Origin of the sequence: Verrucomicrobium sp. BvORR034 (genome assembly GCF_000739635.1) — a bacterium.
Classification (GTDB): Bacteria; Verrucomicrobiota; Verrucomicrobiia; order Verrucomicrobiales; family Verrucomicrobiaceae; genus Verrucomicrobium.
The window spans coordinates 1-45,984 of sequence record NZ_BATQ01000181.1 but is presented as its reverse complement, the minus strand read 5'-3'; the positions used below and the strand labels follow the sequence as shown (position 1 = coordinate 45,984).

The window sequence follows — 45,984 nt, the reverse complement described above, 5'->3', positions numbered from 1 at the left end:
TATTCCCTGATGGCATTGGCCTTTAGGCGGGCATTGAGTCTTGAAGCGGAGCGACGTGATGGAGACGCACGACTGAGCCGACTAAAGTCGGTACTCCAACCCTGGAGCGAACGCTTTCTCTTGGTTTGGGAGTCGTCGGCGCTGTTGGTGGTTTTCAGATCGCTACAAGGTTGTTGCATGAACAGAGCGGACCTAATGTCACTAGCAGGGTGCAGCGCTGCCTATCCCTCATCAACCACGGCACGGATACTCTCCGGAAGTTTGGTCACGCTCGCCCCTGCTGTTGGTTTTTACCGATCTCGCCCCTGTCCCGCGATTGCGTTTCAGAGGTCGTCCTCGTCTCCGTCGTTATTGCCTGCGTGACATCGCTTACGCAACGGTCCTTCGTCCTCGCCCTGGTCAGCCTTGGTGGCGTGGGGCTATCCGCTGCTGCGGTTCCGGTGGATTTTGTCCGGGACGTGCGCCCGATCCTGGAAAAGCACTGCTATGACTGTCACGGGCCGGAGAAGCAGAAGAGCGGTTATCGTTTGGACCTGAAGCAGATAGCGCTGCACGAAGGCGACAACCACGCGCCGAACATCGTGCCGGGTGACAGCACAGGGAGCCCGCTGTTTCGCTTTATCACGGGCGCGGAAGCCAAGATGACGATGCCGCCGGTGAAGTCGTTGGTGCCGAAGTTGACCTCCACAGACCTCGACACGCTCAAACGCTGGATCGATGAAGGCGCGAAGTGGCCGGAGGGCGTGGATGTGGCCAAGACGGAAGACCGGATGGACTGGTGGGCCTTCAAGCCACTGCAACAGCCTACGGCCAGGGGCCTCCCTGCCAACAGCGATACGCTGGATACCTTCATTGATCGGGCCCTCTCCTCCAAAGGGTTGAGCCTGGCACCGCAGGCGGACCGGCGCACCTTGATCCGGCGTCTGTCCTTCGACCTCACCGGGCTGCCGCCTGCACCTGAGGAGGTGACCGCCTTCCTCCAGGATCCGGACCCTGATGCCCGCGCCTACGAGCGTCTGGTGGATCGTCTGCTGGCCTCGCCCCGCTACGGTGAACGCTGGGCGCGGCACTGGCTGGATGTGGTGCACTACGGGGAGACGCACGGTTATGACAAGGACAAGCCCCGCAACAACGCGTGGCCGTACCGCGACTACGTGATCCGCTCGTTCAACGAGGACAAGCCGTACGCCCGGTTCGCGGAAGAACAGATCGCAGGTGACGTGCTCTTTCCCGGCACGCGCGACGGCATGGAGGCGCTGGGGTTCATCGCGGCAGGGCCGTGGGATCTGATCGGCCACGCGGAGGTGCCGGAGTCAAAGATCGATGGCAAGATCGCCCGGCACCTGGACCGGGATGACATGGTGCAGAACACCCTGGGCACCTTCATGAGCCTGACGGTGGGGTGCGCGCAGTGCCACAACCACAAGTTCGATCCCATTACGCAGGAGGACTACTACTCTCTCCAGGCGGTGTTTGCCGCGCTGGATCGGGCAGACAAGAAGTACTACGCGGATCCCGTGCTGACCCAGAAGCGCGCGGAGCTGGAGTTCCAACAGCGCCAGTTGAGCGACCGGCAGAAGAAGCTGGAGAAGAGCCTCCAAGACAAGGCCGGGCCGGAGCTCGCGGCACTGGACGGGAAGATCACCGAGGCTCGCAAGGCCACCAAGGGCAATGCGAGCCCGAAGTTTGGATATCACAGTGCGCTGGCCGCATCCCGCGACGAGGTGAAATGGGTGCAGGTGGACTTGGGGCGCTCCACGGCGGTGGACCGCGTGGTGCTGGCACCTTGCTATGATGACTTCAACGGCATTGGGGCGGGTTTTGGATTCCCAGTGAGGTATCGTGTAGAGGTCAGTGATGATCCCGCATTTGCCGCAGGGCAGGTGGTGGCGGCGGAGCATCGGGATGCGGAAGATCAGCGCAATCCAGGCACGGCCGTGCAGACTCTCAAACCGCAGAGCGCGAAGGGCCGATACGTGCGCCTCACTGCGACCCGGCTGGCGGAGCGGAAGCAAGACTACATGCTGGCACTGGCGGAGTTCCAGGTGCTGGATGAGCAAGGAAACAACCTCGGCACTGGCGGCACGATCACCTCCCGGGATGCCATCGAGGCCCCGCCGCGCTGGGCAAAGGTGAACCTGCTGGATGGAATCGCTCCCGGGTTCGAGCCCGGCAACAACCCCGGCGGGCTGGCGGAACTGGAGACGCAACGCAAGGCTCTGGTGGCAAAGAGCGCCAAACCCGAGGACCTTCGGGAGCTGGAAGTGACGCGGGAAAAGGCGGAGCGCATCAACCGGGAACTCTCCGCCATGCCTGCGCCGCAGGTGGTGTATGCGGGCACCGTGCACTACGGGACGGGTACATTTGTCGGCACAGGACCTTCTGGGGGCAAGCCCCGGCCGATCCCTCTGCTGAAACGCGGGGATGTGAAGACGCCGGACAAGCTGATGGCCCCAGGTGGCATTGCGGCGTTCGATGTTCTGGCGGGCAAGTTTGCGTGCGCCAATGCGGATGATGAAGGCGCCCGGCGTGTGGCTCTGGCGCAATGGATCACGAGCCACGACAATGCCCTCTTCTGGCGCAGCATGGTGAACCGGGTGTGGCAATATCACTTTGGCCGGGCTCTGGTGGACACGCCCAATGACTTCGGCCGCATGGGCGGAACGCCCAGTCATCCCGAACTGCTGGACTGGCTGGCACGCGCCTTCCGTGATGATTTGAAGGGTTCCGTGAAATCACTGCACAAGCTCATCGTCATGAGCCGCACCTACCGGCAGCAGAGTGATGCGACGCCGGAGATGGCGGCCCTCGCGGCGGGTGTGGATGCGGACAACCGCCTGCTCTGGCGGCAGAACCGGCGCAAGCTGGAGGCGGAGGCGGTGCGGGATGCCATCCTCTCTGTAAGCGGCAGGCTGGACCTGAAGATGGGCGGGCCTTCGTTCCAGGATTTCATCATCGAGAAGCCGGAACATTCACCGCACTATCAATATCATCTGCATGATCCCGATGATCCGCGTAGCCACCGGCGCAGCATCTACCGCTTCATCGTGCGCAGCCAGCAGCAGCCCTTCATGACGGTGCTGGATTGCGCGGATCCTTCCATGCGGGTGGACAAGCGCAACGAGAGCCTCTCTCCATTGCAGGCCCTGGCCATGCTCAACAACGGGTTGACGGTGGCGATGGCAGAGCACTTTGCCGCGCGGGTGACCAGGGAGGCGAACGAGCCTGATCAACAGGTGAGGCGTGCCTTTGTGCTGGCGCTGGGTCGCGAACCCACCGGCGAGGAGGTGGCGGCACTGGTGGCTCATGCGACTCAACATGGCCTGCCCAACACCTGCCGCCTCATCTTGAACCTGAATGAGTTCACGTTCGTGGATTGATCTATTGATGCACCGCTCATGAAGACGCCGTCGATGTTATCACCAAGAACACTGAGCCGCCGGGAGCTGCTGGCTGCCAGCGGGCAGGGGTTCGGTCTGTTGGCGCTGGGCTCGCTGTTGCAGAGCGAGTCGCTTCACGCAGCAGCGTCGGCAGAAGGGAGGGCACCCATGCGTGCCCCGCGGGCGAAGCAGGTGGTGCAGCTCTTCATGGCGGGGGCCGCGAGCCACATCGATCTCTTTGACTACAAGCCGGCGCTCATCAAGCACCACGGCGAAGCCTCCGACTTTGGTGAGCCGGTGGAGGCGTTTCAAAATGGTCTGGGTCCCTGGAAGAAGCCGGTGTGGGACTTCAAGCCCTACGGCGGGAGCGGCAAGATGTTGAGCGAGGTGGTGGCGCCGCTGGGGGCCTGCGTGGATGACATGGCCTTCGTCCACAATCTGGTGGGCAAGACAGGGGTGCACTCACAGGGCACGCTGCTCCAGGCCACTGGGTTCAACCTTCCTGGGTTTCCCGGCATGGGCTCGTGGGTGAGTTACGGACTGGGATCGCTCAGCGAGAACCTCCCCTCCTTTGTGGTGCTGCCGGATCATCGCGGGTTTGCGTCCAACGGACCCAAGAACTGGGATGCCGCGTTCCTGCCTTCCCAGCATGCGGGCACCATCATCTATCCCGGTGCCGAGGTGCCGATCGCGGACCTCTATCCGCACAAGGCGGGAACTTATGTCAGTGCCAGGTCCGAGGCGGCGGGGCAGGATCTGTTAAGCCGCTTGAACCGTCAGCATGCGGCCCTTCATGGCGGAGATCCGCGTCTGGACTCCCGCATCCGTAGCTATGAACTGGCGGCGAAGATGCAACTGGCCGCACCGGAGGCGCTCGATATCTCGGGCGAGCCGGAGAGGATCAAGGAAATGTACGGCATCCAGGAGCACCGCAAAGTGTGGCCCACGGAGATCAATCCTGCTGAGGAGGCTGACTGCATGGGGCGCAAGTGCCTCACGGCCCGTCGCCTGCTGGAGCGCGGCGTGCGTTTTGTGCAGATCTGGAGCGGCAACGACAACGGCTTTCCCAGACGGAACTGGGACAGCCATGAGGACGTCGAGCGGGATCACGGTCCGCTGGCCTGGGGCATGGCCAAGGCGGTGAGCGCCCTTATCCTGGACCTTAAACAACGAGGTCTGTTGGAGGATACCCTCATCCTCTGGACCACCGAGTTTGGCCGCATGCCCTCCACGCAAGGCGGCTCAGGGCGGGATCACAATCCGTACTGCTTCACCAACTGGCTCTGCGGCGGAGGCATCCAGGGCGGTGTGACCTATGGCGAAAGCGATCAATGGGGCTACAAGCCGCTGGACCGGGATCACCCTACGCAGGTGTATGACATCCACGCCACGATGCTCCACCTGCTGGGCATCGATCACGAAAGACTGACCGTCCGCCACAACGGCATCGACCGCCGGCTCACCGACGTGCACGGCCATGTAGTGAGAGAACTACTGACCTAAATTAGGAATGAATTTCCTGAGGGGCATCAAGGATGCTCCATTCCTAATTCAGCATTCAAAACTCCTAATTTCCTCAGGCCGCTTTCTTTTCCTGCTGCACGTACTTGAGCAGCTTGGCGAGGGTCTCGCGCATGACGGGGCGCTGGATGATCATGTCCACGAGGCCGTGTTCCATCATGAACTCGGCGGTCTGGAAGCCGGGCGGGAGGTCGCTGTGGGTGGTTTCCTTGACCACGCGCGGACCGGCGAAGCCGATCATGCACTTGGGTTCGGCCAGGATGAGGTCGCCCACGGTGGCGAAGCTGGCGGTCACGCCCCCGGTGGTGGGGTGGGTGAGCACGGAGATGTAGGGCAGTTTGGCCTCGCCATGGCGGGCCAGGGCACCGCAGGTCTTGGCCATCTGCATGAGGCTGAGGATGCCCTCATGCATACGGGCACCGCCGGAGGCGCTGAAGATGATGACGGAGCACTTCTCGCGGGTGGCGGTCTCGATGGCGCGGGTGATCTTTTCCCCCACCACGCTGCCCATGCTGGCGCCGAGGAAGCGGAAGTCCATGATGGCCAGCACCACGGGGGTGCCGTCGATCCTGGCCCGCCCGGTGACGACGGCCTCCTTGAGACCGGTCTTGACCTGATAGGCCTTCACTTTGGCAAGGTAGTCTTTGAAGCCGAGGGCGTTGACGGAGTCGAGGTTGGCGTCGATTTCTTCGAACGTGCCTTCATCGACGAGTGCTGCGATGCGCTCCCCTGAGCTCATCGTGAAATGATGGCCGCACTGCGTGCAGACCCGGAGATTCTTGGCCAAGGCGGATTCGTAGAGGCTCTCTCCGCAGGAAGGACACTTCACCCACAATCCCTCAGGCATGTCCTTCTTCTTCTCACCGAGGTCACTGACTGAGCGTTTGCTGAAAAGTCCCATGTAGTTAGAGTTTGGCGTTGGAGGGGCAGCTTAGCAGGGGTGGGGGAAACCGCAACCCCTGGTCACAAAGCGACAGGGAGGCGAGGCGCCGGAGCACCTGCCTCCCTGAGGAGATTTCTGGGGGATTTGACCGATTGCTAGGCCAGCGAGAGCTGGGTCGCGGAGACCCCGGCGGCTTCGACAATGGCCTGATCGGTGGCGGCGGCGAGGACCTCCAGGCCTTCCTCCAGCGCTTCCTGAGGGATGGAGAGAGGCGGGGAAATCTTGACCGTCTGCCCCCAGGCGCCCACCGGGGCGAAGAGGAGCAGGCCGCGCTGGTAGCACAGCTCGATGATGCGGTGGGCCAGATCGTGATCGGGCTCCGAGGTGCCGGGTTTCACGGTCTGCATGCCAGCGACCAGGCCCTTGGCCGAGACGTGACCAACGATGAGCGGGTGCTTGGCCTTGATCTTCTCCAGCCCGAAGAGGAGGACGGGCTCCAGCTCGGCGGCGTTTTCCGTGAGGCGGTCACGCAGGAGCTTGTTGATCGCGGCGGTGGCGGCGGCGCAGCACACTGGGTTGCCCGTGTGGGTGCTGGTCATCGAGCCGGGGCCGAACTGATCCATGATGTCGCCCTTGCCCAGCACGGCGGAGAGGGGGAGGGAGCTGCTGATGCCCTTGCCGCAGCAGATAATATCGGGGGTGACGCCGTAGTGCTCGAACGCCCAGAACTTGCCCGTGCGACCGAATCCGGCCTGCACTTCGTCGAAGGTGAGCACGATCTGATGCTGACGGCACCAAGCGGCGAGCTCAGCCACGTACTCCACGGGGGCGAAGTCAGGGCCGACGCCCTGATAGGTCTCCATGATAACCCCGGCGATGTCCGAGGGCTTCATGCCCTGCTTGGCGAGCGAGTCGAGGAAGCAGTCAAACGACACATCCTGCTGCCAGTAGCCATCGGGGAATGGGACGTTGATGATGGAGGGGTCTTCATTGACGATCCAGGTCTTCTGCCCGGCCATGCCGCCCGCCTGCTGCGAGCCCATGGTGCGCCCGTGGAAGCCGCGCTCAAAGCCGACGATGCCGATCTTGCCGCGGCCGCCGACCTTGATGCCGTGAGCACGCGAGAGCTTGATGGCGCACTCGGTGGCTTCCGAGCCGGTGGTGAGAAGGAACACCTTGTTGAGCTCCGCCGGGGCAAGTGAGGCAAGGAGGCCCACCAGTTCGGCACGTTCTTCGCTAGGGAAAACGTAATTATGAAGCAGCCCGCTGTTCACCTGGTCGATGATGGCCTGCCGCACCTCTGCCACGCCGTGACCGGCATTGGTCACGAGCACCCCGCTGCTCCAGTCGAGCCAGCGGTTGCCGTATTTATCATAGACAAAAATGTCTTCGGCCCGCTCCCAGACGATGGGCGGCATGCCGCGCATCGACGTGGGTTCCAGCGTGCGCAGTCGCTCCAGGGTGGACAAGGAGTCCGGATGGGGCAAAGCGGTGGCGATGTGACGGTACTTCGTCGCGACTGGCGGGACGTTGACTGGTGAAATATTGAACTCTTTGCCCATGTAAAGAAGCTATCACCTCGGCATTGCACCCTCCACGCCGTGTGTCATGATTTCCGGTACTTTTGTCACAGATGAAGCCTGCCAACCAAGTCAGAAAACCGATCCGGGAAACGGTCCCGTTGTCTGAACATGAATCGTTTCACTGCGAAGAAGTGCAGGGACCAAACTACGGTGCCCAATGGCATTTTCATCCGGAACATCAACTGACGCTCGTGCTGAAGAGCCGTGGTTACAGGGTTGTAGGCGACAGCCTGGCTCCTCTGACCGCCGGTGATCTCGTGCTGGTCGGGTCGAATTTGCCCCACGTCTGGCATCAAGATGAGAGCGCCGGACGGTCCCGAAAAGCGGTTCACGCGATCATCATCCGCTTTCTGGACAATTTCATGGGCGATGACTTTTTGCAAAGACCGGAACTCGAAAACGTCCGTCAGCTGCTCAAGCGCGCGAGTCGCGGATTGCATTTCACCGGAAAAACCCGGAACGAGGTGGCAGAGCGTTTGCGCCGTCTGGCCGATAATCAGGGCTTGCCTCGTGTGATTGAGCTTTTGAGCATTCTGGACCTGCTGTCCCACTCGAAGGACGTGAAGTCACTGGCCAGCCCGCAGTATGCGCCGGAGCTCAAAGGATCTGACCAGGGACGGATGGAGCGGGCGATCCGCTACATTCACGGGAATCTCCTGGAGACCGTGGACCGCGATGAAGCCGCCGCTCACGCCAGCCTCAGCCCGGGAGCCTTCAGCCGCTTCTTCCGCACGCGCACTGGCAAGACCCTGCCGCAGTATGTGAATGAGCTGCGCATCGGCCGCGCCTGCTCCCGCCTGGTGGAGGAGGACATCAAGATCGCAGACCTGGCGCTGGATTGCGGATTCGGGAACCTAGCGAACTTCAACCGTCAGTTCCAGCGCGTGATGGGGATGACGCCGAAGGCGTACCGGCGGGAGTTCCAGCGGAATGCGGTGCTGTAGCCCGCTGCGCGGGCAGACAGAAGACTAGAAGACACAAGACGCAAGACTTGAGCTTTCACATGGGAGGACACGGGGGGGGCGGAGCGGTCCGTAGAGGGACGGACGGACATTCTTGTCCCGATCCGTGCCAAACGTCCCATGAGGAACGCTTGCTTTTGGCTGCACATTGGATGCTGTAGGGCGGGCGCTCCGCCTGCCACAAATGTCTCCTGATGAGGCAACCGAAGCGGTCGCCCTACAACCCAAGGTGTTTGGGGGCAGGAAAGAGGAAAGGGCGTCTGAGGACGAGGCAGCTGATGGAAGTCCTGAGTTGGAGTCTCTCTCTCGGCAGGCGAAAGCGGCGTCGAGCCGCCAGCACTCCAAGACGCTTCGCGACGATGGGTATGCTGGGTAGGGTGGTTGAGCTTCCTGCGTGGGAGGGAGCTACTGATGCATTGACGTACCACCCACTGACGCACTGGATTTGCTCACCACGATCTCCGTCTTCACGGAGTTGGCGATATAGCATTGCTCGTGGGCTTCGTGGTGGAGGTGGTCTTCCTCCTCAGACGACGGGGCATTGGGACCGTACTGGACCCGGACGTTGAGGGTGATCCGGCTTACCCAGGGCACACCAGCATCGTTTTGGATCATCACACCCACGGCCTCGTCTTGATAGCGCTCAACTTGGAATCCCTTTCGGCCCGCAAGAAAGAGGTAGGTCAGCATGTGGCAGCTGGAGATGGCGGCGACGAAGGCTTCCTCAGGGTCCACGCAGTCGGGATTGGAGAAGGGGGGGCGTACCACGGAGGGCGAGGGGGAGGCCGGGATGCTGACGCCGCCGTCGAACTTCCAGGTGTGCTCCCGCGAATAGCGCCCTTTGGTGAACTCTCCCGGGGCACTGGTGTTTTCCCACAGGATGAAAGCTTTGTGTTCGGACATGGGCGGCGTGCGTGTGGGAGAGGGTTGTGCTGGAGACAGAAGAAACGTGTGGTAGGATTGTTCCTCAATATGTCTGGTCCATTGGTTACGGATTCGGCCTCCGAAACGGCGATGCCAATTTCGGGGCGTGTCGGGTGTGATGGAGGCTTGGCGATCAGTACGCGCCCAGTTCCTCGTCGGTGCACTGGAGTTGACCTGCTTGCAGCTTGGAAGCGGATGCCCCATCTTGATGCGGCTGATGCTGAATTGTTCGAGGCGGAACTGGCCTCGGCACGGAAAAACCTGCGACTGCTACAGGCTGACTTCGTGGACTGACCGCGACTAAGGTTCGCTTCCTGTTCAGGAGATCATCTGACTTGAGCGAGTTTCCGAACCCGGAGGGTTCACCCTGCGTAGCCACGGGTTAGGAGAGTTTAGCTAGCCAAACCCGTGGAAAGCGTCAACGCCGTGTTACCGAGGAGCGGTAGGCCTTGAGCGGGTAGCGCCTGCATGGGAGGTGTGACTGCCGTGATGGCCTACCGCTCTGTGGTAGAGCTGCTGCGCGACGTTTTCCATGGGTTGCACTCGCTACGCTCGTTTCACCGCATGGCTATTCATGGTGAACCCTCCGGGTTCGAGTGCGGAGGTTGTCCATCGCAGCGGGAGATTCCTTGGCGGTCTGTTGGTTTGAGTCGGGAGATTTGCAGCACCGCCCGCCAGTGTGGACCGAGCCTTCGTCGACGCCGCAAGTGAGCCCGCTGACGCCAAAGGCGTCATACATGCTAGCCCAGGGTAAGGCGAGGCACGAGCCGCCACCCTGGGTACATGGGCAATGGGTCAGAACTCCGAAGTGAGTTCTACAGACTGTGACCGGATCCGGATCCCTGAGGTGCACACTGCATGTAGTGCGGCTCGTCTCGGGGTGATTTGGACGTTTTGTAGAACTCCTTTGGAGTTCCAGCGCTTTTCATCGATCCCCCTGGGTGGCGGCTCGTACCTCGCCTGACCCAGGGCTGTTTTGTTTGACGCCTTTGGCGTCAGGAGCCCACTTCGCGCCCCTCCGGCGAGCCCTGTCTTGCGGGACAGGGCTCGCCAATGCTGGAGGCTTTTCCTTCCCCTTATTTCTTCACCGCCTTCTTCTGCTCCTTCACGAACTTCTCGGGCTGGCCTTCGATGAAGTCGATGACCTGGCCTTGGTCGCGGAGGCGTTCCTGGAGGTTCACGATGATGAGGTCTTGCACTGTCTTGTTCCAGAGGGCGGCGCGGGCGGCGGCGACTCCGGCGGCGTGGCCGGTTTTCATCCAGGTGCTTTCCAGGCGGTAGGTGCAGAAGGCCACATGGGAGAAGCTGGCGGCGCCGGGGACGAGGAGGTTGGTGCATTCCTCAGCCTTGGGCTGGATGGCGCGGAAGGGGATCTGATACACCTGGCCCTCCTCCCAGATGCGGCCTTCGTTCACAAACTCCGTGGGGGAGAGGGCGAGGCGCTGCACGTGGTGGCTGTCGATGAAGTGGCTGCCCATGGCGATGCTATCGGGCTTGCGGCGGTCCTCGGTGATGTCCTTCTGCGTCACCACATAGAGGCCCTTCATGCGACGGGCTTCGCGGACATAGGGCTGGTAGGGCCAGTGGTCGTTGTTGGTGAATTCGTCCTTGGCAAGGCCCCATTGTTTGGTCTCGGTGCGGAGGGTCTCGGGCACCGTTTCATCGGTGGCCAGGAAGTGGAACATGCCCACGGTGTAGTCGGTGTGGTCGGCGACGATCCGGTCACGTGTGACGTAGTCGCCATCGGGGTAGTCGAACTGCCCGCCGAAGTGGCCTACGGAAATAACGGCGGCCTGCTTGTTGTTGACCTCTTTCTTGTCCTTGCGGCCCGGGGCATGCGAATAGAGGTCGATGATGTCCAGGAGCTTCACCGGCTCATTGGCGGCGGTCTTCTCCTTGATCCAGTTCTCCAGCACCTTGTAGCGGGCGCGGTCATACTGCCTGGGCTGGGGGAAGGGAACACTCTGCTCCGGATCGTTGGAGAGGCAGAGACGCCAGTTGTAGTTCATCACCTTCTTGTCGGCGGCGCCTTCGGTCACGTCCTTGGCCCAGCCGCTGATGCCGGGGAGCAGGTTGCCCTTTTCATCCACTGTCGCGGCTTTGCGCGGCGTCTTGTCCAGGCGGATGCCGGCGAGGGATTCGCCGTATTCCTCGATCGACTCACGGCCCCAGGTGTAGCTCACGCCGCTGCGGGCCATGAGGTCGCCTTCGTAGCCAGCGTCCACAAAAGTCTTTGCGGTGATCTTGGAGCCATCGCTGAGGGTGATGCTCTTGATGGTGGTGCCTTCCTTTTCCACCTTGTCCACCCGCACGCCGTACTTCACCTGCACTTTGGCTTCGTCCAGCATGGTGTGGAAGACCTTGGCAGCGACCTTGGATTCAAAGTAGTACACCGGATTCCAGCGACCGTATTCCCAGCCCATGCGCTGGTAGGCCTCCTGCGCCACGCCGCCGAAGGTCCACTTCAGCATGTGCTCGGTCTCGGCGGTGTTGAGCCCGCTGGTATTGAGGCCGCCTACTTCTTTGGTGGGCTCGATGAGCAGGGTTTTGGCTCCCTCGCGAGCAGCCGCCACGGAGGCGGCGACCCCGCAGGGAACGCCGCTGTAAACCACGACGTCATAGGCCGGGGCATCTGCGGGTGGCGCAGCGACGGCGGCCGGGGTTGCAGTGGGTTCCTGGGCCAGGCCTGGGTGTAAGGCGCTGGCGGCAAACAGTGCGGCAACAAAGAAGCGGCGGTGCATCGTGTGAGGAAGGGAGGGAGGGTGAGGATCACCAGCGAGGGGGCTGGCAGTGGAATAAGTCAGGACCGGGGGAGATTGGACACGGGGATTTTTTGGGCGTGCAGGCTGGAGGGGAAGCTGGCGGGCAGGCGGAAGGGAGGATGTTGGAACATGCTACGTGGTCTGCATGGCCGATTGCAAGCTGCAGGGGGGCAGGCTGGAGGCGGAGGCGGGTAGCCTGGAGATTTGTCCGGCAGGCGAAAGCGGCGTCGAGCCGCCGGCACTCCAAGACACTGTCGTGTGGGTGGGGATGCCAGACGGGGATTGTTTGCTCCAGCGTTGGCGAGTGTCGCGAAGCGTCTTCGGAGTGCCGGTGGCTTGACACCGCTTAGGCGGCCCTCGTAATGACCTAGAACCGGAGGGGGTTGGCAGCGCTGGTGGGGCTCACTTGGTTTTCAACCTGCCTCAGCTCGCAATGGGTTCAGCGCAGTTCCCTCTGTCGGAGCGCGCTCAAAGCCGATGTAGTTGTCGACGTGAGGAGGCACATATTTCCCGGTCTGTGGCGCTGCGGCAGGAAAGGGGAACAATGGGCCAAGGTGTGCGCTCGGATGTGTGAGAGCGGGGGCGGTGGGTGTGCGGAGGTCAGTGGCGAGGGCGACCTCACATAAGCTTCAGTTAGTGCCTCCTCACGTCGACAACTACACTGGCGTTGGAGATGCCTTGGCAGAAGGTGGAGCGCTGAACGCATTGCAAGCTGCGGCAGGCTGATGGCCTGCCGCAAGCCGCTTCCAACAGCTCCGCGAGCTCAAGTCTTTCGTCTTGTGTCTTCCAGTCTTCTGTCTCCCGCGCAGCGGGCTCACACCGCCCGGTCATACAATTTCTCGAAGACCTTCTCCGGACCTTCGGCGGCGCGCATGGGATCGACGATGGTGATGCCGTCTGGGCCGAAGCGGGCGGTCACCGGGGCGCCGTTGCCTTCGTTGAGATACTTGAAGTTAAGGTCGCGAACCACGGAGGCGGCGTGCACAATCGCGGTGGTGATGCGGGCGTCTTCAGCGGTGGGGTAGATGGAGGCCACGTCATCCAGGGTGGAGCCGTGGAACTTCACGCGGCAGATGGCGGCAAGACCGACTGTGAGGCTGTCCACGCCGTAGCCCAGGTAGCCGCTGGTGCCATCGGGGCGGGCGACTTCGCGGGTGAAGTGATTGTTGCTGGTGCGAGAGCCGCCGCCGGCGTTCCAGAAGCGGAAGCCGCGGTACTGTTGGTCGCTTTCCACCTTGCCATCGGCTCCGACGATCTCGTGGCCCTGGTTCACGGGCGCTTCGAAGTCGGCGGGCGTGATCCAGTTGTTGTGGAAGTTGATGCTCATGCCGTTCTCGAATTCCACGCGCACCTGTACGGCGTCGTAGGCATTGATGCCATCGCGCACGAGGCGTTTCTTCTGGCCCACGGCGGAGAGGGAGACGGGCTTGCTCCGGTAGTAGCTGTAGATCAGGTCCGTCCAGTGCGGGCCCACGTAGCTGAAGGGATCGCTGCTTTCCACCCACTTGAAGGTGCTGGTGCTGACCTCGAGTGGTTCTTCCAAATAAGCGGTGCCGTAGAGCGGCGCGCCGATGCGGTTCTGGATGTCGTTCTTGATGCGCAGGTGGTCGGGGTCGTAGCGCTTGTGCATGTCCACGGCCACCACGCAGCCTTTCTCGCGGGCGAGATCGATGATCTGATCCGCCTCGTGAATGCTCAGGCACATGGGCTTCTCTGTCATCACATGCACGCCTTTGGCCAGGGCGGCCAGGATGGGCTCTGTATGCAGATGGTCTGGCGTGGCCACGGCCATCACGTCCAGATCCGGGAAGTCGCGCAGGATGTCATCCCACGGGGCTTCACCGTGATAGGCCTTGGGTTCGCGCCCGGTCATTTCCTTGAAACTGGCCGCGGCCTTGGCGGCGGAGCCGGGTGAGCGGGTGGCCACGGCCACGAGGTCAAAACGAATGAGGGCAAAGTCGCGACTCCAGGCATCCAACCCCACGCGGGCGAGCTGGCCGGCGATGCCGAAGCGCTGAAGGTCGGCATAAGCACGGGCATGCACGTCACCGCCGAACATGCCGGCGCCGACCAGGGCGATCTTGATGGTAGTTTCCATGAACAAGTGGGAAAGGCGGATGGGGAAAGGCTGCGACCCGGGAGGGGAGGGTGCGGCATCTTCGATGAACTTGTGGCGGATTGCTCCTCGTTTCCTCCCGACTTCAGATACAATTGTACCAGCCCATTGTCATCCGGGCTCTTTGGCAAAACTGCGTGCCGGGGGAAATCTGCACGACTTTTTGCATTAGGCCGGGTTTTACCCGGCATGGCCCAGCCGGGCCGTCACGCACCCTTCCAGCCCTGTCTCACTGCCATGCACCTCGTCACCTCACGCACTCTTGCCACCCGTCGGCGCATTCTCGGCCAGCTTGCTGCCGCGGGTGCTTTCTCCTCCGTGAGCGGACTCTTCGCCGAGGCGCTGACGGTCACCGCCAAGTTGACGGAGGGGCCCTACTACCCGGCCAACACCCCGTTCAACAACATCCCCCTGGACAAGGACAATGACCTCGTGCTGCTCAACGATGGCCTGACCCCTGCGACGGGGCTGGTCACCCATCTGGCCGGCCGGGTGCTGGATCGCAACGGCAAGCCGGTGCGCGGGGCCCTGGTGGAGATCTGGCATGCGGATCACCACGGGGAATACATCCAGAGCACCACGGCGGTGCGCAATCCCAAGTCTGACCCGAACTTCGCGGGCTTTGGCCAGTTCCTCACCGGCAAGGACGGGGCGTATCGCTTCCGCACCATCAAGGCCGGGCTCTATCGCGGTCGCACGCGGCACATTCATGCGGCGGTGACGCTGCCCGGAGAGAAGATCCGCACCTGCACGCAGCTCTTCTGGGATGAGCCTTCCTATGATCTGAACGGGAAGCTCTGGGCCCAGCAGAATGACAACGACGGTGTGCTGGGCGGCGTGCGGGATGCCGTGCAGCGGGCAGCGTTGATCCGGAAGTTCACCAAGGCGGCGGGCGCCGCCGGGGATGAGGAAAGTACAGTCTGGGACATCGTCATGGGCAGCGCGGCCATGGAGCCGTCCTATCCCAACACCCCTGGGGGCGAACTTGTTGTCCCTGGTGAAGCGGTGGGTTCGGGTTCGTCGAAATCACGCTGGAAGATCGCCGTGCCCGCCTATCCCGGCTATGCCTATGAAGTGTATGCCAACCCCACGCACGGTACGCTGGGTTACGCGGCTCTGCCCTTTGCCCTCACGGTGGAGGGCAAGGTGGACCGCAACATTACGGTGGCTGAGAAGGAAGGCACCCTGGAACTGTATGTGGACAAGCCCTCGGTGAAAGGGGCGTATCTCGTGGGGTATCGAGTTCCCGGAGCCAACCTCGGCACGCCTACAGGACGCGGCATGGGGCCGGGGGGTGGAGGGGGGCGCCCGCCAGGGGGTGAAGTGAGTGAGTTACTGCTCGGGAGGGACCCGTTTTAGAGACACAAGACACAAGATCTGAGCTGGCGCATGAGAGGACATGCGCAGGCGCGCACAGGATTGCTGTTGGAAGCTGTTTGTAGTTCAGACCTTAGTTCGCCTTAGCACGCCTGAGCAGACTGAAGTCTGTACTCCGAACAACAACCAATACAGGAGGCTTTGGAAGCTGTACGGAGTACAGTCCCGCATGCGGGACTGCCTCAGCTGGTCTGTCGTAGCCTGAGGCAAACTAAAGTTTGAACTACAAACAGAGCCCCGCCTGCAGTGGGCTGGGGCGCTTTCGACACTGGACGCAGTTGTTTCCTGCGCCGCTCCTAACCAGGCACTCCTGCTCCTATTTCACCTCGAACGTCCGGCCATCCACGAGGCGTTCGTCTTGAAACAACTCGACCTTGAACTTGCCTTTGGGCAGGCCGTTCTTGGCCTTGAGGGTGGTGCTGATGGATTGATGGATCGTTGAGGGAATGGTGGCGGTGGCGATGACCTGGTCCTTGGCGGAGCCGGCCTCGATGGCGGTCCAGACGAAGCGGATGCCCTTCACCATGGTGGGTTGTTTGAGCTCCCAGCCTGCGTGCAGCACCTTGTCCTGCGGGGTGAAGGCACTGACGGTGGCTCCCGGGCCGCCGCGGCCGTCGTCGGAGGAGAGCTTGAAGGAGGTGGTCTCCACCGTCTGGGTGAGGGCGGGGCCGTTCTTGATGGTGAACTTTTCGCGCGCGACCTCTTTGCCGTTCATGAGCAGCACGGCCTCATGCGTGCCTGCAGGCCAGCCGCCGTTGGGGATAAAGGAAAAACGAAAGGGGCAGCCGGTCTTGTTTTCCTTCAGCGTGATGCTGCGGGTGCCTTCGGAGTCGGTCATGCCGCCCAGCACCCAGCCTACTTCGATCCATGTGCCCAGGCCGAGGTCGGCGATGCCGCTGAAGATCACTTTGTCCTTGGTGTCGAACTCCCGCGTCACGTCCACCGGCTGGTTCTTGTCATCCAGGCTTTTGGAGAGCGTGACGGACTTCAGCTCGCTGACGATGGCGTCCTTGGGCGGGCTGACGCGGAAGGGGAAGGTGCCCAGAGGCTGGCCGTCCAGGGTGACCACGGCGCTGTAACAGTCGCCTACGGGCAAGGGCTGATCATGCGTAAGGTTGAAGCCCGCAAAGGTGTTCTGCCCGGCGGAGAGCAGGATGCCCTTGTTCACGGTGGCGACGTCCACCTCGGCCTCAGCAATGACATTGTCGCGAAAGAGGAACTGCGTGGCCACCTTGCCGGTCTTGGGCCGACCTTTGAGCTCCACAGAGAGGTAAATCGTCTCGTCCGGGTGGAATGCCTCCGCCTTGTCTTTCGGCGCCTGTGAATCCAGCAGCCCGTGGCAAAACGTAGCTGATTTGAATGGAGACTCATCCCCCAAGGCAGCACCTGCGGCACCCCACATCAAAATTGCGGCAAGGACGGGCAAAAAGCTGCCATGGAGATTTTTCATGATCCGTTGTAATCACAACTTCGGCCTGCTGACAACTGACAAAGGCTTCTCCAAGTGCCGGAGGCGATTCGGCCCTGGAAATGCTACGACCTACTGAATGAATCCCACGGAAGAAGAACCATCCCCCCTCCAGCCCCGTGTCGTCATCATCGGGGGCGGGTTTGGCGGGCTTGCCGCCGCCAAGGCCCTGGACAAGGCTCCGGTGAAAGTGACGCTGCTGGACCGGACCAATCACCACCTCTTTCAGCCGCTGCTTTATCAGGTGGCCACTGCGGCGCTCTCCCCGGCGAACATCGCCCAGCCGGTGCGCTCCATCCTGCATCACGCCAAGAACACGGAAACCATCATGGCCGATGTCACGGACATCGACTTGGGGCAGAAAGTGGTCACGGCGGGCGGGCAAAAGTTCCCCTTCGACTACCTGATCGTCGCCACCGGGGCGCGGCACTCCTACTTTGGGCACCCGGAGTGGGAGGCTTTTGCCCCCGGGCTCAAGACTCTGGACGACGCGCTGAACATCCGTCGTCGTCTGCTGATGGCCTTCGAGCAGGCTGAGGCGACCACCGATGCTGCTGAGCGGGAGAAGCTCCTCACCTTTGTGGTGGTGGGCGCGGGCCCCACCGGGGTGGAAATGGCGGGGGCGATCAGCGAGATCGCCCGCGAGACGATGGTGCGCGACTTCCGCCACATCGATCCCCGCGAGGCCAAGGTGATCCTGCTGGATGCGGCGGACCGCGTCCTGCCCGTGTTTGACCCCAAGCTCTCTGCCAAGGCGCTGACCCAACTGAAGGATCTGGGTGTGGAGGTGAAGCTGGGCGTGGCGGTGCAGGGGCTGGATGACAACGGAGTCACCATCCCCGGCGGCTACATCCCCTCCCGCACGGTCATCTGGGCGGCGGGGAATGCCGCGTCTCCGCTGGTGAAGCAGCTCCCGGGCGAGTTCGACCGCAGTGGTCGCATCATGGTGCAAAAGGAGCTGAACCTGAAGGACAACCCGAAGGTGTATGTGATCGGTGATACGGCGCATTGCGCGGGCAAGGATGGCAAGCCGCTGCCAGGGGTGTCCCCTGTGGCCATGCAGCAGGGGAAGCTGGCGGCGGTCAATATTCTGGCCCAGATCGCCGGACAGCCGCTCAAGGCTTTCAATTACTGGGATCGTGGTAGCATGGCCACCATTGGGCGGCATCGCGCCGTGGCGGATCTGCATTTCCTCAAGTTCAGCGGCTGGATGGCGTGGATGGCTTGGGTCTTTGTCCACTTAATCTTCCTCATCGGGCTGCGCAGCCGGGTGCATGTCTTTTTCATCTGGGTGTGGTCCTACTTCACCCGCGATCAGGGCGCACGGCTCATCACGGGGCAGAAGAGCGGGGGCACCGGGGTCGATTCCTAATCAGGGAGTCCGGGCGGTGAGGTGAGGTGAGGCGCGAGTGGGACGGAGGAGTCAACACCTCTGCACTCGTTCCCGGGGCGGCAGGCGTAGTTCTTTATGGTAAAGAACTCCCGCCTCCTGCATGCCTGCCCTTTCTGACCTGCCGTTTTCTGTTCTCGATCTCTCACCCGTCCTCCAGGGCGGCACCGTGGCGGAAGCCCTGGGCCGCAGTGCGGATCTGGCCCGCCACGCGGAAGACTGGGGCTTTCAGCGTTACTGGCTGGCGGAGCACCACAACATGCCTGGGATCGCCTCTGCGGCCACGGCGGTCGTCATTGGCCATGTGGCAGCGGCCACCAAGACCATCCGGGTGGGGTCAGGCGGCATCATGCTGGCCAATCATGCTCCGCTGGTGATTGCCGAGCAGTTTGGCACCCTGGACGCGCTTTTCCCGGGCCGGATCGATCTGGGGCTGGGCCGGGCGCCTGGCACCGATCAGGTGACGATGCGGGCTCTGCGGCAGAGCCACGGCAGCAACGGGGAGGACTTCCCCCAGGAGCTGGAGGTGCTGCGCAGTTTCCTGCGCCCCGTCCTGCCAGGGCAGAAGGTGCGGGCCGTGCCCGGGGCGGGCGCTCACATCCCCCTGTGGCTGCTGGGTTCCGGCGGCTTCAGCGCGCAACTGGCCGGGCAACTGGGGTTGTCCTTTGGCTCTGCGGGCCATTTCTCCCCGGATAACGTCCTGCCGGGGTTGGAGATCTACCGGAACAACTTCCGCCCTTCGGGCACGCTGGAGAAGCCGTATGCGCTGGTGTGTGTGAACGTCTTTGCCGCTGACTCGGTGGCGGAGGCGGAGCAACTGGCCACTTCCCAGTACCAGGCGCATCTGCATCTGGCTCGCGGCATGCCCATGCAACTGCCGCCCCCGCTGGAGAATCGCGAGGAGGTGGAGCTGGTCATGGGCACCCTGCACAGCAATCCCTTCCTGCGCGGCTCGATCATCGGTGATGCCGCTACGGTGAAAGAAAAGCTCATCGAGTACGCGGAGCTGACTCAGGCAGATGAGCTGATGGTCCACTCCATGATCTACAGCCATGAGGCCCGTCTGCGGTCCTACGAGATCGTGCACCAGATCCGCCAGTCTCTGTGATGGCAGCGGGGTGGGAGTGGCCCCTTTTTCCAGGAGAGTCTGTGTAAAAAATAGTGCCGCATTGGAGACCCCCTCCAATGCGGCACTTCTCACACAACCGGTAGCTCACAACTACCAGTGATCTTTTTTTGGCCGGACCGGATGAACACCGGTCCGGCTGGCTGAATGAATCAGTTGGCCTCGCCTTCAGGGCGCTGCGGACGGGGACGGGCCCCGCCTTCGGCACCAGCACCAGCGCCGCCAGGGCCACCGGCTCCACCTTCAGGGCGGCGGAAGCCTTCGCCACGACCTTCTCCGCGCTGACCACCTTCACCACGGCCACCGCCGAACTGCTCGCGCAGGCGCTGGGCAGCAGCATCGGTTTCTTCTTTGGTCACCTTGCCGTCTTTGTTGGTGTCCAGCTGCTCGAAGCGCTCCATGTTGCCAGCCGTGTACTCGTCCTTGGAGACGCTTCCATCTTTGTTGGTGTCCATACGCAGAAGGAAGTCGCCCATGCCCATGCCCATGCCACCGCGGCCGCCGCGACCCCCACCGGATTCACCGGGGGAACGCTGACCCTGGCCGGGACCACCTTGGGGGCCGCCTTCAGGGCCACCCTGCTGCGGACGGCGGAAGCCTTCGGGGCGGTCACCAGGTCCGGGAGGAGTGCCTTCCGGGGGACGACCTCCCTCAGGGCGGGGGCGATTGCCCTCTGGGCCACCGGTACGGCCAGCCTGGCGTTCGCGTTCTTCACGCAGGCGACGTCCGGCCTGCTCGGCCTCTTCTTTCTCCACGGAGCCATCGCTGTTGGCGTCCATCTTGCCGAAGCGGTCTTCGGCTTCCTTCACGGCGTTGGTGGTGAACTCTTCTTTGGAAATCTTGCCGTCGCCGTTGAGGTCCATCTTCTTCCAGGCCTCTTCCAGCCGGGCGCGGGAATCGCCACCGGGGCCTCCTGGACCCCCAGGACCTCCTGGGCCGCCGGGCCCACCAGGGGGGGCGGCCTTGGCCTTCACCAGCAGGAGGCGGAGGCGGGGCATCCTGTGCCTGCGCCATCGTGAGGCTGAAGCTGAACGTGCAGCCCACAGCTGCGATCGCACTGAGAAGAATCTGTTTTGTCAGGGTCATCGTCTTCGTTGGTTTGATTTGGATCCGGTGTGCAGGGGGTGAAACAGACCCCCGCAAAAAAAGTTGCACGGGGTTGTGTGAGGTTTTTTTGGGAATCGCAGCCCGCGATGCGAGCAGACACAAGATTTTAGGACAGAAGACTCAAGACTTGAGGGGGAGGTGCTTGGTTTGGATGAGGCGGATGTCAGGGGAGATGGTGGAAGAGCCGGCCCGGCTCTTTGGGGTTTGCAGGCTGGCGAGAAGGTTTGGGGAAGAGGATGTTGGTCCGGCAGGCGAAAGCGGTGTCGAGCCGCCAGCGCTGGGGCAAGCAAACCTCGCTTGGGCTTGACACCACGTTCACACCCCTGGTGATGGTCTAGAACCGGAGGGCGGTAGCAGCGCGGTTGGGGCGCTTTTGGGTATCAGCCTGCCTCAGCGTGTAAGGGCCCAGCGTTGTGCCTTCTGCCTGAGCGCAACCAAAGCTGGTGTAGTTGTCGACGTGAGGAGGCACAAATTTCCCGGTCTGTGGCGCTGCGGCAGGGCAGGGGATCAAGGGGCCAAGGTCTGCGATTGGGCGGGCGGGAGCGGGTTGTGGAGTGTGCGGAGGTTCGTCGCGGGATTCATGCTGCAGACGCTTCAGCTAGTGCCTCCTCACGTCGACAACTACGAACGGTGTTGGAGGTGGATTGGCAGAAGGGAGGGTGCCAAAGCCAGTGGGAGATTGGGCAGGCTGATGGTCTGGGGCTCGGTTCGTAGTGCAAACTTTGGTTTGCTCAGGACGCATTGCTCTCGTCCGACTGAGGCAAACTAAAGTTTGTACTACGAACCGCTATCAGCAGCCCCTGCCAGCTCAAGTCTGATGTCTGGAGTCTGGTGTCTCCCGCTTCGCGGGCCGGGTCAATCCCTCGAACCCGGTGTCAGTTTCATCTCGACGGTCTGCCCGTTGCGTTGCACCACGATGGTGGTTTGCTCACCGATCTTCAGCTCGCCCATGATGTAGGTGTAGTCATAGATGTTCTGGATGTCCTTGTGACCCAGTTTCACGATGATGTCTCCGGCCTGAACACCGGCCTTGGCAGCCGGTCCGACAGGGGAGACGCCGCTGAGTTTCACGCCTTTGATGTCGCCCTGGGCGTAGTCGGGGATGGTGCCCAGATAGACGCGCAGTCCGGTGCGGGTCCCCTGGTTCTTTGGGGCCTCCATGGCGATGTAATCTGGCACCTCGTGCGTGGTGGAGAGGGAACGGGCCACCAGGCCCATGAACTTGGCGATCTGCGCGGCTTTTTCGTAGTTGATCTTGTCCGCCGTGTCGGTGGGCATGTGGTAGTCCTCATGCGCGCCGGTGAAGGCGTTCAGCGTGGGGATGCCGCGGGTGTAGAAGGTGGTGGAGTCCGTGGCCAGGTGGGCATCGGACTGGGCGCTGATGGGCAGGCCCAGGGGGGCGTTGCGCTTCTCTATTTCCTTGGTCCACACGCTGCTGCTGCCCACGCCCTGGAGCACGAGCGTCTTGTTGAAGCGGCCGATCATGTCCATGTTCAGGCACGCAGCGATCATGCCGGTGAGCTTGGCGTTGGGGTCGCCTTTGATCATCTTGGCCAGGCTTTCCACGAAGTGACTGGAACCCAGCAGGCCGAGTTCCTCACCCGACCAGGCGGCGAAAAGGATGTCGCGTTTCATGTCCAGCTTGCCCTGCTTCTTCAGATCGGCCAGCCACTGGGCGATCTCCATCATGCCCGCGGTGCCAGAGGCATTGTCATCAGCGCCGAAGTGGATCTTGCGCAGGTCGTCGCCCTTGGCGCGGGAGTTCGAGCCGCCGCCGGAGCCGAGGTGGTCGATGTGCGCGCCGATGATGAGCGGGGCGATGTGGAAGTCCGGCTCGCTGCCTTTGCAGAGCATGCCCAGCACGTTGCGGCCTGTTTTCTTCTCCTGGGCGATGGCGATGTTCACGCCGAGTTTGAAGCCTTCGCAGTTGATGCCGCCCATGAGGTCGCCGGTGTCCAGCTTGTCCTGCAGGGCTTTGAGCGTCTTGCCTGCGCCGGAGAGGAGCTTGTCGCCCAGCGTGTCCGTGATGCTGATGGCGGCGAGGCCGGAGTCGGCCATGGAGGCGTCAAACGTGAGCGGGGCGAGCTGCTCCACCACCTTGCTGTTGGGGCCGCTCACCACGAGGATGCCGCGCGCGCCTTTTTCACGGGCGGTTAGTGCCTTGAACCGCAGGCTGGCGAAGCGCATCAGCTCATTGCGGCGGTCCTGGGCCATGCCCTCGGGCAGGTAGCGGAAGACGAGCACCCATTTGTCCTTCACATCCAGGTGGGCGTAGCTGCTGTAGGTCTCCAGCTTTTTGCCATCGCTGGTGGTGGCGTTGTCCGGGGTCTCAATGCCGTACCCGGCGAAGACGATTTCAGCGGGATCGAACGCACCGGTCTTGGAGAAGGAGAGGGGGCGCCAGTCGTGATCCGCGGTGAACTCCGTGGGGCCGTCCTTGCCGGTGAGGGTGAACTTGTTGCCCGGGGCCAGGGCAACGCCAGCGGTGAACTCAAAGTTGTCGTACCAGCCTTCTTTGTCGCCAAAAGGCACCAGGCCGATCTTCTGGAAGACTTCCGCCACATACTCCGTGGCCAGGCGCTCGCCCTCAGTGCCCGTCATGCGGCCGCCCAGCTCGCGGCTGGCCAGGTAGGTCACATGTTGTTTCATATCCTCCGGGCGGATCTCGCCCGTGGTGGTGGAGAGGTCCGGCTTGTTGGCGGGGGCGGCTCCGGCTTCATCCTTGGCGGCGACCGGCGCTTTGTTTCCTAAATCCAGGGCCTTGCAGGCAGCCTCGTCATTCCAGTCGGCCAGAAAGATCTGGCTCGCGCCGCCGGAGGTGCGGCCGCTGGTCCAGCTCAGTTTCTTGCCATCGGGGGAGAAGACGGGCAGCCCGTCGAACCCGTCCGTGGTGGTGATGCGCACCGGCTCGTGCTTGCCCGCAGCGTCCACCGCATACAGCTCAAAGTTGGCGAAGCCGTTCACGTTGTTCGTGAAGATGAGGTAGTCCCCGCTGGGGTGGAAGTAGGGTGCCCAGGACATGGCACCCAGCTTGGTGATCTGCTTCTGGTCGCTGCCATCGGCGTTCATCGTGTAGATCTCCGCGATGTCGCCTTTTTCATTGAACCGGCGCCAGCAGATCCTGCTGCCGTCGTGGCTGAAGAAGGGGCCGCCGTCATAGCCCGGTGTGCTGGTCAGGCGCTTCACGTCGGTGCCGTCCACGTTCATGGTGTAGATCTCCATGAAGTACTGCTTGTCGATCTTCAGGCGCTCCGTGTCCGCGGGGCTGAGGGGCTCGCTGTAGGCGGCGCGGTTCGAGGCAAACACAATGCGTTTCCCGTCCGGGGAGATCGCGCCCTCGGCGTCGTAGCCCTCCTCCTTGGTGATCTGCTTGAGCGACTTGTCCTTCAGGGAGTAAAGGAAGAGGTCGTAGCGCTGGTCATAGTCCCAGGAATAGCGGCGCACGCGGCTGCTTTCGCGTTCTTTGTACTCGGCGTCCTGCTTGACCTTCGACTCCGGGTCCAGGTGGGTGGAGGCGAAGAGGATGTGGTCATTGTCCGGGTGGATCCAGGCGCAGGTCGTTTTGCCCGAGCCAGGGGAGATGCGCTCCTGGTCGCCTGTTTCCAGGTCCATGAGGTAGATCTGGTAAAAGGGGTTCCCTAGCTCGCGCTCGCTCTGGAAGATCATCTTCGAGCCATCCGCGTTGAAATAACCCTCCCCGGAGCGTTTCCCCTCAAACGTGAGCTGCCGGATGTTGGAGACGTAGGTGGACTCCGGGATCGCGGGGGCGGCAGGTGCGGCGGCTGCGGCCGGGGGCTGCTGGGCCACTGACAAGGCGGTGACGGCGAGCGTGACAGTGACTGCAGGCAGGAGGAGGACAGCGGGGGAGATTTTTTTCATGCTCGGCAGGTCGGAGAGAGGGGGAAGGGGAAAGGGAAGAGGGAAAAGTGGGGAAAGTCTGAAAATACAAGTACGCAGAGACAACGATCAACTCCGCGATGTTTGGCCAGAAAAGACGCAAGACTAGAAGACACAAGACGCAAGACATGACCATTTTGCGGAGACAAAAGGCCGCCAGACGGCGGAATTCAGATCTGGAGAACGGGGGGGAGAGGTGCTTGGTGCTTGGTTGGGGTGCAGGACGGTGCCACAGTGATGGTAGAAGAGCCGTCCCGGCTCTTGGGTGCGCTGGGCAAGGCGGGAACAAGAACCGAGACGGTTCTTCTACCTTGCCTGAGCTGGCGCTGGATTGGGAGGCCTGGGCAGGATTGAATCATGGGTAGTTCGACTGAGCGGGGCTGGGAACCCCCGCCTCCTTTTCTACTGACCGCTTCGGCGGACGTGTTCTGTGAGGCGCCAGTTCAGGTCTGATGTCTGGCGTCTGGCAGTCTGGTGTCTTACTGCCGCTTCCTTTTCCCGCCAAAGGGATCCGCCGGAGCCTCCACCTTCTCCACGCTGGGCAGGTACTCTTTCAATACCTTCGCCAATTCCTCGTACCCGGCGGCGCTGAAGTGGGTGCCGTCCAGAGTCAGCCCCAGCTTCCAGCGATCGTCGGCATCCACGAACACGTCGTACACGGGGACGTATTTCACTCCTGCAGGCCAGGGGGCGGCGGCGAGCTGGGTGTTCACCGCTTGGATGCTCTGGCGGAGAGGGCTCCGGGGTGTTTCGCCGCTGGGCGGGATGCCCAGCACGACGATGGCCGCCTGAGGAGGCAGTTTGGGCTTGAGCATCGTCACGGCCTTCTGGATGGCTTGCACCACCTTTTCAGGAGGGTCGGGCTTGTCCATGCCGAGATTGTTTGTGCCCATCATGAGGAACAGCAACTCCGTCCGGGCCCGGCGAAAATCCAGACGCTGGATGCGGAAGAGGATGTTCTCGGTGCGGTCGCCCGCGATGCCCAGGTTCAGAGGCTTCCGCGGGACCATTTTGCTGTACCAGGCGGACGATCCTGTGTGCAGCCAGAATTCCGTCAGCGAGTCGCCGAGGAAGCACACCCGCGCCGTTTGATTGGCAAGTTGCTGCTCCTGCTCCCCCACGCGGCGTTTCCAATCGGCATCCGACGGAGGCAGCGGGAGTTCAGGCTTCCGCTCAGGCGGCTGGGGGTAGTACGGATCCAGCGCCAACAGGGCGGACGGATGCATCATTCCGCCGAGCAGGAGGCAGGCCGCGACGCAGCCCTTTCCCAGTGTCAAAATCCATTGGCACCTCCCCTTCATCCCGCCAGTATGCTGAACCATGCGTTACTGGCTACTCAAATCCGAACCGGACGTTTTCTCATTTGATCACCTCAAAGAACGCCCCAAGCGCACCGAACCGTGGAACGGGGTGCGTAATTATCAGGTGCGCAACATGATGCGCGATGACATGAAGGCGGGAGATCTCGGCTTTTTCTACCACTCGAGCTGCCCGGAGCCCGGGGTGGCGGGTGTGATCAAGATCGCCTCTGAGGCGCGACCGGACCCCACGCAGTTCGAGGTGGGCGGCGAGTACCACGACCCCAAAAGCAAGCCGGAGAATCCCGCGTGGCTGCTGGTGGATGTGGCCTACGAGGCGGACCTGAAGAGTTTTGTGAGCCTGGACGCCCTGCGCGAGGAGCCCCGGCTGGCGGACCTCCTGATCCTCCGCCGGGGCAACCGGCTCTCGATCACGGAGGTGAGCAAGAAGGACTTCGACCTCATCTGCAAGATGGGCGGGGGCATCAAGAAATCATGAAACTTTCCGGGCTGTCGCTGATCCTGCTGGGGGCGTTTCTCCTCGCCCTCCCGGCCTGCGACAGCCCGGACCATGCGGAGGCTCTGGCTCCCGGGTGGACGCTCTTTGCCTCCCCGCACCTGCACCGCTGGCATGAGGCGGAAATGGCCCACAGTGGCGGCTTCACCCGGGAGACGGATGAGTTCGTACTCAAGGCGGGCAGCCCCATGACGGGGATCGTGTACCGCCACTGGAAGGCCGATGACCTGCCGGTGATCGACTACGCCATCAGCTATGAGGCCCGGCGCGTGCAGGGCACGGATTTCTTTGGCACCGTGACCTTCCCAGTCGGCAGCGTGGACCGGTGCGTGAGCTTTGTGCTCGGCGGCTGGGGCGGCTCCCAGGTCGGCATCTCCTCCATCGACGGCTACGACGCCTCCGAGAACCTCACCGGCAGCCGCCAGACCCTGGAGAACGACCACTGGTACCACGTCCGCATCGAGGTCCGTGAGAAATCCCTCCAAGTCTGGCTGGACGGCCGCCCCATCATCAATGCCAACATCGTCGGCCGCCAGCTGAGCATGCGAGCGGGGGAGATCGATCGCTGCATGCCGTTTGGGTTCGCGTCGTTTAGGACGGAGGCACAGCTGAGGAATCTGAGGATTGAGAAGCTTCAGGAGTGAAAATATCCAGAATTGAAAAGTTGAGAGTAAAAAGTGAAAGGTGGGGGAGACACCAGACTGCCAGACGCCAGACATCAGACCCGAGAAGAGCTTCTTCATGCGCTCACACAAAGGCATGAAGGCACAAAGGGAGCGCTCCTGACTTGGCTGGCGGGGCTCTGTTCGTAGTACAAACTTCAGTTTGCTCAGGACGCCTTACCCCAGCTGCACTGAGCAAACTGAAGTTTGTACTACGAACAGCTTCGAACTGAGCGGGGCTGGGGAACCCCCGCCTCCTTTTACTGACCGCTCCGTTGGGCGCGTTCTGTGACTCGCACAGGCTGAAGCCTGGACTCCGTACAGTTTCAGGCCCAAAGCCTTGACGCACTGCCCACTGACGAACTGACGCACTGGTCGGGGGCCCCACCCCCCTGCTTCAACTCAAGTCTGGTGTCTGGAGTCTTCCAGTCTGGTGTCTCCGCGAAGCGGTCGGCGTCTGCCGGCGAAGTCGGCTCAAAGATTGCACTTTCCCCCCGGCCCTTCCGTGCTAAACTCCCGTCCCCCGGTCCGTCCCGGTCTGGGCCACACACGTACTGAAGCAAATGGGCAAGACACTCTTCCAGAAAGTTTGGGAATCTCACTCCGTCGCTACGCTCTCCAATGGGCAGACGCAGCTCCTTATTGATACCCACCTGATTCACGAGGTCACCAGCCCCCAGGCGTTCGGCATGTTGCGCGATCTCGGCCTGAAGGTGGCCTATCCCCAGCGCACCTTTGCGACCGTGGACCACATCGTCCCCACCGACCAGCGGGAGGAGCCTTTCTCGGACTCCCTGGCGGATGCGATGATCAAGGAGCTCAACCGCAACGCCAAAGAATTCGGCGTCACTTATTTCGATCTGCGCAGCGGCAAGCAGGGCATTGTGCACGTGGTCGGACCGGAGCAGGGCATCACCCAGCCGGGCACCACCATCGCTTGCGGCGACTCCCACACTGCCACGCACGGGGCCTTCGGCGCCATCGCTTTCGGCATCGGCACCACCCAGGTGCGTGACATTCTGGCCACCCAGACCATGGCGCTCAGCCCTATGAAGGTGCGCCGCATCAACGTGGACGGCGAGCTTCGCCCCGGCGTGTATTCCAAGGACGTCATCCTCCACATCATCCGCCTCCTCGGCGCTGGTGGCGGCAAGGGCTACGCGTATGAGTACGGCGGCAGCATCTTCGACGGCTTCACGATGGAAGAGCGCATGACCGTGTGCAACATGTCCATCGAGGGCGGGGCCCGGGCCGGTTACGTCAATCCGGATGAAAAGACCTTTGAGTACCTGAAAGGCCGCCCGTACTCGCCCAAGGGCGAGGAGTGGGACAAGGCCGTCGCCGCCTGGCGCGCCGTCGCCTCCGATGCCGACGCAGTCTATGACGATGTGGTGAACATCCGCGCCGAGGACGTGCCACCCACCGTGACCTGGGGCGTGAGCCCAGACCAGGCCATCGCCGTGAACGAGCAGGTGCCCACCGTGGAAAGCGGCACCAGTGCCGAGCAGCGCATCTCCATCCAGGAAGCGCTGGAGTACATGAAGCTCGAAGGCGGCGCCCCCATCAAGGGCACCAGGATCGATGTCGCCTTCGTCGGCAGCTGCACGAACGGCCGTCTCTCCGACTTCCGCGAAGTGGCCCGCTTCCTGAAGGGTAAAAAGGTCGCTGGCCACGTGAAGGCGATCGCCGTTCCCGGCTCCCAGATTGTGGACGTCCTGGCCCGCCAGGAAGGCATCGACCAAGTCTTCACCGACGCCGGATTCGAGTGGCGCGGCGCGGGCTGCTCCATGTGCCTGGCCATGAACCCTGACAAGCTCGTGGGCGACCAGCTCTGCGCCAGCTCCAGCAACCGCAACTTCAAGGGCCGCCAGGGCAGCCCCACCGGACGCACCATCCTTATGTCCCCGCTCATGGTGGCCGCCGCCGCCGTCACGGGCGAGGTCGCCGACGCCCGCGAGGTCTTCGCCCTCTCCGCATAAAGTTTGGGCCTTTTCCCTCTTCCCTTACCCCTTTTCCCTCTCTCCCCTCCATGGCCCTTACGAAAGTCACGCAGATCGCCGGCACCGCCGTTCACGTTCCTGGCACCGACATCGATACCGACCGCATCATCCCCGCGCGCTTCATGAAGTGCGTCACCTTTGACGGTCTGGGCGAGTTCGCCTTCTACGATGTGCGGAAGAACCCCGATGGCACGGACAAGCCCCACCCGCTCAATGACGAACGCTTTACAGGGGCAAACATCCTCCTCTCCGGCGCCAACTTTGGCTGCGGCAGCTCCCGTGAGCACGCCCCCCAGGCTCTCTACCGCTTCGGCTTCCGCGCCATCATCGCCGAGAGCTTTGCGGAGATCTTCTTTGGCAACTGCACCACCCTCGGCATCCCCTGCGCCGTGGCCGCCCACAATGACATCGTCGCCCTGGCGAAGGAAGTGGAGCGCAACCCGAAGCTGGAAGTGACCGTGGACCTCCTCGAGGGCAAGGTCTTCTTTGAGGACCAGGAGTTCGCCATCATCGTGCCCCACACCGCTCGTGAGGCGCTCACCACCGGCCAGTGGGACCCTATTGCCGAGCTGCTGGAGAACAAGGACGCCGTGGACGCAAAGATCCGCGAGCTGGCCGTGGTGGCCTGATCACCGCGCCCCCCTTCTTCAAACTCTTTCTTCACGGCAAAGGCGGCATTCAGGCCGCCTTTGCCATTTGATCCGATCCATCCCTTTCTCGCTCCCAGTCTGAGCGGACGCCTCATCAGTCCTCATGAATTCCCTGTCGTCTGCCGAAACCATCCACGTCATCGGGCACCGCAATCCGGACACGGACGCCATCTGCGCCGCCATCGGTTACGCCGCCTTCCTGCGCGCCTCGCGGGATGTGGATGCCCGCCCTGCCTGCTGCGGGGAGATCAACGTGCGGACGAACTGGGTGCTCAGTGAGGCCGGGGTGGAGGCCCCGCGCCTGCTCATGGACGTGCGCCCCACCGCCGCCTCCGTCTGTCGGCGGGAAGTCGTCACCGCCTGCCAGGACGAGACTTTCCTCTCCGTGTACCGGAAGATGGTCGAGCATGGGTTCCGCGGCATCCCCGTGGTGAATCACGAGGGCGTGCTCGCTGGCATGCCCACGCTGCAGGAGCTCGCCCAGCTCTTCATGCCTGCCACGGCCAATGACGACGATGCGAACCGCCATGTCCGCACCAGTGAGGCCAATATGGTCGCCGCGCTCGATGGCGGCTTCCCCAACGGCCGCGCCCCGCTGGAGACCGTGGAGAATCTCATCCTCATGGTCGCCGGGTCCAGTCTGGAGACCTCCTCCACGCGCATGAAGCGCTTCCCCTCCCGCACCGTCATCATGATGGTGGGGGACCGCCCGGACGTGCAGCGCATGGCCATCCTCGCCGGGGTCGGCTGTCTGGTCATCACCGGCGGCTTCTCTGTGGGCGAGGAAATTGGCAAACTCGCCCGGGAGCAGGGCGTGCCCGTCATCGAGACCCGGTACGACACCGCCAGCGCCGCGCAGCTGGTGCGTTTCTCCCGCCCCATCGCGGATGCGCTCGACGAGATGTTCCTGAAGTTCAGCAGCAAGACCCCGCTCAAGGAGCTCATCGCCAGCGTGCATGACTCTCATCAGCCGCTCTTCCCCGTCGTGGATGATGAGACGGGCAAGCTCCTCGGCGTCTTCTCCAAGTCCGACCTCGTGGACGTGCCGCGCACCAAGCTCGCGCTGGTGGACCACAACGAGTTCTCCCAGGCCGTGACCGGGGCCGATGAGGCGGACATCCTGGAGGTCATCGACCACCACCGCCTCAGCGGGAACCTCCGCAGCAAGGAGCCCATCCGCTTCATCAACGAGCCCGTGGGCAGCACCAGCACCATCGTGGCCATGATGTTCCGCATGAGGAACCTGGCCCCCGACAAGGCGACCGCCATTTGCCTGTGTGCCGGGATGATCTCCGACACGCTGAACCTCACCTCGCCCACGACGACCAATACCGACCGCGAGATCCTTTCCTGGCTCGCCGAGATCGGCGGCATCGATGTCGCCGCCTTCACCGCCGGGTTCTTCGCCGCAGGCTCGATGCTCCGCGACCGCCCCGCCGATCTGGCCCTGGAGTCTGATCGCAAGGAGTTCGAGGAAAACGGCTGGCGTCTCAGCATCTCCCAGATCGAGGAACTCGGTCTCGACGAGTTCTGGAAGCAGGAAGCCGCCCTCCAGGAAGCGCTGGAGAAGATCGTCGTCCAGCGCAAGATGCACTTCGCCTGCCTCCTGGTGACCGACATCACCGAGCACGACAGCGTCCTCATCACCGCCGGTAACGACCGCGTGGACGACGCCATCGAGTACCCCCGCCTGAAGCAACATGTCTTCGAGCTCGCCGGCGTGGTCAGCCGGAAGAAGCAGCTTTTCCCGTACCTGAGCCGGGTGGTTGGCAAGCTTACCGCTCCTACGTTGTAAGGGAGTCAGGGGGAGGCGGGCCAGTGCGTCAGTCCGTCAGTGGGCAGTGCGTCAAGGCTTTGGCCCGAAGCTGTACGGAGTCCAGGCTTCAGCCTGTGCGAGTCGCAGAAGTCGCTCGGCGGAGCGGTCCCTGTAGTTCAGACTGGCAATCGGCATCAGTCGCCGGAGGGGGCCCTGGCTTGTAGATTCTAAGACATCAGCAGGGCGTTGTGAGGACCTTGAGGCTGCAAAAGGTCCGCGCCGGGGTTGGAGTACCGCTTTTAAGCGGAATCACTCCGCAAGCGTCCCACGACGACGCCCTCCGCCCCAACACCCAAACTCCCCGGGGCTGTAGGGCGAGCGCTCCGCTTGCCACCTACTACCCCAGACACCCAATCCCGCCCGGGCCTCTCTTCCAAGCGCCAGCTCAGGTCTGATGTCTTGTGTCTTCTAGTCTTCTGTCTGCCCGCGCAGCGGGCTCCAACTTTTTACTTCCCCGTATTTGAATGAACTTCCGCCCAGCGCGTCGAAGTCCCAGAATAACTCCCTCTCTCCCCAGCGCCCCAACCGCTTACCACTCACCTCTTACCTCTTACCGACCATGCCCCTCGCTCCCTCTCCGGCACTGGCTCACGCACTGGCAGCGGCCACGCTGACATTCACGTTCGCGTTCGCGCCCGCCACCGCCTCTGCCCAGAGCAGCAGCCTGGGGGGCCGCTCCCGCCTGGCTGCCAACACGGAGCCCGGGGCCATGTACATCGAGGACATCCTGCCCCGGCCCGTCCGCCTGACCGTCGCGGGTGAGTCCGTCATCTACTACCAGCTCGACCTCCAGCGTCCCCTGGGCGCGATGGCCCCCGGCACCACCGTGCAGCTCGTCGCCATGGCGGAAGATCTCTACAAGGTCCGCGGCCGCGCCCGCCACGGCGATGTCGCCGGTTGGATGAAGATGAGCGACCTCAAGTCCGCCGACCCCAAACTGGCCGAGAAGTTGAAGGCCTTCTTTGAGCGCCAAAAGGCCGTCGATGAGGTCATCGCCAACAAGCAGGTCGCCCTCGGCATGACCGTGGATGAGGTCAAAACCTCCCTCGGCAACCCCAGCCGCAAGTCCTCCAAGATCACCGCCGCAGGTCGGGAGGAAGCCTTGGAGTACAGCATCTTCGACCGCGTCCCCCAGATCACCACCGGCCGCGATGCCGAGGGCAACCTCGTCCAGCGCACCATCTACGTGAAGGTCGAGGTCGGCCGCCTCACCGTCAGCTTCAAGGACAACATCGTCACCGAGATCCAGGAGACCATGGGCAATCCGCTGGGGCCTGGGGGTGTGAGGATCATTCCGGGACCAATTACTGTATTTTAGACGGAGTTCGCCGGTCGCGAGGGCAGCGGAGACGCCAGACTGCCAGACACCAGACGTCAGACCTGAGCTCACGCACCCGCCGGAGCGCTCAGTAAAAGGAGCGAGGGACATTCCTGTCCCGGTCCGTGCCAAGCGTCCCATGACATCCTCCCTCCGCCCCAACGTCCAACCACCCCGGGCCCCTGTAGGGCAAGCGCCCCGCTTGCCGCAACCCACCCCCGCACACCCTGTCCGTCAGTGCGTCAGTGGGCAGTGCGTCAAGGCTTTGGCCCCGAAGCGGTACGGAGTCCAGGCTTCAGCCTGTGCCCCCTTCGCGGGAGACAGAAGACTGCCAGACTCCAGACGCCAGACCTGAGCTCCCGCAAAGGAGCACCCGTCCGCCGGAGCGGCCATTGGGGAGCGCACGCATCCTGCGTGCTGTTCGCGGCATCTTGCCGCGAACGTCGTTCTCTCTGCCCCCGACTCCCAACTCCTCCCCGAGCTCCTGTAGGGCAATCCCGACTCATCGGGGTTGCCGCGCCATACCCCCGGCGCCCAAATTAACCGGTCAGGCCAAAGGAGGCGGGGGTTCCTAGCCCCGCTCAGCCGAAGGCTCCTGACATCCTTTCCTCCCGGCCCTCCCACCCAAGCGCCAGCTCAAGTCTGACGTCTTGTGTCTTCTAGTCTGGCGTCTCCCGCGCAGCGGGCAAGAAGCCAGTGCGTCAGTGGGCAGTGCGTCAAGCCTCTGGCCCGAAGCTGTACGGAGTCCAGGCTTTAGCCTGCGCGAGTCACAGCAGACGTCCCAACCTACCGGTCAGGCCAAAGGAGGCGGGGGTTCCCAGCCCCGCTCAGTCGGGCTACCCGCGGCTCTGCTATCCGCCCCAACTTCCGCCAACCCTTGGGTTGTAGGGCGATCCCGACTCGTCGGGGTTGCCGCGACGACCCTTGACTTCCAAACCCTCCCTGGGCCCCCACCCAAGCGCCAGCTCAAGTCTGATGTCTGGTGTCTTCTAGTCTTCTGTCTTTTGAAACTTTTCCCTTTCTTTTCCCGCCCCCCACGCTACTTTCCCGGCCGCTCTCCCCTTGGGAGTCGCGCATGGCGAGGTAGCAAAGTGGTAATGCACTGGTCTGCAAAACCGGTATGCGCGGGTTCAATTCCCGCCCTCGCCTCCACCTTCAAAATCAATGAGTTAAGTTAATTTTTGAGGTTAGTGGCAACGACAGTGGCAACAAGTCAACTTCGTTCACTATTCTCTGGTGGTGTTCAACTTGGTTCCCGGAAGGGGCAGGGAACATCAACAACATCGCCACTGAGAAGAAGATCCACCATGTCGGGTGGGAACCCTTTTGGGAGTACCTTGTTAAAATCCCAATTACGGATGGGGCGCTTAAGAGCTTGGACTCTTTTCCGAAGCTTACGCACGGTATCTGGGTTTCGATTCTGGCCATACCATTCAAGTGCCCTCATTCCATTGCTGAGAATGAGATTTGCAGCTTCACATTCCGCAAGAAGACCCTCAATCTTGAAGCTGCCGATATCCAACTTCACCTTGGGTTCCAGAGAGCAGACAGCCTCCCGGAAGATCCTCCACGCCACGAAATAGTAGGGGATTGGATACGTGCCTCTGGTCCCCCAGAAGTTCGACAGAAACTCGGGAAGAAATTTCCTGATAGCGGACCGCGTTTTTAAGCTCACTTCGATCCTGAGCACGTGTCCTATCGGGTAGAGTTTTTTGCCCCGCTTCGAATTGAGTTGACTTCCTTTGTCATATAGAATGACAGACAAATCTTTGCCGCACCACTGAATCGACTCGGGAAGTCTCGTCGCTTCGCAGACGTAGATTTTGCCCGCCGCATTGATACCCTTAGGCTTAGCATCTCTGTACTGTGAAATCACTTGGGGAACATCGCACCGAATTTGAATCGCAAAGTCCCATCGGAGCAAATCCCATGGCGCAATGTCATCTTGCGAAATCTCTCCCAGGATCTCTCTAACGCGTCTTATTGCACCGTCCAGTTCGTCGTACTTCAGACAGATTCCGTTTGTTCCGTGCAGCACGGCAGGCAGGCTGCAAGTCACGCGCTTCACCTCACCCCCCCAAATCGAGGCGCGGATGCTGGTAGCAATGTGTTCTGCGGTGATGCTGGAATAAGCATTCTGCCGTGCCTGGGTAGGGTGCCGGGCCCTGTACGTGAATTCCCAATTGATTAACTCGCGCTGATGTGATGACGAATTCGACAACGCAGCCGCGACCTCTGGATGAAGCGGTCTTCTAATGTCGGCACGAATAGTGTCCATGGTTACTCGATCCATGGCCGAACGTCCGAAATTCGTCAACGGTATTAACAACCTCCAAACCCAGACATTTTCGTCCGGATCTTGTCCCACTAGTGCCGAAGATTCACTTCGCACGGCGATAGCCGTGTCGCAAAGCACCAAGCCGTCGATGGGTCAGCCCGAAGCCGTCTGCGTCCGACGACCGCGAAGCGGGAGGAAGGACCAGGCGGCAAGGGATGTACCACGTCGACGCTTGCGCGGCAGCGTTTACAAGAGTTGCGAATGTACCTGCGCCGGGAGGCCCTCGTCTCTGGATCTTTCGCAAAACGCGACCATTGGTCGCGCGCACGCAAAGCATTTAGATGCTCCACAGGCGCTTGGCTTGGCATGGAGCCGCTGAAGTGGGGCAGTGGTCTTGCGTCAGTCCTGAGTCGCGGCGGGGGGCTTTATCAGCCGGACACGAAAGTGTGAGGACGAACACTGTGCAAACTCCGCCAAGTACGACGGATGCGTGTTTAAAAGGCCGTCCGATAAAGCCTGTTTGGCTTTCCGGGCAAAGAATCGCCGTCATGACGTTGTTGACTCCGGGTTTCTGTTGGTCGAACTCCCTTTAATCTCACTGTCCTCCTCGTCTGAGACACCTTCCGCTTCCATGACCAAAGACGTCCCCTTTTCGCGGGAAGCTTGCCGGTACTCGTTTGATAGTTTTAAGTGCCAGAGGATGCCCTCTGCTAGTTCGACCGGAATCCCCTCCTTCCCATACTCGGATATAACTGCATCTGTCAGTGCAGGAATTTGCTCGCTCCCGTGGACAATCATGTGATTGGTCAAGAGCCGGAAAATTGAATTGGATTGTTCTGCAGCGGGTATGGAGGCCCAAGCGCGCGCTTCTCCGATGCTTCCAAGCTCGTGCTCAGTTGGAGGGAGAATGCCTACGTTGGCTTCCCGCAAAAACTCTCCAATGGGTGCACGAGCCAGCTTCTTTCTGACTTCGGATTTCGAATCGCCGGAGAGGCTTTCCCAAACACGGTTTTCGCCGATTCGCACCAGGGCCTCGGCGGTAGGAGGCGGACTATTGTTGAATGCCTCATACGCTGCATTTTTTATCCTGTTTGCACTGGCGGCTATGGCCAGGGCGGCAGACGCATGGTCGTCGCCGTTTGTTCTGGCACTCAATGCTTCCGAGCATAGTTCAAGGAATACCAGAGTTCCTTCAATGGCTCTCTGCATCGCAGACTGAGGTTGGTTTTCGGGTGCGGGAGAGGATGAAGTTGTCACAATCCCCGCGGCGACCAGGTTTGCCGCAAGGCCTGCGAATTCCACGGGGGAAATTCCCGCCCTGATAACGTAATTTGCAGTTGTCATGCGCATAGAGTTTGTATGTATGCGAGCGGATGGTTCTGCGCCGCAGCTCCAGGGTTCTCTCCGCGTATTTACCGAGCCACCGGGCAGGGGGGAGACACTCCCGCACCTTCATGCTGTCCTGCTCCCGGCTTCGTCTTTTGGAAACTCCATTCGTTGGTTGTCTGAGCTTCCTTTGAACTCACGCAAAAGAGCGGAGAATACAATGTGGCCCACAATCACCGGCGAGAAGATTATTGTTGCCGCCAACATCACCATTCCGATGATCGGCTTTGGCACGGATTTCATAAGATGGTCAGAATTGGTTTGCCAGTAGGTTTCCAAGTGTTATGCGCGCTCCGCTTCCAGCGCTCGCGGCGGCTGGAAGCGGTCGCAGAGCAAATGGCTCAGTTGACTTTCACTTCGATCTGACGAGGAAGTGCTTTTTCATGTTTGGACACTGTGATGTGCAGCACTCCCTCACTGAATGCGGCACTCACCCTGCCCGGATCCGCGTCTTCTGGGAGGGCGAAAGTTCGGAAGAACGGTCCGTAAGGCCTTTCAAGTCGATGGATCTTCCGACCGTCCTTTTCTTCTTTGGGTTTCCGTTCGCCACTGACGGTGAGCCTTCCGTTCTCCAGAGTAATCTTCACGTCTTCCTTGCGCACCTGCGGCAGTTCGGTGGTGATCAGGTATTCTGAGGGGTCTTCTACGATGTCCACAAGTGGGGCCCACGGTGGGCTTTCCATATCAGGGCCTCCGTTGTTGGCCATGCTTGGAGCGAGGGCGTTGAAGACTCGATTCTGAAGGTTTTCGATCTCCCGAAGAGGGTTCCATCGCATAACTGCATTCATGTCGTTAGCTGAATTAGGTTAGCGGGCTTAGTGGATGACAGACCGCGGCCCGCACCGCGTCTCTGTCTATGCGTTTTGCGCACAAAATGCCCTCCAACAGATTTGATGCCAGTGTTGAGCATTTGCAACAACCTCGTCTTGTGGGCTTTATGCATATGGATGGAGGTGGCTCGGAGTGAAAAATTGTCTCAATCTTGAAACTTTGACTCAATTCGCTTGGGTCATTTTGGCGCGAAGTCTCTCGGGCCGATCTCGGGCCTACCAACGAGACAGGCCAAGGTGCAGGCCTGGGGTTATCAACCACTTTAGCGATCGTGAAAAACCACGCAGATTTCCCAAAGTCTATAGCGAAATAGGCTTGGGGAACCGGTTCCAGGTTTGCCTTCCCGCCCAAACGCATGCCGAGATGCCGCTGAGTGAAAACTTCACGGCGGATCTGCCAAGGGGAAATGGCGAGCTCGTCCTGGTGGTGGACGATGAAGTCTCGGTTCGGGAGATCACTCATCAGACCCTTGAGGCATTCGACAACAAGGCTACACTCGCATGAGATGGAGCCGAGGGCCACCGCCACCTATGCTCTGCATCGCCAAGAGATAGATGTCGTGCTCACTGACATGATGATGCCTCTGATGGACGGGCCAACGATGATTCAGGTGCTTGTACGCATCAATCCAAAAGTAAAAGTGCTTGCTGCCAGCGGTCTCAACGCTGACGGCGTGGTAGCACGGGAGTCAAACGCAGGGCTCGCATTTTCTGCCCAAGCGGTACATCGCGGGAGCGCTGCTTCGAGCGCTCCGGCAGATTATCTATGGCACTTCCTCCGAATAGGAGGGCTGGCTTAAGTCCCGCGCAGCACTTGGGCGAGAACTGCATTCCGCGAACCCTCTTTGCCCGCTCTCACGCTGTGCTGATCAGGTGTTTTGGTGAGCGGCAAGAATCAATGGAAGTGGAACGGCGGAACTTTTCTGATGGGATCCGCTGGCATGGTTTGACGTGTGCTGCGTTTGCGCAAGCCACGCCCAAGCCCGTTCATGCATCCAGCACTATGTTCTCGCGCGATCTTGCAATGAACGCTCGCTCGTAGGTTGGATTGCACTTGCAACGGGTTCGTCGGCAACCCCAAGTGGATTTTTATGAGCGACAATACAGGGTTATTTATTAAGGGGTTTGGCAGCCCGGAGCACCTGCTACAGGCGATCGTGGACTCATCCGACGATGCCATTGTTTCAAAGGACCTCAACGGTATTGTGACCAGCTGGAACCGGGGGGCGGAACGCATTTTCGGTTATTCTGCCCCTGAAATCATTGGCAAACACATTTCATTGCTGATTCCCAAAGAGAGGCTGAAAGAAGAGCCCCTGATACTCGAACAGCTACGCCGCGGTGAGCGTGTGGACCATTTCGAAACCCAACGCGTCCGCAAGGATGGAGAGATCCGCGAAATCTCCCTCACAATTTCACCCGTTAGAGATAGCATGGGCCAGATTGTTGGTGCGTCCAAGATTGCACGAGACATTACAGCCCAGAAAAAGGCGGCGCTAGCCATTGCTGCAGCAAACGAGCAGACGGAGCGTCAAGGCCGGATGAAAGATGAGTTCCTTGCCACACTCTCCCATGAACTGCGAACCCCTTTGCAATCGATCTTGGGGTGGGTGCAGCTCCTGCTTGCAGGCGATATGGATGAGGTGGAGGTGAGAGAGGGGTTAAATGTGATCAAGCGAAACGCTCAATCCCAGCAGCGAATCATTGAAGACCTTCTGGATATGAACCGGATCCTCTCAGGCAAGGTCCGTCTTGAGGTGGAGCGGGTCGAGCTTGGCCCCATTCTGGAGGCTGTCATGGAAACCGTGAAGCCCGCCGCTGATGCGAAAAACATCCGCATGCATGCTGTTCTTGATGGGCTCCCGAAACTGGTACACGGAGATCCCCAGCGCCTCCATCAGGTATTTTGGAATTTGCTCAACAATGCCATAAAGTTCACACCCCGGGGGGGGCGAATTGAGATCCTGCTTCAGAGAGTGAATTCACATTTTGAAGTCGCGGTCTCTGATAACGGCGTGGGTATCACGGAGGACTTTCTACCTTATGTTTTTGACAGGTTTCGTCAGGCGGACGCTTCTTCCACCAGGACCTACGGTGGCTTGGGCCTGGGATTGGCTATCGTAAAACACCTGGTTGAGCTTCATGGCGGAACGGTAGTTGCTAAAAGCGCCGGGCCAGGACGAGGGTCAACCTTCGCGGTCATGCTGCCGATTGCCGCCCTGAAGGAGGGCGAAGGCACGCATGGTCGCGCTCCAGCCCCATCAACAGAGATTCCCCACAGGTCGTTGCCTCAGCTCTCAGGACTCTCCGTGCTAGTGGTTGAGGACGACGAAGACTCGCGGGATCTTCTCGCGCGGACTCTGAAAAACGCGGGAGCAACGGTGACAACGGCGTGCTCAGCAGATGAAGCGCTTCTGAAGTTCGGGACCTCGGCAACCGATGTGATAGTGAGCGATATCGGCATGCCCGAGAAGGACGGCTATACGTTTATTGAAACCATCCGTTCCAAGTCTGCTAAAGACGGGGGAAAGGTGCCAGCGGTGGCACTCACCGCTTATAGCCGTGTGGAAGACCGAGTCAGAGCACTCTGTGCAGGATTCCAAATCCTCTTGCCCAAGCCCGCGGACTCGTCAGAGCTTGTGGTTACCGTTGCAGCGTTGGCCAAGCAGTTCAAGTGACTTGCCGAAGATCTACCGTTCCTCACCATGCGCGGCGGGCAGTTGTTGGGCACGGACGGCTACCACTCCGTGAATTCGGGGAAGTACTACCCTGAAAACACTGCCTCGGTTCGGTTCAGATTCGAGTGAAATAGATCCCTTGAGCAAATCTACAAGCCCCGAAACAATGGACAACCCCAGGCCCGAGCCGCGAAGTGGCGATGCTGAGGCTACCTGATAATACTCAGAAAAGATATGTTGGCGGTCCGATTCAGAAATGCCCAAGCCGGTATCTTCCACAACAATGGCCCAGTCGTTGGTGCTAACGCCTTCGAAGCGGAGATGAACCTCTCCGGTAGGGGTGTACTTGATGGCGTTGGACACGAGATTCTCCGCGATCTGCCTTACACGGAGCTCGTCTGTGTAAATTGTGCCGAGTTCGCCTTTGACGGAGGATCTAAAAATTACTCCATTGGCCTCCGCCACCGGGCGGTGTGCAGCTTCCAGGAGCTTGAGCAGCGACCGAGGATCGAACCACGCGGGCTTGGCTACGTTCTGACGCGAAAAGATGAGAGACAAATCAAGCAGGTCGTCCAGAACCTGCTTCATGTGACTGCAGTTGCGGTCGAGGTTTCCCCTCATAAACACAATCGACTCCGGGTCGTCGCTCGACAGAAGCGCGGATGCCAGACCTACGGAGTTTAGCAAATTGCGAAGCTCATGCGACACAGTGCGGATGAGACGAAGTCGGGCCTCATTAGAAAGCCGGACAGTGGTCTCGCTTTCTTCGGCATGCTTTTCGACCGAACGACATTCCAGTTCGTTCAGAAAAGAGTCTGCCGAGCTGCATGCGAGAGAAAATACATCCAGTTCGTTTGGTTTGCCACGTGCAAACTCCCTGACGTTGTCAAACAATACCCTGCGGAGCCTGTAGATTTCCCAAACGAGTTCTTTGTAACTGTATCCTTGGCCCCATCTCTCAGCACCGTGTTTCACGGCATTCCACTTTGCACCGATTCCAGTTTCTTCGTCCCCTGAGCGTAGAACCTGAATGAAGTCCTCCAGAAGCAGGGGAATATGATCTTCAAGGAGATGATCAGAGAGACGGTCCGCGGTCGTGAGGCGGGGGTCTTTCTTAACCTCGTCCACCCACGACCGGACAATGTCCCCCGTCCTTTCGGCTAAGAAGGCTGAGAGCGTAGTTGGACTGCATCTATGATCTCCATGCTGTTTATGCGCAGGATCGGGGGCTACTGCCTATATGGCTGTTTCGCAATGTTCTGGCGCCCACGGAGGCGGGGCGTGAGAGGACCTGCTCCTGATACATGTGACATGTTTTATACCAGCAGGACTCGTTGGCTGACGGCTTACTTGGCCATTTGATAGTCAGGTATGGTTCCGGTCTAGTGAGCAGAGACATGAAACGATGCGTCGAAGTCTCCCACGAACAGCATGGCGTACGGGGCAACAACCTCTGGCTCAACCCCCGCGAGGAGGCCGCCGGGGTGGCAGGTGCAGGGGACCTCGGGAGACACCTGAAATGGAGTGATCTCCATTTGGGCGTGTTCGCAGCCCGTTGAGGGGAAAAAATCAGACGTTTGGTCTGTGTGAGGGGCGTTGCCGGATGTCGGGCCGGAGGACCAGGTGGTCTGGTGATAGCTCCCCTCCCATAGGGGCCTGTGGTTTAGCTGGAGCGAATTCCGGAACATTTTAGCACCTGGAAGCCACGCCACCGCCTGGAGGAGCAACCAGTGGGCCTGCCTGCATGAAAGGCTTACCCCGTTGCCTGCTGGGATGCGCCACTTTCCCAGAAGTGTTCCCGGCATTCCGATTCAAATCTTGGAGAAAGCTCGTCGGACCTCACGCTTTCGATAATCGTGTACATCCAGAGCTCTGGCCAACATGCCGCTGAGGGGTAGGGACACTACAAGGAATTCCAAACCCCACAAAGAACCGATAGCCGTCACCAGAAGGGCTATCAGCGACAGCCTCACTGCTCGCTTCGTATTCAAAGGCGCTTCGAAGAAGAGGTCGCGCATGTACATTGCTCCACTAAACTCCAAGCCGGGAGATTTTCAAGGTGGCTGAGCCAGCTCTCACCGCCGCACTACCTCACACATGGAATTAAACCTGGGTCAGATCTCTCCGCAGGACATGACACGGCGGTGAGCTTGACGATCATCGAGAACTGCCGCCGCGGCGAATAGACCGGATCTATTAGCACGAGAGCCTGAGCAGGGTAAATTGGATCACCGGTCCTTTAGCTGCATCCAGACCGGAGCATGATCGCTGGTTTTTTCCCAGCCGCGGACATGCTTGTCGACTCCCGCCTTCTTCAGACGATTCTCCAGATGACGGTTTAGCAGGAAATGGTCAATGCGCAGGCCCGCGTTCCGAGCATAGGCATTGCGAAAATAGTCCCAGAATGTGTAAATTCTCTCCTGTGGGTGGAGCTTTCGAATGGCATCAGTCCATCCCAGATCGGTAAGGCGTTTGAACGCCCTGCGGACCTCAGGACGAAAGAGTGCGTCCTCCTGCCAGCTCTCAGGCTTGTACACATCGATGTCCGCTGGCATGACGTTGAAATCGCCGATGAGCATCACAGGTACATCGTATTTGAGGAGCGCTTTGGAGTGGGTGATGAGCCGTTTGAACCAGGCGAGCTTGTAGTCAAATTTCGGTCCCGGTGCGGGGTTTCCGTTGGGGAGGTAAAGGCATCCAATGACCATGTTGCTGACAATGCCTTCGATGTAGCGGCTGTGACTGTCTTGGGGATCCCCAGGTAACTGTCGCCGCACCTCTTGAATCTTACCGACGCGCGACAGAATGGCGACGCCGTTCCAACTCTTCTGGCCATGCCAGATCGCCTCATAGCCGGCTCTTTGAATGGGCGGGAGGGGGAACTTTTCATGGGGTGCCTTCAGTTCTTGCAGGCAAACAATATCCGGCTCCGCCTCCTTGAGCCAGCGGAGGAGGACGGGGAGCCGACCGTTGATGCCATTCACATTGTAGCTGGCGATCTTCATGAAAGAGATGGCTGGATGCACTACCAGTCCTGTGACTACCAAGTCACCCCAGCTATGATCGGCACTGGTCCACTTCCTGAATGTGGGGAATACATTCCCATGAGTCCCCACTCAGAGGGCGGGTAATTGGGAGGAAATGAGGCCGTTCCGCCTTTGAACCACTTCAACCACACGCACGCGTGGCGAAGCGTCAGAATTACGGCTTGAGATCAGGGGTAGGCCCAACTAAGAGGTAAAATGGCCCGATCACCTTCTCCGAATTTAGACAATCTCAGGAAAGCCATCGCTCTAGCCGAACAGATCCAGCAGCTTGAAGGCGATCTGGCAAGAATTCTCGATGGGTCCAGCCTTGCCGCCGAGCCCATCAAGCGTCGCGGTAGGCCGCCAAAGGTGACTGGGGTAAGGGAGGAGAAGCCGAAGCCAACGAGGAAGCGGGTAATGTCTGAGGCGGGCCGGCGACGGATCATCGAAGCCCAAAAGAGAAGATGGGCCGCCAGGAGAAAAGTCAGCTGACAGCAGGTCTGCCATTTGGCCTCTAGAGCTTAGTGCGTCTGAAGGACGCTCAAGTACCTACTCAACGATGATCAAGGGCAGCGACATCCTGTTCTGTATCCACGTCGAAAGCTGCTTCGGGGCACGGAACGAAACCCAACTCCTCAGCAGGTCGCTGACGAATGATCGCTTTTGCGCCGTCGTGACCCTTTAGTAGACGAAGCTGAGCAAAATGTTGTGCGGTAAACAGAACAGGTGGACCAACGATCTTGTTATCGCCATGTCGTGAGGCCACAATGGAACATCCGGCGTCGTGTTGATGGCGGACTAGAGCCCGGAGCATGCACGCCGTGATGGTTGGCTGATCACAGAGTGTAATGATCACAGCATCATGCTCTGCCTCCCGGACGCACTGCATCCCAGTTGCGATGGAGGTGCCCATGCCTTCATCCCATTGGAGATTGAGGACCATAGTGATCGGGAGGCCGAGCAGTGCCTCGCGACACTCAGGCTCCCCAGAGCCCAGAACGACAATCACCGGGCCAAGCGCGGCAGCGAGAGCCGTTTGCGCTGCATGGCGCAGGAGGGTGCCATCCCTATAGCGGAGCAGCTGTTTGGGCCTGCCAAGACGGCTGGAGCTGCCTGCAGCAAGGAGAAGAATGGCTGTGGCGGGCATGGAGACCTCAGGCAGCTTCGCTTTTCGTGAACGCCGTGTCCGCAAGATGAATGGGAGTGGCGCGGTCGCAGGGAGGTGAGCCTGCCCTCCCGGGTGGCGCTGAGCCTCACGCGCTGCTGGATGAGTGGCCGGTGCCCCACGCACTGAAACATGGAGCGGCGATTGATCACCAGTTTCACCGGCACATTGAGCTGGCGCGCCGCCGCCGCCGCCAGGGCGCAATGGGTCCAGGGCCAAGAGCTTGCCTCCGAACCCGGAACCGAGGAACTTGGAATAACGCGCATGTTTTCCTTCGGGACGCCCAACATTTGGGCAAGGACATTGCGTGCATTCACCACGGCCTGGGTGGTGTCATACAGGGTGAAGCTGCTACCGTCCCATAAGGCCACCGTGGCGTGGAGCTCAATGGGATTGTGCGTTTCCGCCGGGAGAAAGTAGGTGGCATCCAGGGTCATCGCCGCTTTTTCAAAGGCGGGCTCTGGCTCTCCGCGCTCGCTCTGGACCTTGGGGGATTCCAGATCCTCCGGTTTGGCACCTCCCTTCTTGCGAACGCCGGCGAGACGCTCCACGCCGAGCATTGGTTCGACATTTGGCTTCTCCCGTTTGTAGGTCACCTTCACCGCATCTGCGGCGGCACCTGCTTGCTCAATCGTTTCACCCACCGCCAGCGCCACATACTGGCCGTAGTAGCGGATGACACCGTCCTCGAAAGGCGGACGCGTCTCATCGATCATCGAGAGATCACCAAAGCTCACTGACACACGGAAGAGTTTGCCAATGTTTTCCCGATGATAAATGGCACGGACGCCTGGCATCTGCTCCGCCGCCGCTGTGTCGAACTTTTCAATCTTGCCATCCGCGATGGTGGCGGACACTGGGACCGCATAGAGAATTCCGGGAAAGTGGTGGTCAGAGCTGTACATCGCCCGGCCCGTGACCTTGAGCGGTCCGTCCACTCGGGGGCGTGCCTTGCCGACGATCTTGGGGGAGGTGAGGGGTTCAGCAGCCATGGCGTGGTTCTCCAAATCAGCAAGTCAATCAGGCAGGTTGAGCGGCGAGTTTCAGCGCGTGTATGAGGCACCGCCCGGCCAGCTCGATCTTGAAGGCGTTCTCGGACTGTGGGCGCGCGCCCTGCATGGCCGTCTCCGCAGCCCGCTGGTAGGTCGTCTCCGCGGCGGGCTGTCCCTCCAGAGCAGCCTCCACCTCCCTGGTCCCGCCAAGGTTTCACGCCGATGCCCCCCATCGCCACTCGCGCCCGGGTGATTTTGCCCTCCACGACCGTGAGCACCACGGCGGCAGATGCCAGGGCAAACTCGTACGACGCACGATCACGCAGCTTCACGTACAGTGATTTGTTTCCTGGTACTGGTGGCGGCAAGGTGACATGGGTGATGAGATCGCCGGGCTGGATCACCGTCTCCTCATGTGGGGTCTCCCCAGGCAGCAGGTGAAACTCCGCAAAGGGAATGGAGCGTGCTCCGTTGGGCCCCGTGACATGGATGACGGCCTCGAGCGCGGCCATGGCCACGCACATGTCTGAGGGGTTGTTCGCGATGCAATGCTCGCTGGTGCCGAGGATGGCGAGATTGCGATTGTGCCCGTGGATCGCCGCGCAACCGCTGCCGGGCTCACGCTTGTTGCACGGCATCGCGGTATCGCGGAAGTAGATGCAACGCGTGCGTTGCAGGAGATTGCCTCCGGTGGTGGCGCGATTCCGCAACTGCGCGGAGGCCCCCTGCAGAATCGCCTGGGAAAGCACGGGATAGTCCCGCAGCACGGCGGGATGCTGGGCCAGCACAGAGTTCCGCACTGTGGCGCCGATCTTCAGGCCGCCATCGGGCAGGCTCTCGATCTGATCGAGGGGGAGCCGGTTAATATCGAT

32 protein-coding genes, 1 tRNA gene and 2 pseudogenes are annotated in these 45,984 nt (G+C 61.0%); 16 read left to right on the top strand and 19 right to left on the bottom strand.

Annotated features, from left to right (window positions below; translation table 11 throughout):
- The first annotated feature begins 359 nt into the window (after positions 1 to 359).
- Together BV034_RS32195 and BV034_RS32190 are read left to right on the top strand one after the other, a co-directional pair.
- Positions 360 to 3,380, top strand: a complete 3,021-nt coding sequence (locus BV034_RS32195) for a DUF1553 domain-containing protein (RefSeq protein ID WP_265593712.1) — start codon at positions 360 to 362, stop codon at positions 3,378 to 3,380.
- Positions 3,381 to 3,398: 18 nt separating this feature from the next.
- Positions 3,399 to 4,883 (top strand): DUF1501 domain-containing protein, encoded by a 1,485-nt coding sequence (locus tag BV034_RS32190; RefSeq protein ID WP_081888298.1) that lies wholly within the window; start codon positions 3,399 to 3,401, stop codon positions 4,881 to 4,883.
- A gap of 73 nt (positions 4,884 to 4,956) precedes the next feature.
- Here BV034_RS32190 and accD read toward each other — a convergent pair whose 3' ends face one another.
- Together accD and BV034_RS32180 are read right to left on the bottom strand one after the other, a co-directional pair.
- Entirely contained in the window at positions 4,957 to 5,802 is an 846-nt protein-coding gene (gene accD, locus BV034_RS32185; RefSeq protein WP_050031037.1) for an acetyl-CoA carboxylase, carboxyltransferase subunit beta, read from the bottom strand.
- Positions 5,803 to 5,939: 137 nt separating this feature from the next.
- On the bottom strand, positions 5,940 to 7,346 hold the full coding sequence (locus BV034_RS32180) for an aspartate aminotransferase family protein (RefSeq protein ID WP_050031036.1): 1,407 nt from the start codon (positions 7,344 to 7,346) through the stop codon (positions 5,940 to 5,942).
- Positions 7,347 to 7,417: 71 nt separating this feature from the next.
- Between BV034_RS32180 and BV034_RS32175 the strand changes: the two genes are divergently transcribed.
- Positions 7,418 to 8,311, top strand: a complete 894-nt coding sequence (locus BV034_RS32175) for an AraC family transcriptional regulator (protein ID WP_009958247.1) — start codon at positions 7,418 to 7,420, stop codon at positions 8,309 to 8,311.
- 423 nt (positions 8,312 to 8,734) lie between these two features.
- On the opposite strand, the gene BV034_RS32165 is transcribed toward BV034_RS32175, so the two are convergent.
- From BV034_RS32165 to BV034_RS32150, 3 genes are all read right to left on the bottom strand, one after another.
- Complete coding sequence (locus BV034_RS32165) at positions 8,735 to 9,232, bottom strand: OsmC family protein (RefSeq protein WP_050031034.1); 498 nt, start codon at positions 9,230 to 9,232, stop codon at positions 8,735 to 8,737.
- Positions 9,233 to 10,329: 1,097 nt separating this feature from the next.
- Positions 10,330 to 11,994 (bottom strand): FAD-dependent oxidoreductase, encoded by a 1,665-nt coding sequence (locus BV034_RS32160; RefSeq protein WP_050031033.1) that lies wholly within the window; start codon positions 11,992 to 11,994, stop codon positions 10,330 to 10,332.
- A gap of 835 nt (positions 11,995 to 12,829) precedes the next feature.
- Positions 12,830 to 14,113: a Gfo/Idh/MocA family oxidoreductase gene (locus BV034_RS32150; protein ID WP_050031031.1), complete on the bottom strand. Its 1,284-nt coding sequence runs from the start codon at positions 14,111 to 14,113 to the stop codon at positions 12,830 to 12,832.
- Positions 14,114 to 14,368: 255 nt separating this feature from the next.
- Here BV034_RS32150 and BV034_RS32145 point away from each other — a divergent pair, with 255 nt between their 5' ends.
- Complete coding sequence (locus tag BV034_RS32145) at positions 14,369 to 15,490, top strand: hypothetical protein (RefSeq protein ID WP_265593711.1); 1,122 nt, start codon at positions 14,369 to 14,371, stop codon at positions 15,488 to 15,490.
- A gap of 334 nt (positions 15,491 to 15,824) precedes the next feature.
- On the opposite strand, the gene BV034_RS32140 is transcribed toward BV034_RS32145, so the two are convergent.
- Positions 15,825 to 16,958 (bottom strand): hypothetical protein, encoded by a 1,134-nt coding sequence (locus tag BV034_RS32140; protein ID WP_050031029.1) that lies wholly within the window; start codon positions 16,956 to 16,958, stop codon positions 15,825 to 15,827.
- A 97-nt stretch (positions 16,959 to 17,055) separates the two neighbouring features.
- Between BV034_RS32140 and BV034_RS32135 the strand changes: the two genes are divergently transcribed.
- Positions 17,056 to 18,348: an NAD(P)/FAD-dependent oxidoreductase gene (locus BV034_RS32135; RefSeq protein WP_050031028.1), complete on the top strand. Its 1,293-nt coding sequence runs from the start codon at positions 17,056 to 17,058 to the stop codon at positions 18,346 to 18,348.
- Between the two features lie 121 nt (positions 18,349 to 18,469).
- Positions 18,470 to 19,474 (top strand): LLM class flavin-dependent oxidoreductase, encoded by a 1,005-nt coding sequence (locus tag BV034_RS32130; RefSeq protein WP_050031027.1) that lies wholly within the window; start codon positions 18,470 to 18,472, stop codon positions 19,472 to 19,474.
- A gap of 170 nt (positions 19,475 to 19,644) precedes the next feature.
- Here BV034_RS32130 and BV034_RS32125 read toward each other — a convergent pair whose 3' ends face one another.
- The 3 genes from BV034_RS32125 to BV034_RS32115 all read right to left on the bottom strand — a co-directional run bounded on the left by BV034_RS32125 (position 19,645) and on the right by BV034_RS32115 (position 25,725).
- On the bottom strand, positions 19,645 to 20,490 hold the full coding sequence (locus BV034_RS32125; protein ID WP_050031026.1) for an EF-hand domain-containing protein: 846 nt from the start codon (positions 20,488 to 20,490) through the stop codon (positions 19,645 to 19,647).
- A 964-nt stretch (positions 20,491 to 21,454) separates the two neighbouring features.
- The gene (locus tag BV034_RS32120; protein WP_050031025.1) at positions 21,455 to 24,478 is read right to left on the bottom strand and encodes a M28 family peptidase; all 3,024 of its coding nucleotides are present in this window, start codon (positions 24,476 to 24,478) and stop codon (positions 21,455 to 21,457) included.
- A 497-nt stretch (positions 24,479 to 24,975) separates the two neighbouring features.
- Positions 24,976 to 25,725, bottom strand: a complete 750-nt coding sequence (locus BV034_RS32115; protein ID WP_050031024.1) for a GDSL-type esterase/lipase family protein — start codon at positions 25,723 to 25,725, stop codon at positions 24,976 to 24,978.
- Positions 25,726 to 25,816: 91 nt separating this feature from the next.
- Here BV034_RS32115 and BV034_RS32110 point away from each other — a divergent pair, with 91 nt between their 5' ends.
- The 7 genes from BV034_RS32110 to BV034_RS32080 all read left to right on the top strand — a co-directional run bounded on the left by BV034_RS32110 (position 25,817) and on the right by BV034_RS32080 (position 33,909).
- A complete protein-coding gene (locus tag BV034_RS32110; RefSeq protein ID WP_050031023.1) occupies positions 25,817 to 26,293 on the top strand; it encodes an EVE domain-containing protein in 477 nt (158 codons plus the stop codon).
- A complete protein-coding gene (locus BV034_RS32105) occupies positions 26,290 to 26,955 on the top strand; it encodes a family 16 glycoside hydrolase (protein WP_050031022.1) in 666 nt (221 codons plus the stop codon). Before BV034_RS32110 ends, BV034_RS32105 begins: the two co-directional genes overlap by 4 nt.
- 581 nt (positions 26,956 to 27,536) lie before the next feature.
- A complete protein-coding gene (leuC, locus tag BV034_RS32100) occupies positions 27,537 to 28,952 on the top strand; it encodes a 3-isopropylmalate dehydratase large subunit (protein WP_050031021.1) in 1,416 nt (471 codons plus the stop codon).
- A 50-nt stretch (positions 28,953 to 29,002) separates the two neighbouring features.
- Complete coding sequence (gene leuD / locus BV034_RS32095; RefSeq protein ID WP_050031020.1) at positions 29,003 to 29,602, top strand: 3-isopropylmalate dehydratase small subunit; 600 nt, start codon at positions 29,003 to 29,005, stop codon at positions 29,600 to 29,602.
- Between the two features lie 124 nt (positions 29,603 to 29,726).
- Positions 29,727 to 31,418, top strand: coding sequence for a putative manganese-dependent inorganic diphosphatase (locus tag BV034_RS32090; protein WP_050031019.1), 1,692 nt, complete (start codon positions 29,727 to 29,729; stop codon positions 31,416 to 31,418).
- A gap of 580 nt (positions 31,419 to 31,998) precedes the next feature.
- Positions 31,999 to 32,757, top strand: coding sequence for a hypothetical protein (locus tag BV034_RS32085; protein WP_050031018.1), 759 nt, complete (start codon positions 31,999 to 32,001; stop codon positions 32,755 to 32,757).
- A gap of 1,077 nt (positions 32,758 to 33,834) precedes the next feature.
- Positions 33,835 to 33,909: transfer RNA gene (locus BV034_RS32080), tRNA-Cys, on the top strand.
- Positions 33,910 to 34,000: 91 nt separating this feature from the next.
- On the opposite strand, the gene BV034_RS32075 is transcribed toward BV034_RS32080, so the two are convergent.
- The 4 genes from BV034_RS32075 to BV034_RS32065 form a co-directional block, all read right to left on the bottom strand.
- Positions 34,001 to 35,035: a hypothetical protein gene (locus BV034_RS32075; protein WP_265593710.1), complete on the bottom strand. Its 1,035-nt coding sequence runs from the start codon at positions 35,033 to 35,035 to the stop codon at positions 34,001 to 34,003.
- Between the two features lie 546 nt (positions 35,036 to 35,581).
- A complete protein-coding gene (locus BV034_RS32070; protein ID WP_265593709.1) occupies positions 35,582 to 36,379 on the bottom strand; it encodes a hypothetical protein in 798 nt (265 codons plus the stop codon).
- Positions 36,380 to 36,487: 108 nt separating this feature from the next.
- The gene (locus tag BV034_RS36660; RefSeq protein ID WP_265593708.1) at positions 36,488 to 36,700 is read right to left on the bottom strand and encodes a hypothetical protein; all 213 of its coding nucleotides are present in this window, start codon (positions 36,698 to 36,700) and stop codon (positions 36,488 to 36,490) included.
- Between the two features lie 62 nt (positions 36,701 to 36,762).
- A complete protein-coding gene (locus BV034_RS32065; RefSeq protein ID WP_038160091.1) occupies positions 36,763 to 37,209 on the bottom strand; it encodes an Hsp20/alpha crystallin family protein in 447 nt (148 codons plus the stop codon).
- A 406-nt stretch (positions 37,210 to 37,615) separates the two neighbouring features.
- On the opposite strand from BV034_RS32065, the gene BV034_RS36655 reads away from it, so the two are divergent.
- Both BV034_RS36655 and BV034_RS32055 read left to right on the top strand, forming a co-directional pair.
- Positions 37,616 to 37,756 (top strand): hypothetical protein, encoded by a 141-nt coding sequence (locus BV034_RS36655; protein WP_265593707.1) that lies wholly within the window; start codon positions 37,616 to 37,618, stop codon positions 37,754 to 37,756.
- A 586-nt stretch (positions 37,757 to 38,342) separates the two neighbouring features.
- The gene (locus BV034_RS32055; protein ID WP_050031013.1) at positions 38,343 to 39,929 is read left to right on the top strand and encodes a PAS domain S-box protein; all 1,587 of its coding nucleotides are present in this window, start codon (positions 38,343 to 38,345) and stop codon (positions 39,927 to 39,929) included.
- Positions 39,930 to 39,941: 12 nt separating this feature from the next.
- Here BV034_RS32055 and BV034_RS36940 read toward each other — a convergent pair whose 3' ends face one another.
- Both BV034_RS36940 and BV034_RS36935 read right to left on the bottom strand, forming a co-directional pair.
- Entirely contained in the window at positions 39,942 to 40,823 is an 882-nt protein-coding gene (locus tag BV034_RS36940; protein ID WP_343123305.1) for a HAMP domain-containing sensor histidine kinase, read from the bottom strand.
- A pseudogene (locus BV034_RS36935) lies at positions 40,821 to 41,093 on the bottom strand (RsbRD N-terminal domain-containing protein); the annotation flags it as partial. The pseudogene BV034_RS36935 and the gene BV034_RS36940, both read right to left, overlap by 3 nt.
- A 233-nt stretch (positions 41,094 to 41,326) precedes the next feature.
- On the opposite strand from BV034_RS36935, the gene BV034_RS36640 reads away from it, so the two are divergent.
- The gene (locus BV034_RS36640; RefSeq protein ID WP_265593706.1) at positions 41,327 to 41,488 is read left to right on the top strand and encodes a hypothetical protein; all 162 of its coding nucleotides are present in this window, start codon (positions 41,327 to 41,329) and stop codon (positions 41,486 to 41,488) included.
- A gap of 669 nt (positions 41,489 to 42,157) precedes the next feature.
- On the opposite strand, the gene xth is transcribed toward BV034_RS36640, so the two are convergent.
- The 4 genes and pseudogenes from xth to BV034_RS36930 all read right to left on the bottom strand — a co-directional run.
- The gene (xth, locus tag BV034_RS32035) at positions 42,158 to 42,934 is read right to left on the bottom strand and encodes an exodeoxyribonuclease III (protein WP_050031009.1); all 777 of its coding nucleotides are present in this window, start codon (positions 42,932 to 42,934) and stop codon (positions 42,158 to 42,160) included.
- A 574-nt stretch (positions 42,935 to 43,508) separates the two neighbouring features.
- Positions 43,509 to 44,036 carry a nucleotidyltransferase family protein gene (locus BV034_RS32025; protein ID WP_265593713.1) on the bottom strand — a complete coding sequence of 176 codons (528 nt, stop codon included), beginning with the start codon at positions 44,034 to 44,036 and terminating at the stop codon, positions 43,509 to 43,511.
- On the bottom strand, positions 43,961 to 45,112 hold the full coding sequence (locus BV034_RS35430; RefSeq protein WP_050031006.1) for a molybdopterin cofactor-binding domain-containing protein: 1,152 nt from the start codon (positions 45,110 to 45,112) through the stop codon (positions 43,961 to 43,963). Before BV034_RS35430 ends, BV034_RS32025 begins: the two co-directional genes overlap by 76 nt.
- A 28-nt stretch (positions 45,113 to 45,140) precedes the next feature.
- Positions 45,141 to 45,984: pseudogene (locus BV034_RS36930) on the bottom strand (xanthine dehydrogenase family protein subunit M); the annotation flags it as partial.

Bases quoted from the DNA above. Each gene is read 5' to 3' on its own strand.
- BV034_RS32190 (WP_081888298.1), top strand. From the start codon at position 3,399: ATGAAGACGCCGTCGATGTTATCACCAAGAACACTGAGCCGCCGGGAG.
- accD (WP_050031037.1), bottom strand. From the start codon at position 5,802: ATGGGACTTTTCAGCAAACGCTCAGTCAGTGACCTCGGTGAGAAGAAG.
- BV034_RS32180 (WP_050031036.1), bottom strand. From the start codon at position 7,346: ATGGGCAAAGAGTTCAATATTTCACCAGTCAACGTCCCGCCAGTCGCG.
- BV034_RS32175 (WP_009958247.1), top strand. From the start codon at position 7,418: ATGAAGCCTGCCAACCAAGTCAGAAAACCGATCCGGGAAACGGTCCCG.
- BV034_RS32165 (WP_050031034.1), bottom strand. From the start codon at position 9,232: ATGTCCGAACACAAAGCTTTCATCCTGTGGGAAAACACCAGTGCCCCG.
- BV034_RS32160 (WP_050031033.1), bottom strand. From the start codon at position 11,994: ATGCACCGCCGCTTCTTTGTTGCCGCACTGTTTGCCGCCAGCGCCTTA.
- BV034_RS32150 (WP_050031031.1), bottom strand. From the start codon at position 14,113: ATGGAAACTACCATCAAGATCGCCCTGGTCGGCGCCGGCATGTTCGGC.
- BV034_RS32145 (WP_265593711.1), top strand. From the start codon at position 14,369: ATGCACCTCGTCACCTCACGCACTCTTGCCACCCGTCGGCGCATTCTC.
- BV034_RS32140 (WP_050031029.1), bottom strand. From the start codon at position 16,958: ATGAAAAATCTCCATGGCAGCTTTTTGCCCGTCCTTGCCGCAATTTTG.
- BV034_RS32135 (WP_050031028.1), top strand. From the start codon at position 17,056: ATGAATCCCACGGAAGAAGAACCATCCCCCCTCCAGCCCCGTGTCGTC.
- BV034_RS32130 (WP_050031027.1), top strand. From the start codon at position 18,470: ATGCCTGCCCTTTCTGACCTGCCGTTTTCTGTTCTCGATCTCTCACCC.
- BV034_RS32125 (WP_050031026.1), bottom strand. From the start codon at position 20,490: ATGCCCCGCCTCCGCCTCCTGCTGGTGAAGGCCAAGGCCGCCCCCCCT.
- BV034_RS32120 (WP_050031025.1), bottom strand. From the start codon at position 24,478: ATGAAAAAAATCTCCCCCGCTGTCCTCCTCCTGCCTGCAGTCACTGTC.
- BV034_RS32115 (WP_050031024.1), bottom strand. From the start codon at position 25,725: ATGATGCATCCGTCCGCCCTGTTGGCGCTGGATCCGTACTACCCCCAG.
- BV034_RS32110 (WP_050031023.1), top strand. From the start codon at position 25,817: ATGCGTTACTGGCTACTCAAATCCGAACCGGACGTTTTCTCATTTGAT.
- BV034_RS32105 (WP_050031022.1), top strand. From the start codon at position 26,290: ATGAAACTTTCCGGGCTGTCGCTGATCCTGCTGGGGGCGTTTCTCCTC.
- leuC (WP_050031021.1), top strand. From the start codon at position 27,537: ATGGGCAAGACACTCTTCCAGAAAGTTTGGGAATCTCACTCCGTCGCT.
- leuD (WP_050031020.1), top strand. From the start codon at position 29,003: ATGGCCCTTACGAAAGTCACGCAGATCGCCGGCACCGCCGTTCACGTT.
- BV034_RS32090 (WP_050031019.1), top strand. From the start codon at position 29,727: ATGAATTCCCTGTCGTCTGCCGAAACCATCCACGTCATCGGGCACCGC.
- BV034_RS32085 (WP_050031018.1), top strand. From the start codon at position 31,999: ATGCCCCTCGCTCCCTCTCCGGCACTGGCTCACGCACTGGCAGCGGCC.
- BV034_RS32075 (WP_265593710.1), bottom strand. From the start codon at position 35,035: ATGGACACTATTCGTGCCGACATTAGAAGACCGCTTCATCCAGAGGTC.
- BV034_RS32070 (WP_265593709.1), bottom strand. From the start codon at position 36,379: ATGACAACTGCAAATTACGTTATCAGGGCGGGAATTTCCCCCGTGGAA.
- BV034_RS32065 (WP_038160091.1), bottom strand. From the start codon at position 37,209: ATGAATGCAGTTATGCGATGGAACCCTCTTCGGGAGATCGAAAACCTT.
- BV034_RS36655 (WP_265593707.1), top strand. From the start codon at position 37,616: ATGCCGCTGAGTGAAAACTTCACGGCGGATCTGCCAAGGGGAAATGGC.
- BV034_RS32055 (WP_050031013.1), top strand. From the start codon at position 38,343: ATGAGCGACAATACAGGGTTATTTATTAAGGGGTTTGGCAGCCCGGAG.
- BV034_RS36640 (WP_265593706.1), top strand. From the start codon at position 41,327: ATGAAACGATGCGTCGAAGTCTCCCACGAACAGCATGGCGTACGGGGC.
- xth (WP_050031009.1), bottom strand. From the start codon at position 42,934: ATGAAGATCGCCAGCTACAATGTGAATGGCATCAACGGTCGGCTCCCC.
- BV034_RS35430 (WP_050031006.1), bottom strand. From the start codon at position 45,112: ATGGCTGCTGAACCCCTCACCTCCCCCAAGATCGTCGGCAAGGCACGC.